Genomic DNA, 57,671 nt, shown 5'->3' on the forward strand with positions numbered 1-57,671 from the left:
AGGTGGTCATTTTGAATTGGAATCAGGTGCTCACTTTAAATTGGAATTGGGTGGTCAATATCACCGGAATTTGCATTATGGTATCGTCAAAATCTTTTCTGGTTTGATCAAACATTCCTGTTTTTGGATCAATTTTGTTAAAATAGTCACTTATTAGGCTTTTCGTATTTTTATTGAAGGCCGTATTCTTTAAAAAAGTATGAATTTCTGTTTCTATGTAGTGGTGTATGATTTGTTCTAAATCGTTCGTAAATGGTTGCTCTAATTCTTTTAAAAAACTTTCTAATTCAAATTTCTTTTGTTCAATGACGCTAATTTTTTTATCTGAATTTAGAATCTTTATAATTTCAATAATTTGATTGATTTGCGCTTTTAAATCAATAATAATTGCACTAATTCTATTCTCAGAAGAACCTTTAATGTCGATTTGACCATACAAAGGATATACCTCTTTAAAAACAATTTCTTTAAAACTATACTCTTCAATTGCTTTATTTGAGTGAAAATAATTTTTAGCTTCTTTTTTAAATTTCCAATACACGCTGGAATGAATAGATGTATATTCTTTTTGAATAACTGCCTCTATTTGGTTTATCATGTCATTAATACTTTTTTCAACAGTGTCTGACAGGTATGGTAAAATCAATTCTAATTTATTGGCATTAACTGAATTTAATGCTCTAACCGTAGGCGACGCTAATTCTAATAATCCTAACAGTTTATTATCCTTACTCACTGGTGCTAATAAAAAACTTTGGAAACCTTGATTTAACAAATGATTAGATAAACGGTGGCTTTCTCGTAATAAAGCATACTCTTTAACATTGGGAATGACAAAATGTTTATTGTTCTCCATAAGACTATCATACGAACAACCACAAAGTGCATTTTTACAATCTGCTTCTTTTTCATTTAGAAGCATAAAACTTTTTAAGTTTTCATCGCTAAACGAAGGTTTCATAAATACATCTTCCTCTTCATCATAGAAAGTGAACCCGACTTTTAAATCTGGAATTTTGAACACCGATCTAAAAATAGACTCGAAACTTTCGTTAGATTTTGATTTTTCGACATCTGATTTTAACAAATTCGATTTTAAGTTAGAAACAGCACTTTCTACGGTAACATCTACTAATGAAACAATTGCAAATCCTTTTAATATCCAAGAATCTTCTGGAAAAGCTCTTTTCCACAACTCTAAATTATCATAGTTATCAACTAATTCATCGATTTCAGATTGAATTAAAAACTTAGTATTTTCTGTTGGAAGTATTTCTAAAAAATCGGCATTATATAATATTCTATAATGCCTTAAAATACCATCTCTATCTGGGATATCATAAAATAGTGGTTTTCCAAAATCAACATTTTGATGGTAGTATGCATTCAAGATCATTGTACAATTCATAACGTAGAACTGATGCTCATCCATGTCCCTGATACTCATATCAAATGAAACACCCACATCGTTCACTATTTTTTTAAAGCGCTCAGAGTAATTAAATGTAATATCATAAAAAGGAAGTGTTGCTGCTTTAATTTCATTTGAAGTAAGCACCGTGGGAAATAAGTCTGCTAATAAATTCTTAATTAATTCTTGATTATTCTCAATACTATCCAGATTCTCAATTCCTTCTCTAAATTCAGGCTTATCCTGGATTTGATTTAATAAAGCTTTTACATAATTAGATCTGTAGTCAATATTTGACAAGGCTATTTGTTCTAATCCTTCTATTAGTTTGTGAAAAGAAATCAAAATCTTGAAAGGACCTATGTATTTGTAATTCTTAGTCATAGAATTGTATTTATAACAAATTTAATCAATTTTATTTGCTGCTTGAGTGTTCATTAACATTGTTTTCCGTGCAGTATATAGTGTTAAAATCAAATCATAACTACTAAACATAATAATGTAATGATTGTATTTAATATTGGAAATCCGACTCTAAAAAGCAACATTTGAGTAAATTTAGCTATGTGTAAGAAATAGTGTGTCTTAAAACTAAATTGGACTTTACAATCATCGGCAACAACATAGGCTCTAAAATCACCTTCAATAACTTAGTTTCGGTATTTGGCAACAAAATCGGGCTGAATGATGAATTATCTTTTACTGTTTTTTTTTAGAATTAATTCATCCCTCTAGCAAAACCAACGGTATCACGATACATCTGAGGCGAAACCTCAGCGTTATTTTTAAAGAAACGACTAAAATAATGTTCGTCATCATAACCCAATTCAAAAGCAATTTCTTTTACTGCTTTGTTGGTGAGATACAATTCTCTTTTGGCTTCAATGATAATGCGTTCCGATATTAAATCGGTTAAGGTTTTGTTGAAATGATTTTTGGTGATTTTCGCCAAAGCTTTTGGGGTAATATTTAGCAAATCTGCATAATCGCTAGCAGAATGTTTGGTTTTGAAATTGGATTCAATATAATTCTTTAAATTTTGAAGTATAAAAGGAGCCGTGTTGCTGTTGTCTATTTGTTCTTCTTCAGGTTGCTGTTGGTTTTTTAATCTCGTAGCGGTTATTAAAAATATTTTTAGATAGGAAACCAGTAATTCATATTGTGCCAACTCTGTATTTTGTATTTCGGTAATCATTTGATCCACTACCATATCCAAAATATTTTGAGAATGTTCATCAACCGAAACATAAGGTGGTTTATAAATATTATTGAATAAAATACCATTGCACGCAATCTCTGCTTGATGTTTGTGAATACAGAAAAACTCTGGGTGAAAATTCAACACAATTCCCTCAATTTTTTCATCAGAGGTTAGCATAAATGGTTGATAAGGAGCAAAGGCTAATAATTGATTTTCTGTAAAATCATATTCAGAAAAATCAACTTTTACTTTACCGTTTCCTTTTTTAATCCAGATTAAAGAAAAATAATTTACTCTTTGAATTTCTTTAAACTGGCAATTGTCTTCAAAAATTGATAATTTAAAGGCAAGGTTTCCATTTTGAGGATTGACTAAAGTGAATGTAGATTGATCTAACATAGTATTATTTTATTACAAATTTAATTTAAATGAGATTATAAAAGTCAGTGACTCCAATATATCTGTTAACAGTAAAACCTTCTGCGAATTTTGCGTTTATGGGTCGTCCAAAAATACTGTTGGTGCTTTTTATTTGGTCTATTAACCCAGATATTCCATTGGCGTCATTACTATTTGCTGTAACAAATTGAGATTCAAAGGCTCGAATTGCTTTCAACTTTGTATCCATTTCTGAAGAAATATCAATTACAAAATCGGGTTCTATATAATAATCTTGAATGTAATGATATACTGCCTTTGGTCTCCACGCCTTTTGTTCTTCGTTATCGTCAAATGTTGTTTTCATTTTTAAACCCGATAGAAAACAGGCATCTGCCACTAATTTTGCGGCATTGGCGTGATCAGGATGACGGTCATGAATGGCATTACACAATACAATATCTGGTTGGTATTTACGAATCATTTGAATTACTTTCAAACGACTTTCCTCATTGTTTTCGATACTTCCGTCGAGTAAATTGAGTTGTTCTCTGTGCTGTATTCCTAATATTTTTGAAGCTGTAGCTGCTTCTGACTTTCTGCTTTGGGGTGTGCCATAACTTCCCATTTCACCGGTTGTTAAATCGATTATGGCAACTGTTTTTCCCATGCCAATGTGTTTAATTAGCACTCCGGCTGCGGCGCATTCTACATCATCGGGATGGGCTCCAAAAGCGAGTATGTCAATTTTGTATGGATTCATGATTCTTAGATCGAGGTTGTGTTAGGGATTGTAGCATTGTTTAGCTTTGCTCAGTTCGGCATAGCCTCGGGTGAGCTCTTTTTGTGAAATGCAATGAAACAAAAAAGCGAGTGCGGAAAGTCCGACCCGCTTTTTCTGCGGGGAACACCCAAATTAAGCTGCAAATTTCTTAAAAATCGTGGTGGCAATATGACCTCCAAAACCAAAGGTGTTGCTCATAGCGTAATTTACTTCTTTATATTGTGCTTTTCCTAAAGTCAAATTTAGTTTATTTACAAATTCAGGCTCGACTTCCGTCGTATTAATTGTTGGCGGAATGGTATTTTCTTGAATTGCTTTGATGGATAGAATTGCTTCGATAGCGCCAGCAGCGCCGAGTAAATGTCCAGTCATAGATTTCGTTCCACTGATATTCAAGTCGTTTCTTTCTCCAAAAACGCGATACATCGCCTTCAATTCACTTTCGTCACCCATATGCGTGGATGTTGCATGGGCGTTGACATAATTGATTTTTGAAGCATCAATATCGGCATCTTCTAAGGCATCAATCATTCCTAAATAGGCGCCTTCTCCTTCGGGATGCGTTCCGGTTAAATGATAGGCATCGGCCGCCATTCCGCCACCAACGATTTCGGCATAGATAAACGCGCCTCGTTTTTGTGCTGATTCAAGACTTTCTAAAACCAATGCTCCAGCTCCTTCACCCATAACGAATCCATCTCTTGTTACATCAAAAGGTCTTGAGGCAGTTTTGGCATTTTCATTATTAGTTGATAGTGCTTTTGAGGCATTAAATCCACCCAAGCCACTTTCATTAATGGGAGCTTCAGAACCTCCAGTGATAATGATATCTGCTTTTCCTAATCGGATATAATTGTATGCGTCGATAATCGCATTGTTTGATGAGGCACAGGCTGAAATGGTAGAGAAGTTAAGCCCTCTAAAACCGTGTCTTATTGATATAATTCCACTTGGAATATCGGCTATAATTTTCGGAATAAAATAAGGGTTGAAGCGAGGTATTTTACCGCCTTTTATAAATTCTTCTACTTGATCTTGAAAAGTTTGAATACCTCCATTTCCGGAACCCCAAATGACACCAATTTTGTCTTTGTTTACTTGTTCAAAGTTGATGTTGGCGTTCATTATCGCTTCTTCGGAAGCAGCTACAGCATATTGGGTAAACAAATCGTATTTACGGGCTTCGTTTTTTTCGAAATATTCACTTGCATTAAATCCTTTTACTTCGGCTGCAAATTTGGTTTTAAAATTCGTCGTGTCAAATTTGGTTATCAAATCAACTCCGCTTTTACCTGCAATACTATTCTTCCAGAATTCATCTACAGAATTTCCGATTGGTGTAATAGCTCCCATTCCGGTTACTACTACTCTTTTTAGTTCTTTTAACATGACTTTATTGATCGCTTTTTTTAAATAATTATTTATAAACCTGCGTCTTTTATTTTTTGTCTAAGCAATTGATTTTCCTTTTCCAATTGGGTAATTTTTTCGAGCTGTGGCTTTAGTGCTTTTTCAATTTCACCAACCGTAAAGCGTGGTGTAATGTGTTGCGGACAGTTCCAATCGTAGGCTTCTATATGAAACAACATTATGCGTTCTGGTCGGTATTGATATTCGCCTAAATCAAAAGAATCAAGTAATTCCGGACTGTCTTTCAATTCAACAATTTCCGCTCTGGCAAAAATTTTCAGTCTTGCTCTCGCTGGATAATCCATCATGATGAGTGCGACATTATTATTGGTTGCAACATTTCCAACGGAGATGTATTGTTTGTTTCCTGTGAAATCTATAAAACCAATGGTGTCCTTGTCAATGACTTTTACAAAGCCTTTTGGTCCACCACGATGTTGAATATAAGGGAAGTTTTTTACGCCAATTGATGCTAAATAAAAACTATCTCGATCTTCGATAAAACGCTTTTCATTTTCGGAAAGTCCGTCAATGATATTGAATTTTTCCATTCGTTCATAGCCTTTGCGACTGCCGTGTTTTTCCTGTAATTCTTTGACAGCATCGGTAAAAGCTATTTCTGCAAAATTTTTAGCCATTAGAAATTATTTAAATTTTCTATCTTTCTCGTCAATTGGTAAGTCATTGATGCTGGCAAAACGTTTACGCATCAAACCATTTTCGTCAAATTCCCAGTTTTCGTTCCCGTAAGCTCGGAACCATTGTCCATCGGCATTGTGGTATTCGTACTCAAAACGAACTGCCATACGGTTTTCACGAAAACCCCATAATTCTTTTTTGAGTTTGTAGTCGAGTTCTTTTTCCCATTTGCCTTTTAGAAATTCTTTAACGGCTTCACGACCATTGATGAATTCGGTTCTGTTGCGCCATTCGGTGTCGATGGTATAAGCCAAAGCAATGCGTTCTGGTTCTTTGCTGTTCCAAGCATCTTCGGCAAGTTGTACTTTTTGCAAAGCAGTTTCCATAGTAAATGGCGGAAGTGGATGTTTTTGTTCCATGATAATTTTATTTTTTAAATTATGATAAAGAGTTTATAGACAATAAATTGGACTGTAATAAAAGTTCAGAAATTTCAATTTCTAATGATTTTTGTTTGTCTTTAGCATACCATAAATGAAGCTGGTTTGCGTATGTATCTGCCGTTGTTGGATTAGACTTTAACTCCTTAACTAGCTTTTGAGCAAGTGCAGGTCTTGGTCCCCAAACTCCAGTAACATTATATTTAGAATCCAATTGGATTAATTTTGGAATTGACCGACCGTTATTGGTTAAATACTGATCCATTAATGGTAGATTTTGATCGCGATAGACCAATTTCATTTCTATTTTTCCTTCACTCACACTTTCAATTTTGTGCAATGCTGGAAGAATTTGTGATGCATCACCACACCAATGTTCGGTTAAAACCAACCAATAGGTTTTCTTTTTTAAGAGTTGAACTTCTTGTGTTAAGGTATCCGACAATGCAAAAGTTTTTTCTACACGGTGCATGCGATGTTGGTTCAAACTAATGTATTCTTTTATTTTTACATCGGAATTAGAAGCCAAATCATCCGCCATTTTTTCTTTGTATTCAGCATAATTAATTCCTTTATCAAGGTATTCTTTATACTCTAAATTTGTTATTGAAGCAATACTATTTTCAGTTGTCATAATTCTTTGTTTTGTTGAGTACAAAGTTGCAACAGTAACCTTTAATTTAAAATGGAGTATCAACGCAATGAGATGGACAATTTTCCCAATGAATGAAATTCATGTACACTATTAATTAAATTTTTAATCCAAGATAGAAAGACTAACCGTCATAATGTCTTTCAATATTTTTGGATTATTATTGGCCTTTATCGATACTCGTAATCCAAAAAAAGTATTGATAAAATATCTTGCTAATGCTTTTGCATCTTGTTTGGATGAAATTTGCCCTTTCTGTTGTCCCAGTTTTAAAGCGTTTTCTATGGCATTTTCAAAATCTTGTCTGTTGGAATCAATGATAGTTGCAATTTCGGGGTCGGTTCCAGATAATTCAGTAGCCGTATTTACTATAAAACATCCTTTTGGATTTACGGCATGACAATCTTGGTCAATAATTAACTGCAAGACTGTTGAAATGGTTTCTTTAACATTCTCAGTTTCTTGAAACATTGTAATAACAGCATCCGCAAATTCATGCTTGTACCGTTTTAAAGCCTTTATAAATAAAGAGCGTTTATCTCCATAAGTATCATAAAGACTCGACCTACTTAAACCTAAACCATCAACCAAATCATTAGCCGATGTGGTATTATAGCCTTTCGTCCAAAAAAGTTCCACCGCTTTGTCTAATACTTCAATTTCATCAAATGCTTTATTCCGTGCCATAGTATTTATAATTATAAAAATTTTGTCATCGCAAAGATACGATGACAAAATTAATTAAGGAACGATTGTTCCAATAAATGATAAAAAAATAGGTTTATACTACAGCGTTAACTCCTAGTCCACCATCAATTGGGTAATCTGAACCTGTAGTGTAAGCCGCATCGTCACTTGATAAAAAGGCTACAATTTTGGCCACTTGTTCTACTGTACCAAATCGTTTCAAGGGTATAGCATTTTGCATCGTTTGTGCCAATCCATTTACACTTTCTTCATCCAATCCCAATTTACCAAAAATAGGTGTATTTATTGGACCTGGACTAACCGAGTTTACACGTATTTGACGATCAGCAAGTTCAATTGATGCAGCTCTTACCAAAGAGTTTAATGAGGCTTTACTAGCAGCATATACGGAGCTATTGGCCATACCAGTAGTTGCATTTAATGAAGATAAGAAAGTTACAGCCGCTCCTTCATTCAAAATGGGAATAAACTTTTGTAAAGTAAAAAAAGCCCCTTTGAAATTAATATTCATAATAGAATCAAAATGATCCTCGGTCACCGATTCAATTGGAATAAAAGCAGCGATTCCAGCATTTATAAATAAAATATCTACTTTACCAACCGTACTTTCTACTTGTTTTACCAACTGATCTATGGCTACCAAATGACTTTGATCTGATACAATTCCGATTACGTTTAATTCTGCTGCTGTCTTTTTTACGGCTACTTCATTTCTACCAGTTATTACGACTGTAGCTCCTTCGGCAACTAATTCTTTGGCAGTTGCATATCCAATTCCGCTATTACCACCCGTAATAACAGCAATTTTCCCTTTTAATTTGTTTGACATTGCTTTCTCTTTTTAAGATTAAAATGCAAATATAATTCATTTTGGAACGATTGTTCCAAAATGAATTAAAAATTTTTTATTTATTTTGTTTTGGCAGAAAATAAATTAATGGAATTGCATATGCCCAGTGTCTCACCATTGAAACAAAAGGAATTATTGCTGCAATTTTAGTTCCTGCAATTCCGCCTCCTAAAAGAGGGAACATAAATAACCAAACTAAAGCAATCGTTTCTGCTGTAACAAATGTTAAAGCACGTGCCCAACTTGGCCCCCACAACGAAGGTGCGATTCCTGCATAAAGTACGGCTAGTAAAATACCGTTTGAGTAATGTCCCAAAACGCCGTAGGCCAAACCTAATTCTGTTTTTTCTCCAATAATTCCAGCGATATCCCACCATTGTCCCGTAAAGGCAAAACCTACAATGTCGAATGCTACTGTTCCTAATAATCCTGCTATGATGGCATTTTGCCAATTGATTTTTATTTCCATTTTTCGTTAATTTTTAAAGTTGTTTGTGTTTTAATTAATTTAATTTACTCTTGATGATAGCCTGATCAAATGCTTTCTTAATTTGTTCATTTGATTTTGCTACACTGATTCGAGAGATGATTTTTTTTGTTTTGGCATTGATAAAGGCAATCTCTCCTGTAACATTTCTTTTAGTGATTTCTTTATCAATTCCTAAACTTTCCAAAGCTACACTGCTAGCTTTTTTAGTTTCACTATCAGTTACATCGTAAACTAATATTGATACTACTGGCTCTTTGTAAAGTGGTAAAACTTCTGTGATCACACGAGTTCCATGTTCCTTGCAAGTTGGACACCAATCTGCCTTTGTAACTACGGCATAGACTTTACTTTCTGTTTGAGCAAATGCTCCAAAACTTACTAAGAACAACGCTACTACTAATTTTAAATTTTTCATTTGTTTATTATTTATGGTTTATATTGTTTAAAAAACTTCTTATGGCTATTGCCATTTCATCACTGTAACTCTCTAGAGCAAAATGTCCAGTATCATACAGATGAAAGTCAATATTTTTTAAATCTTTTTTGTAGGCTTCAGCTCCACTTGCAGGAAAGATATAATCATTTTTACCCCATACAATTAATGTTTTAGGTTGATATTTTCTAAAATAAGCTTGCCATTTTGGATAAAGCTTTACATTACTTTGATAATCATAAAACATAGCCAGCTGAATAGCATTGTTCTCAGGACGCGATAAATGACGCATATCCATTTCCCAGTTGTCATTACTTATTAAGGTTGCATTATGAACTCCGTGCATATATTGCCATTTTAATCCATCCATACTATGAAAACCTGCTAATGTTTTTTCGGTTTCTTTGTCATTAACATTCTTCCAATATTTCTTGAAAGGTTCCCAAAAAGTCTCTAAACCTTCATCATAGGCATTCCCGTTTTGGATGATTAAAGATTCAATTTTAGTTGGATTTTTTTCAGCTATTCGAAAGCCAATTGGTGCACCATAATCCATTAGATACAAGCTGTATTTTTGCACTCCTAAAGTATCTATTAACTTTTCCATAATAGTAGAAATGTTCTCAAAAGTGTAAGCAAAATTAGCCATTGCTGGTTGTTCACTTCGCCCATACCCTGGATAATCTGGAGCAATTAAATGATATTTATCCGATAGATTGTCGATTAGATTTCGATACTGAAAGGACGAAGTAGGATATCCGTGAAGAAGTACCAATGTTGGTGCATTTTTATTTCCAGCTTCTCTATAAAATATCTCAGTGCCATTTATTTTAATGGTATGATATGTTGTCGAATTTTTATTTTGTCCCTTCGCAATTTGAATAGTAAACAGAAATCCAAAAATTGCTGTATAAATTATATTTTTCATCTTATTTATTTTTCTTAAAAAATTTACTTTTACTTATTACAAAGCTGGAGCTAGTGGAAAATCAACTTCAACTTTGGTTAAATTGTGTAAATAATTCATCGCTGTTTTGTCACTTACTTGAAGAATTAAGTCTACTAAATTTTCGTTATTGTATCCTTCTTTAAAAAATGCATCAACCAATTCTGGATTAGCATATCCTCTTGTTTTTGTTATCTCTGCAGCCAATTGTACTAATGCATTAAGTTTTGCATCAGTTGCTTTTCCTTTACGGATGTCTAACAATTGCTCGTCTGTAAAACCATTCATTTTTCCTAATACTAAGTGAGCACTTTGACAATACACACAATTGTTTACTTGGCTTACAATTAAGTTTACGGCTTCTTTTTCTTTACCAGTCAAAGACGTTTTAGCATTTTGATACGCTAAGAATCGCTCTAATCCATTTTTTGAATAGGCAATAGTGGCATATAAGTTGGGAACAAATCCTAATGCTTTTTGTAGGTTGTCAAAAATTACTTGATTGTTTTCTGAAACTTCTGATCTTGTTGGAACTGTAAATGTTGTCATTTTATTTTTCTTTAAATTTGATTGTCGTTATTGACATTGCAAAGATGCGACCCCTTTAAAGTTTATAAAATGGACAATGAACGCCAGCTGATGGACAATTTTCCTTAATAGTGTTATTTTAATGCTTTTACCCGAAAACTATAACTTCATTAACTATAAAAGTCATTAACCGCAAGTTTAAGCATACTCCATTAACCATTGCTGGAGCGCCAACTGGAGCAACAATCCAAAATACAAAAAGCCCCATAATTCATAAATTATGGAGCTTTTTGTAGTGTGAATTTATTTAATAACCTTTACAAAGTTTTTCTTTATAAAACAGACCTTATACCAAATACCTACACAATATAGTCCAATCATATTTTTGTCACATCGAGCGAAGTCGAGATGCAACATAGGTTCTCGACTCCGCTCGAACTGATAAATTGGACTGTTTTATAAATATTTCTGGTATTAATTACAAAGCTGGAGCTAATGGAAAATCAACTTCAACTTTGGTTAAATTGTGTAAATAATTCATCGCTGTTTTGTCACTTACTTGGAGAATTAAGTCTACTAAATTTTCGTTATTGTATCCTTCTTTGAAAAATGCATCAACCAATTCTGGATTAGCATATCCTCTTGTTTTTGTTATCTCTGCAGCCAATTGTACTAAAGCATTAAGTTTTGCATCAGTTGCTTTTCCTTTACGGATGTCTAACAATTGCTCGTCTGTAAAACCATTCATTTTTCCTAAAACAAGGTGAGCACTTTGACAATAAACACAGTTGTTTACTTGGCTTACAATTAAGTTAACGGCTTCTTTCTCTTTACCAGTCAAAGACGTTTTGGCATTTTGATGCGCTAAGAAACGCTCTAATCCATTTACTGAATAGGCAATAGTGGCATATAAGTTGGGAACAAATCCTAATGCTTTTTGAAGGTTGTCAAAAATTACTTGGTTGTTTTCTGAAACTTCTGATCTTGTTGGAACTGTGAATGTTGTCATTTTATTTTTCTTTAAATTTGATTGTCGATATTGACAGTACAAAGATGCGACAGCTCTAAAGGTTATAAAATGGACAATAAACGCAAGGTGATGGACAATTTTCTCTTCTGAAAATTATTTTAAAGATTTAGCTGCAGCTACAAGAAGTTCGTTTGAAATCCTGTGCTTAAAGTCGGGGCTAATATATTCAAACTGAATCATTCCTTCTTTGTCTAAAATAAAAACAGCAGGCACTGGAAGAAAAGTTTTATTCACCCCTTCTGAACCTTCAGTAATAATTGGTTTGTAATTTTCTGGAGCTTGAAAAGCAATTCCAACTGCTTTTGACAATGCACCATCACTATCTGATAATAAGGTGTAATTAATTTTGTCTTTATCATCAATTGCTTTTAAACTTTTTGGAGAATCTGGACTTACTGCAATAATTTGATATCCTAAACTCAATAATTCTTTTTCAGCATCATTTAAAGCTGCCAAATGCATATTACAATAGGGACACCAACCTCCACGATAAAAAACCAAAATCGTTTTTTTGGAAGCTATCATTTTTGCTAAGTCAACGGTTAAACCGTCAACTGATTTTAAAGATGCTGCTGGAATTTTTTCGCTAATTAATAACGGGCAAACTTCTGTTGGCAATTTAGGTATTTCACTTTGTGCAAATACATTAAATCCGAAAGTAAGCATTGCAATACAAATCATTTTTTTCATAGTTTCTATCATTTAAGTTGACACAAAACTACATTGAGAATTCAGATAAATTTGTCAGCTAGTTTACAACTCAAGTAAAATAGCTGGAAAAACTACAATTTTGTAATATCTTCAATAATGATTTCTTTACGACTGTAGAGCAACAATCCTTTGGTTTCCATTTCATTCAGTAATTGAGTGGCTGTTTGTCTGGAAGTACAAATCACTTGAGCCATATCATTTTGGGTAAGGTAATTTTCAATTACAACCCTATTTCCAGTTCTTTTACCTTCTTTTTCGGCCCAATCTTTGAGGAATTGATACAGTCTAGTTTTGGCATCTTTGGAAATCAAATTGGAGTAACTGTTTTTAATGCGTTTCATTTTTAAGCCAACAAACTTGGTATATGACAAAGCTAAACTTGGATTTTTGAGTAATAACTCTTCGAAATCAGATAGTAAAAAACTACAAATAATTATTTCGTCTGTCAATGCTTTTGCATATTCATTGGAATCGGTATCGCTTTCTAAACTTAATTCGCCAAACAAATCTCCTTTTTGAATAATGTCTTTTATGGTTTCATTCCCCTCTTCATCGACAGCAACAATCTTGATATTTCCTTTTTTGAGCAAAAAAACTCGAGGTAAATCGGAAGAAGAAAAATAGATAATATCTCCTTTTTTGGCTTTTTTAAAACCCGTGATGATGCACAATTGTTTGATTTGTGACATACTTAATGTCCAAAATAATTTATGATCTCTAAGGTACCAATATTTTAATTCGTCGTACATGGAATTGGTGTTAGCTTATGTAAAATTAAGTAAAGCTGTATTAAAAAAAATGATTCTACTCAAATAAAAAATCCAAACTCGAAAATTCAAGTTTGGATTTTATGTATTGATTTCAAAGAATAAAATTAATTATGCGATCAACGTTCTTGAAATTACGATGCGTTGAATTTCTGAAGTTCCCTCATATATCTGGGTGATTTTCGCATCACGCATCATACGTTCCACATGATACTCGGCCACATATCCATTTCCACCGTGAATTTGTACGGCCTCAATAGTGGTATCCATAGCCGTTTGGGAAGCAAATAATTTGGCCATTGCTCCAGATTGCGAGATATCCATTCCAGCATCTTTTTGATAAGCAGCATTAAAGCATAACAATCTTGCCGCAGAAATTTGAGTGGCCATATCTGCCAATTTGAAAGCGATGGCTTGATGCTTGAAAATTTCTTTCCCAAAAGCTTTACGCTCTTGCGAATATTTTAAAGCCAATTCATAAGCACCTGTTGCAATTCCTAAAGCTTGGGAAGCAATACCGATACGTCCTCCATTTAATACTGACATAGCAAAATTAAACCCAAAACCATCAGCACCAATTCTATTTTCTTTAGGTACTTTCACATCATTAAACAACAAAGAATGCGTGTCAGAACCACGAATACCCATTTTCTTTTCTTTTGGTCCAATATCAAAACCAGCCCATCCTTTTTCTATAATAAAAGCATTGATTCCTTTATGCCCTTTTTCTACATCCGTTTGAGCTATCACAATATAGGTTGAAGCCGATGAACCATTGGTAATCCAATTTTTGGTTCCATTCAATAGATAATGATCCCCTTTATCAATAGCTGTTGTTTTCTGTGAAGTCGCATCTGATCCTGCTTCTGGCTCCGATAAACAAAATGCTCCAATTACCTCTCCTTTGGCAAGTGGAACTAAATATTTCATCTTTTGCTCTTCGTTACAATATTTCTCTATTCCGGCACAAACCAAAGAATTATTTACAGACATAATTACTGCAGCCGAAGCATCAACTTTGGCAATTTCGGTAATAGCGAGAACGTATGAAACACTATCTAATCCAGAACCACCATATTTTGGGTCAACCATCATTCCTAAAAACCCAAGCTCTGCCATTTTTTTGACTTGCTCTGTTGGAAATTTTGAGTGTTCATCTCTTTCAATTACTCCTTCTAACAATTCAGTTTGAGCAAAATCTCTAGCTGCTTGTTGAATCATTAATTGCTCTTCTGTTAAATTAAAGTCCATAAACCTTGTTTTTAATTAGTATGTTTGTGTTTTTAATAAAAAAATAATCTTAATACAGAAAATATCGCAATTACTTTTAGAATGTATTTTCTGATTATTCCTTGATGATTGTTTTGCTTTTTTAGAATTAATTCTGTTTATATTTAAAAAAATCAGTCAAAGATACTTTTTTATTGTGAATTTATTAATTTTGAAATGTAAATTTATCTTATGAAATCAGAAAACTATAACGTTATCGGAGTGATGTCTGGAACTTCGCTTGATGGAGTCGATTTGTCCCACATAAAATTTACTGTACTCAATCAAAATTGGACTTTTGAAATCCTTGAAAGCGAAACCATTAGCTATAGCAAAAAATGGATTGACGAATTAAAGACTGCAGTCGATTATTCCGATAGCAAACTTCAAAACTTAAACAAAGAATACACAGTACTACTTGCCTCTATTATTTCTGATTTTATCAAAAAGTATAAAATAGAGAATCTAGATGCCGTTTGTTCGCACGGACATACTATTTTACACCAACCTCAAAATGGTTTTACCCTTCAAATTGGCAATTTACCCGAAATTTCAAAATTGATTCAACAAACAGTTATTTGTGATTTCAGGGTGCAAGATGTACAATTGGGAGGTCAGGGTGCTCCATTGGTTCCTATTGGAGACCGCATCTTATTTTCAGAATATGATTATTGCATGAATCTGGGAGGCTTTTCGAATGTTTCGTTTGAAGATAATAACAATCGAATTGCTTTTGATATTTCTCCTGTAAATACGGTACTTAATTTTTATGCCAATCAACTGGGTTTCGATTATGACGACAAAGGCCAAATTTCACGAACTGGCAAATGCTCAATTGAATTACTCAATGAATTAAACGCATTAGACTTTTATCAAAAAAAGCATCCAAAATCTTTGGGTTTTGAGTTTGTAAAAGAAGTTGTTTTACCTATAATAGAGCGTTACCCAATGACCATTGAGGACAAATTACACACCTTTACAGAGCACGTAGCGATACAAATCGCATCGGCTTTACCCAATAAAAAAGGCAGTCTCTTGACAACTGGTGGTGGAGCATATAATGATTTCCTCATCGAACGTATTCAATTTCATTTACCCGAAATGAAAATTATCATTCCTCCCAATAAAATTTTAGAATTCAAAGAAGCTTTAATCTTTGCTTTACTCGGAGTATTAAAACTTCGAGGAGAAATCAACGTGCTCCAAAGTGTTACCGGCGCAAAATACGACCATAGTTCTGGTGCTATTTATTCTCTGTAATTTTAAAAAAACATTTAACACCTCTTTTACTACTACATATGTAAGTGTTTATTTACTAGAATCTTACCTTTTACACCAAACGGCCAACGGTAACACCCTAATTTTACGGTATTAATGAAATAGTAGTTTTAAATCCGACATTTATGATGAATTAGCATTATTTTTGCGCACAATTTATAAACCCCCCCAAGTTATGAAAAAAATATTATTAGTGATAACACTTGTTATTTCTGCCTTATTATCTGAGGTAAATGCTCAAAAACAAATCATTTTTGAAGGAGTAACTATCCCAAGAACGATTACATGCCAAAACAAGACTTTACAGCTTAACGGTGCTGGATCTAGATCAAAAATGTGGGTAGATGTATACATTCAAGCCTTGTATTTGAGTCAACTTTCTCAGAATCCTAAAGAAATCATTAATGACAATACCGAAATGTCGATTCGTATAGAAATCACTTCTGCATTAGTTTCGTCTGGCAAATTAACTAGAGCTATGCATACAGGGTTTGAAAAATCAGCTGGTGATCGCTTTAAAGCTTTAGAACCAAAAATTGAATTACTAAAAAGCTACTTGGCTGAAGAAATCACTAGGGGAGATGTTTTTGAATTAACATATAATCCAACTGGTTCTTCTGTTTGGGTTGTAAAAAACGGCGAACTTAAAGGAAAAGTCGAAGGTTTTGAATTCAAAAAAGTATTTTTCGGCATTTGGTTGGGTGACAATCCAGTAGATGAAGAATTAAAAAATAGCTTATTGGGATTATAGTATTGTTCCAAAATAAGCCCCTCATTAAAAAGTGCTTTTGTATCTATCGATGATATAAAAGCACTTTTTTATGGCTAAAAGGCAAAAGCAAAAAAAAAATACCAAATACATATTTCTCATAAAACCTTTCATATCTTTGGCAAAAAAAAACATATCACAACAATATGAAAGATTTATTAAAGAAATTCGAAAACAAAGCTCCTGAAATCATTTTTAATTGGAAAGATTCTGAAACCGAAGCCGAAGGTTGGACAGTGATTAACTCACTTCGTGGTGGTGCTGCGGGTGGTGGAACTAGAATGAGAAAGGGATTGGATATGAATGAGGTTTTGTCATTGGCAAAAACCATGGAAGTGAAATTTTCGGTTTCTGGACCAGCAATTGGTGGTGCTAAATCTGGAATAAATTTTGACCCAAATGACCCTCGCAAGAAAGGCGTTTTACAACGTTGGTACAAAGCGGTTTCTCCTTTATTAAAAAGTTATTACGGAACTGGTGGTGATTTAAATGTGGATGAAATTCACGAAGTGATACCAATGACCGAAGAATGTGGCGTTTGGCATCCTCAAGAAGGGGTATTTAATGGTCACTTCAAACCTACCGAAGCTGATAAAATAAATAGAATTGGACAATTACGCCAAGGTGTAATTAAAGTAATCGAAAATCCAAGATTCTCACCAGACGTAACTAGAAAATATACTATTGCCGATATGATTACCGGATATGGTGTTGCCGAAGCGGTGCGTCATTTCTACGATATTTATGGTGGCTCCGTAAAAGGAAAGAAAGCCATTGTTCAAGGTTTTGGAAATGTAGGATCCGCTGCTGCCTTTTATTTGGCCGAAATGGGAGCCAAAGTAATTGGTATTATCGACAGAGACGGTGGATTAATCAACGAAGAAGGTTTTACTTTTGAAGAAATAAAAGCATTATTCCTTGCCAAAGACGGAAATAAATTAGTAGCCGATAACATGATTCCTTTTGACGAAATCAATCAAAAAATCTGGACTATTGGTGCCGAAATATTTACGCCTTGCGCAGCCTCAAGATTGGTGGCTCAAAGTCAAATTGACAGCTTAATTGCCAATGGACTTGAAGTAATCTCTTGTGGAGCCAACGTTCCTTTTGCTGATAAAGAAATCTTTTTTGGTTCAATCATGGAAGAAGTGGACAGCAAAGTAAGCTTGATTCCTGACTTTATTTCTAATTGTGGAATGGCTAGAGTTTTTGCTTATTTCATGGAAAAGAAAGTGCAAATGACCGATGAAGCAATTTTTAACGACACTTCAGAAACCATCAAAAAAGCCATTGTAAAAGCACATGCCTTAAACAATTCTAAAAAGAATATTAGTGCTACAGCATTTGAGATTGCCTTAAAACAATTGACATAGCAGAACAACACTATTCTAAATACACATTAACACGGATTGAACAGCTTTGAAACTGTTTGACCCGTGTTTTTTTTATTCCCTGTTCTGGGTTTAACACAGCTGTCATTTTTTATTCTTGACAATTTTTAGTACTTTTCAACGTTTTTATAAGTACACTTTTTTAATTCAATTTTTACAATGAGTTCTACACTTTCCAACGATCAAAAGAAATCATTAGTCCTATCCATACTCATTTACGCATCGTTATTGTTGCTCTTATTTTTCATCCGATTTTGGCCTCCTTCCAATCTGGAAGAATTAGTTGGAGGTGGCGGAGGTGGTGGAGGCGTTACCTTAAATTTTGGCGATAGCGATTTGGGATCCGGAAAAAACACGCAAAGCGAGGTTTTGAATGTTCAGAATCAAATCAAACAAACTCCTGCCAAAAGCACTCCCGACGAAGCCATTTTATCTCAAGAGAATGCTGCCGAAGAAAGTGTTGTTATTCCGCAAAAAGAAAAAACTAAAAAAACGGACGTTGTTGTCAAAGAAACCCCAAAACCCGAAGTCGTTAAACCTAAAGTTTCCAATTCTACCAATGACGCTTTGTCCAGTATTCTGAAAGGCTCCAACAAAGGCGGCGACGGCGATGACAAAACTGCTGGCAACAAAGGGAAATCCAACGGAAGTTTGGCCGCAACTGGCTATTACGGCACTGGTGGTTCTGGTGGCGGAACAGGCGGTGGCAATGGAACCGGAAACGGCATTGGTAACGGAAGCGGTTATGGCCCAGGTAGTGGTGGCGGCTCTGGTGGAGGCACCGGAGGCGGCTCAGGCTATTCGCTTGGCAACAGAAAAGCGCTCTCTAAACCCGCTCCAAAATATACTTGCAACGAATCTGGCAAAGTGGTCGTAGAAGTTTCTGTAGATAGAAACGGAAACACCATCAACGCCGTTGCGGGCATAAAAGGCACAACCAACACCGCAAGATGTTTACTCGATCAAGCCCGAATTGCCGCTATGAATACCAAATGGGATGCCAGCAATGACGCTCCCGAAAAACAAGTGGGCAAGATTGTTTATAATTTCAATTTGAATTAAAAGAATAATTAGGAGCACAACTTCTCGGTTTCTCATCAAGTTTTGTCCCGCTGTATGTTATATTCCCGATTAACAAAAACTACGGCAAAAAAGCCTTGTTTTTCTAAATCGGGAGATGCCACTCCCATCGGGGCTAATTTACGGGTTTAGTTTTTTCGAAGAAATTTTCCCAAAAAGGGATCGAAACACATAAACGACTTAGCATGTCTTTGCGAGGAACGAAGCAATCTCACTCCGTATATCCATTCCAATAATTTACCTAGATTGGTTGACCCTGCTAGTGAGTTTGCTTCGTTCCTCGCAATGACTCTGTTTGTGTGATTTTGCGTGAGGGATAGAAACTAGCTGCCTTGTAGCGTGGATAGCCCGACCGCAATAAAATAAGGGGCAACTCTAGATTAATCTAAAGTAGCCCCTTATTTTATTGTGGTCACGCCCAACTGATTTTGAAAACGAAATTTTGAATTTTATTTCGGACTCGTGGCGATGACAAATTTTAAGTTGTTCTTCACTCCTATTTGCAACACATCAACCAAATCCTGCACTTGTAAATTGAACGGAATTCGAACAATTACCGTTTGGTCTTTTTGAGTGTTTATTTTAGACATCAAAGTAGCTTCTAGTTCTTCATAAGCAACAAGCTGCTTGTCGATATAGAATTTCTTGTCTTCGGTAACAGATAGACTGATGTATTGTTTATTGGTTTTTTCATTGGTTTTCGACTTTGGCAACGTCATTTTAATCACGTTCGGATTGGCCAAAGTGGAGATTATCAGGAAAAACAGCAGCAAAAAAAACATAATATCACTCAAGGACGAAGTAGCCACTTCGGCGTGAAATCTTCTTTTTCTTTTGATAGACATGGCTTATGCTTTTTGAATAATATTCACGAATTCCAATATTTGCTTTTGCACTTTCAAAGCATAATTATCAATCTTCCCGTTCAGCAAGTGATAAGCACTGTAGGCAATAATCCCAACAATCAAACCGGAACCGCTACTGATCATTTTTTCATACAAACCACCCGAGATATTACCAATACTGATGTTTTCGGTTACCGAGATGCTGTAAAAAATCTTGATTACCCCAGAAATAGTTCCGATAAATCCTAAGGTTGGAGCAATACCTGCGATAAGTCCCAATTGTCCTAAATGTTGTTCCATTTCGGCAATTTCGATATCGGCAGCACGATCCATATTCGATTCAATCTCGGCAATAGGACGACCGATTAACAATATTCCTTCTTTAATCACATTTCCGGAAGCCGTATTGGTTCTTTCGGTTATGGAACGAGCCAAATCGAAATTTCCAGCATTCAGGTGATCTCGAACATCTCGCATCAAAAGTGGGTCTATTTTGGAGACTCTATGAATGTATGAGTACCGCTCTATAACTACATAAAAAGTATAAAACAATAAAATTGCAATAGGGATTAAAAAAAATCCTCCTTTTAGAATAAAACCTAAAACGGAGATTTCGGTATTGGGAGCTATTTTTTCGATAACAACATTAGATGCAGCATTGGCAAGAGTATCAGCTTGTAATTGTATGAAACTAAACATATATTATTCTGGGTTTATAATCATTAATTCTAAAAAATATTTCAATTTTGTAGAAAGTATTTTTCACTGTAATATTAAACTAAAAAAAGCGGAAATTATTTCAATTCTCAACTATTTTATCAAAAAATAATGAACTATCAAGAAACCACAAACTGGATGTTTAATCAACTTCCAATGTATCAATTGCAAGGGGCTTCGGCTTATAAAAAAGACTTGACCAATGTCAATTTACTGGCAAACCATCTTGATAATCCCCAACAAAAGTTAAAATGCATACATGTTGCCGGCACTAATGGCAAAGGTTCTACCTCGCACATGCTTGCTTCAGTCCTGCAAGATGCGGGATACAAAGTCGGTTTGTACACATCTCCTCATTTAAAAGATTTTCGGGAACGCATGAAGATTAACGGTGTAGAAATATCCGAAGCTTTTGTTTGTGGATTCATCGAGCAGCACAAATTATTTTTTGAAGAAAACGACATGAGTTTCTTTGAAATGTCTGTTGGATTGGCCTTTGATTATTTTGCCAAAGAAAAAGTAGATATCGCTATTATCGAAGTAGGATTAGGCGGAAGGCTGGATGCCACAAATATTATCACCCCCTTGGTTTCTGTGATTACAAACATAGGTATTGATCACGTTCAGTTTCTGGGCAACACCTTAGAATCTATTGCAACCGAAAAAGCTGGGATTATAAAACCCAAAATTCCCGTTATTATTGGCGAATATACCCCTGAAACTCTGCCTGTATTTTTGGCAACAGCCGCAACAAATAAAGCGGAGATCTATTTCGCTTCCGATTTAATTTCAGAAACAGACCCTTCCGATTTACTGGGCGATTATCAAACGCATAATAAAAAGACGGTTACCCAAACTTTCAAAGTTTTAAACGAGCAAACGAATTTTAAAGTGAGTGCCGAAAATATAAAATCGGGATTGCTTCATGTGGTAAAAAACACTGGATTACTAGGCAGATGGCAACAATTAGGCAAAAATCCAAAAGTAATTTGCGATACGGCACACAACAAAAACGGTCTCGAAATTGTTTTGAATCAAATACAAAAAGAGACTTTTGACCACTTGCATATTGTGCTTGGAGTTGTCAATGACAAAGAATTGGAAGAAGTACTACCGCTATTTCCCAAAAATGCAACGTATTACTTTTGCAAGCCTAATATTCCACGAGGTTTGGATGCTTCTTTGTTACAAGAAAAAGCACTGCAATTTTCGTTGACCGGAAACACATACTATTCAGTAACAGACGCTTACGAATCAGCTAAGAATAATTCTACAAAAAATGACTTTATCTATATTGGCGGAAGTACCTTTGTAGTAGCTGAATTACCCTTAAATAAAGAGCTTTAAACAATTCTTAATTTTTCTCTTAAAATAAATTAAAAATTCATAACGACTTGATTAACAATTGACTAAATTTATACGTGTTTTTTGTTAATTAATCATTTAATTTTTAATTTATTATGAAAAATAGAAACCTTTTTTCGCTTGGACTGTTAATTTTAACATTCTTTTCTGGCATGAACATCCATGCTCAAGATCCCCCAAAACCTGTATACATTACCATTACAACCCTACACAGAAATTTGAATACTGACGGTAAAGATTGGAAGACAACGGAACAAGAGTTCTTTGACAAAGTAACGAGTAAAAACGAATTAATAATTGGCCACGAAATTCTGACTCATTATTATACCGAAAACAACTCTGAAGTTTTGATGGTAAATGTCTATAAAACCTGGGAAGACATTGAAAAATCAGGTACTATCACAGAAGACCTTATCAAAAAAGCATGGCCTGATGAAAAAACCAGAACTGCATTTTTAGAGAAACAAAATAGTTATTATTCTCCGATGCATTCTGATGAAATCTACTCCTCCATTACCTCTGTAGGAGAAAAAGAATTCAAAGCCACCACAAAAGAACCAATGGTTGTCTATATCCGCAGATCTCAAATGGCAATGACCGGAAAGGGAAAAGGCATGAAAGAATACAATGAGAAAGTTACCCTGAAAGACCCTTACATCAAAGCCTATTATCCTTATCGCCACGCTTGGGGGTCGGATAGCAGGGACTTTATGGAGGCTTTCTTTTTTGACTCTTTATCTGATCTAGAAAAATCGAATGAAAAACAAGATGAATTAGCAAAAGCAGCATGGCCAAAAGAAGCCGACAGCAAGGCTTTCTTTGATGAATTAAAACTGGCATTCACAGGTATTCATGGTGATTATATCTACCACAATCTACCAGCTGTTTCTAAATGAAAAATAAAAATCCTCTCAATTAATTTTCGAGATTATTAATTAGAGTATTCAGAGTTATATTATGTTCTTCCGACGAAGGAGGAATAACACATGAAAAATTCAGACTGTGTAATTTCTCCTTCGTCGAAATGACAAAAAAACATTTCAGGTAAAAATTACAATAATGAATTTGCATTCATTAGTCCTCCGTATCTTGAGTTTCCTCGATTTCATTGCCTTGCCTACCCACTTTCACTTTGGGATTATCTTTATTCCCTGTAACAGTTAACGGAATTCCAATAATTCCTAATGGAGGTAAACCCAATCTCATTTTTAGATTTAATTTTCCATCTAAGCTAGACGTTCCTTCTATCCTTGGTCTGAAGCCAGCAAATTTAAATTTAAATCGCTCAATGGTAATAATGTTATTTTTTACCGTTGTCTTAATATCTACTTTAGAAAGTTCAGGATTTTTAAGCGCTTCATGATCCGTAGTTTTACTCACGGCATTGAACATTTTCATCCCTTTTACTTTTACATCTTTTATAGACAGCACACCTCCACCGATTAAAGAAGGATAAATCGGTTGCATTTGCTGGTTGAGTCTTCCTTTTATTTTGTAATCCAAAGAGATAATTCCCTCGGCATTTTCGGCAGCACTAGCCATTTCCCGGAACATTTTTACTTCTTTGTAGGCTCTTTTTATATCAAAATCTGTGGCTTTAATACTGTATTCAAAAACTGCTTTTTTAGGAGTTATTCCTTGGTAAGCAGCATTCATAGCGACATTACAACCAATTAAATTGAATCCTGTATTCTGCATCAGCATTCTTCCGTTCTTCATTTTTACGGCACCTTTCCCGTCTTGCAAAATAAGTCCTTGATAATTAATTTTGTGGGCCGTTGCGTAAAATTGCAGATCAAAATTGGAAGGAATTAAAATTACTCCCGTTTCTTGAGCTACTGGTTTTGGAGCACTATTCGATGTAGAAGTTGCAACAGGAGTGGAACTCGTACTCGACATAAATTCATCAACATTGATGTATTTCGAATTCAAAGTAAATGACCCTTTTAAAACCCCATTTTTATCAGCAATGAAATTGAATACATTCTGCAAATAACCGTTCAGCTTAAAATCAGACTGACCATAGGAAGCCAAAAAGGTGTTGAAAGACATTTTATCCTGATTGAATTTAAAGATCCCCTCTTTAATCAATAATGATTTAGGCAGGTACTCAGTAGCCACTTTTATATTCCTAAGCTCAAGAGTTCCTTTGTTTTGTAATTTACTGTAGTTTCCTTTTTCAGCATAGCTTTGTATCCCTTTTAATTGCAAATCTGCCTTAATAGAACCATCTACATCCAATCCTTTTTGAGAAAACACTTTGTATATTTTGCTGACATTTAGCGTTCCTTTGGCCTTAATATCATAATTTAAATCATCAAAATTCTTCAAATCAGCTTCTACCCAGAAAGGCTCTCCTTCAAAAGTAAAACCAGCAGGTTTCAACAACACCGAAAGGCCGTCAAAGGTTCCTTTTTGATTGTTAATGTTCGAAACAATATTGATATTGGTTATTGCATTTGGATAATATTGCGTTTTTATAAATCCGTTTTTCAAATTCAAAGTTCCGTTCGTATTTGGAAAAAGTCTTTGTTTTTGGTCGTATTTCCCCTTAGCTTTCAAATCACTAACCAGCATTCCTTTTAATTCTAAATTCGGAATTCCAAGTGCGCGATTTAATTTCTCTAAATCGATTTGAGAACTCAAAACCATATCTATGTCTGGAGTGGTCATTCCATTCATTTTCAATTTGGCCTTAAGGTAATTTTTCTCGATATTTAAAGATACGTTTTTGGCGCCCAGCATTAAAAGCTCTGGATTTAATGAAGGGACTTTCGTGGAAATATCAATATTTAAATTAGAAACTGGAAAGGCACTTTTTTTATAATTTACAAATCCGTCTTTTAGTTTGAAATCTAAATTCAAATCGGGTGCTATGTTTTGAGAAGCAATGTATTTTCCTTTAAGAGTAAAAAGCAAATCTACACTTCCTTTCAATTCCGTGTCTTTTAGCCAAGTAATGTATTTGGGAGGAAAAGCGGTAAAGAGATCGTATAAATTACTTTTGTTTGATTTTATTTTAAAATCGATATCATAACCATCCTTTAAAAAATCAAATTTTCCCGTAAAATCAACTAAAAGTGTATTGATAAAAAGGTCGTTTTGCTCAAAAACAAAAGACAGCGAATTGGTATTTATTTTGGTAATCAAATCCCCATCTACTTTTTTATTCATCAAGTAAGGTTCATTTTCATAAATGATATTCAGTTTCTCGATTTTTGCTTTCGAATGCAAGGCAAATATTGCTTGACTCAAATCCCCATTCCCTAAATAATTGAAACCTACCGCATCTATGTGAATATTCGTGGATTGATCATCATAAATGATTTTACTGTTAGTAATTTCAATCTCTTCTAATTTTAATCCCGTTTCTGACTTTTCTTCTTTTGGAGCAGTTACCTTCTCCGCGATATACACATTATAATTGGCCTCCCCTTTTTTGTTGACTTTGATATTAATCAATGAATTGGAAAGGAAAATTTGGTCGATATCAATAGCTTCCCCAAAAACAAGGCTGCTTAAATTGATTCCAAAAGCAATCTCATCTGCAGTAATTAATTTTTCATTTTGAAAAGGAGTCGATCCGTTGAGCTTAAAATCGTTTAAAGTCAAGGTCAACGATGGGAAATGTGTAAAAAAAGAAACTTTGGCTTCCGAATAATTTAGCTCTCCATTTAATTTTTTATTAGCCGTTTTTTTGACTTGCTCTTCTATTTTATCCGAAAAAGCAAAAGGCGTAATAAACATCAGTGCCAATAAAACCACAATCGTTCCACCTGTATATTTTAAAAACTTAAAAACAATTGATTTATAATTGATTGAAGCCATTATGCGTTTGGTATGAATGAATTAAAAATAAAAACTTGATTGTATATTACTTATTGTATATGGAATATTAACCATGTACGGTTTCATTTTTACCATAATTTACAATAATCGAGGTTTCAAACTCGATCCATTCTTGCCAACGTTTATCAACATCAAAATTGTCTGTATATTTTCGAGCAAACCCGAGGAAAGTGGTATAATGCCCCGCTTCCGAAATCATAAGATCTCTATAAAACTTAGCTAGTTCTGGGTCTTTTATATTTTCGGACAACACTTTGAATCGTTCGCAGCTTCTAGCTTCAATCATTGCCGAAAACAACAATCGATCGACTAAGGCATCTTTTCGGCTACCGTCTTTTTTCATGAATTTGAAAAGTTCATTAACATAATGGTCTTTGCGTTCCCTGCCCAATGTTAATCCTCTGCTTTTTATTAAATTGTGAACCAATTGCAGATGATCCAATTCTTCTTTCGCAATGACCAATAACTCCGTTACCAATTCTTCCAACTCTGAATTATAAGTAATCAAACTTATGGCATTTGAAGCCGCTTTTTGTTCACACCAAGCGTGATCGGTCAATATTTCTTCAATATTACTTTCTACAATATTTACCCAACGTGGGTCGGTAACTAATTTTAATCCAAGCATAACAGGTGATTTTTCGTTCTGCAAAATTAGTCTTTTCCTGTTGATTTTCCATTTAAAATGATGCTTTAACCATCTAAATTGTATTATTTTGCACCATTATCTTTAATTATTATGGAACAAATTCAAAAGCTTTTAATAATTGGTTTTGTATGGCCTGAGCCCAATTCTTCGGCGGCCGGCGGTCGTATGCTGCAGTTGATTGCTCAGTTTCAACAACAAGGGTTTGCAATTACATTTGCCAGTCCGGCTATGGACAGCGATTACATGGTTAATTTAGCTTCCTTGAATGTAGACAAAACTTCCATTACTTTAAATTGTTCTAGTTTTGATGTTTTTGTTGCAGCGTTGAATCCCGCTGTAGTTTTATTTGATCGGTTTATGATGGAGGAACAATTTGGATGGCGTGTTGCCGAAAACTGCCCCAATGCTTTACGAATATTAGACACCGAAGATTTGCATTGTTTGCGATTGGCACGACAAAAAGCGTTTAAAGCACATCGCGAATTTACCATAGCCGACACTTTAAAAGAAGATGTAGCCAAAAGAGAAATCGCCAGTATTTTGAGGTGCGATTTGTCTTTAATGATTTCTGAATTTGAAATGGAATTATTAAAAACCACTTTTAAAATAGACGAAAAACTGCTGTATTATTTGCCTTTTTTATTAGAACCCATTTCGGTAGCAACTTTTGAAAAACTTCCATCCTTTCAGGAAAGGCAAAATTTTGTTTTCATTGGCAACTTTCTGCATGAACCCAATTGGAATGCCGTTCAGTATCTAAAAGAAACCATTTGGCCTTTACTCAGAAAGCAATTACCGGAAGCCGTTTTAAATATTTACGGAGCCTATCCTTCGCAAAAAGTAATGCAATTGCACCAGCCCAAAGAAGGTTTTCACATCAAAGGCCGAGCGATTGATGCCAATGAAGTGGTACAAAATGCCCGAGTAGTTTTGGCTCCATTGCGTTTTGGAGCGGGAATAAAAGGAAAACTAATTGAAGCGATGCAATGCGGGACACCAAGCATAACAACAACTATTGGCGCCGAATCTATGCAGGGAAATTTGCCTTGGAATGGCTTTGTGACTGATGATATAAACGAATTTACAAAAGCCGCTGTTCTATTGTACCAAGATGAAAAACTTTGGAAAGTTGCTCAACAAAATGGAATCGCAATCATCAATCAACGGTATTCTAAAGAGTTGTTTGAAAATGATTTTGCTTCCAAAATCATTTTTTTACTTTCAAATTTAGAGCAACACCGCTTGGATAACTTTATGGGTTCTTTGCTTCAGCATCACACTTTAACTAGCACTAAATATATGTCACGTTGGATTGAGGCAAAAAATCGGATTTAAAAAAAAATCCGTCAAGTTCAAAAACTAGACGGAATTTGTATTTATAAAACCAAGTTATTCGTTATTTGAGAAGTTTTTTTTTATTTTAACAAACCTTCAATATCCTGAACGGTTGTTAAATGATAACCTGATTTTGCTTTATTAAAAATCTGCCTTGCCCAAATTTTTCCTTCGGGTGTTTTTACCATTTCTTTATAAAGTGTCGCCAACGATCCGGTTCTGCTGGTAGCAATCATAAACTGCTCTATCGCTGGATATGCTACAGTGTAGTGATGACGAATTGCCGGAACAAACCATTGGCGCTTGATCACGAAGTTCCCTCCTTTTGTGAAATTAAATTCAGCATCAATCTCCGCCATTTCTTTTATCGTAATATCTTCGGGAAGATAATCGATGAAATGCTGTTTCTCATTGGTGGACTTTATTTTTTGATTCAATCCTTTAACGCCCGTTTTTCTCCAGTTTTTCTGAATACTATCAATCACATTAAAATCCTCAGAAATGACTGATGTGATGTTTGATGGTACTCCAGGCTTGTAAATCCAGTCCTCAACTTTTATTTTATCAGCAAGAGCTTTGTCTTTTTTTATGAGGTTTTCGTTCAAATAGCTCACAAAATCTTCTGTTGTTATAGATTGAAAAGCATGGGCATCAAAATAATTTTTAATGAATACATCAAACTTAGCACGTCCGACTGCCTGTTCGATTACCTTTAAAAAATCATATCCTTTCACATATGGAATTTCGTTTATGGCATCATCTGGGTTTTTTCCTGTAGTATTTACTTTAAGTCGCGTGTCAGGATTTGTATTTCCAAATTCTGCTATGTTATCATTCAAATCTTTTCGGCTTAAAACACCTTGCATTTTGGCTTCTTTCTCCCCAAAAACAACTTCACCGATGCGGTGTTCCACATAAGTGGTAAAACCTTCATTCAACCAAATATCATCCCAAGTGGCGTTGGTAACCAAGTTTCCACTCCAACTGTGACCCAATTCATGAGCCAACAAACTGGTCAATGAACGGTCTCCCGCAATCACTCCAGGGGTAAGAAATGTTAGGTTTGGATTTTCCATACCACCATAAGGAAAGCTCGGTGGAAGAACCAGAACATCATATCTTCCCCAACGATACGGGCCAAAAAGTTTTTCTGCAGCAACGACCATCTTTCCCAATTCGGCAAATTCCCAAGCTGATTTTTCAAGCAAAGAAGGTTCCGCATAAACCCCTGTCCTTTCATCAATAGCTTTAAACTTAATATCGCCAACGGCAATCGCCATTAAATAAGACGGAATCGCTTTATCTTGCTTGAAAGTATAAATTCCTGTATCGTTTTTTTGTTGTGGATTGACAGCACTCATTACCGCCATTAAATCTTTAGGAACCGTAACTTTTACAGAATAGGTAAATCGAATTCCCGGAGAATCCTGACACGGAATCCAAGTACGTGACCAAATACTTTCTCCTTGAGAAAAAAGGAATGGCTTCTTCTTATCTGCCGTTTGTTGTGGTGTCAACCATTGCAATGCAATAGCATCTTTGGTGGTGTTATAATAAATATTGACTTTAGTCGTATTCGGTTCAATCGTAATATGAAGTGGCTTTCCGTGGAATTTAACTTCTGCACCGAGTTCAAATTTAGTTTCTTTTTCATCGTCACCAAGGGTAACCTTTCTAATGTTTAGCGTATTTTCATCGAAAATAATTTCGTTGCCTTTACTAACATTGTCAATTTGCCAAGATGCCTTTCCAGAAATGGATTGCGTGTCAAAATCAACTTTAATATCAAGATCCAAATGTTTTACAACAGCCAGATTTGGTTTTGAATAGGAATGCTCGTCTTTAACGAATGTATCCTTTTCGGAATTGTCTTTCTTCTGACAGGCCAAAGCGGCAAAAAAGAATGTAAGTAGGTATATTTTTTTCATTTTATAAAGTACTAATTTTAAGACCGTAAATTAAATAAAAAAATCCCGTTTTGACGTATCAAAACGGGATTTAAAATATAAAAATAGATCTATTACGCCAGCATAGTCACTGGATTTTCAATATATTGTTTTAAAGTTTGCAAAAACTGTGCTCCTGTTGCACCGTCGATTGTACGGTGATCACATGCCAACGAAAGCATCATAGTGTTTCCTACCACAATCTGTCCATTTTTTACTACTGGTTTTTCAACAATAGCCCCTACTGATAAAATAGCAGAGTTGGGTTGATTGATAATAGAGTTAAATTCGGTAATACCAAACATTCCAAGGTTAGAAACTGTAAAAGTACTACCTTCCATTTCGGTAGGTAATAATTTTTTATTTTTGGCTCTTCCGGCAAGATCTCTAACACTTGCACCAATTTGAGATAAACTCATAGCATCTGTAAATTTCAATACAGGAACTACCAATCCATCCTCAACAGCTACAGCTACACCCACATTTACATGGTGGTTGATGATAATAGCATCTTCTCTCCATTGAGAATTGATTTTCGGATGTTTTTTCAATGCTAATGCACAAGCTTTAATTACCATATCGTTGAAAGATACTTTGGTATCCGGAACGCTATTGATGATTGCTCTTGATTGCATAGCATCGTCCATTGTTACTTCTATCACAAGGTTGTAATGAGGTGCTGTAAACAATGATTCAGCCAAACGTTTCGCAATGATTTTACGCATTTGCGAATTTTTAATTTCTTCTGTGAAAACTTCCCCTGCTGGTACGAATACTTTTGGAGCTTCTGTTTTTGCAGTTTCCGGAGCTTTAGCCTCTGTTGCACTTGGAGCAGCAGCAGTTATTGGAGTGAAATTTTCGATATCGCTTTTCACGATACGACCGTTTTCACCTGTTCCTTTTACTTGTGCTAATTGAATTCCTTTATCACTTGCTATTTTTTTAGCTAATGGTGATGCCAGAATTCTTTTTCCGTCGGTTACGATTTCTACTACTTCCGCTGCGTTATCAGATGAAGTTGCTTTAACTTCTTCTTTTGCTTCAGTAGTTGTTGGAGTGGCTCCACCCACTTTATAATTTTCAGCGATTCCGCTAATGTCTGTTCCTGCAGGCCCTATGATAGCCAAAAGACTGTCTACAGGAGCTGTATTTCCTTCTTGAATTCCAATGAACAATAAAGTTCCTTCATTGAAAGATTCGAATTCCATTGTTGCTTTATCAGTTTCGATTTCAGCAAGAATATCCCCTTCAACAACAGTATCACCTACTTTTTTCAACCAAGTAGCTACTGTCCCTTCGGTCATAGTATCGCTCAAACGAGGCATTGTCACTACGATTACTCCTTTTGGTAAAGCTGTAGTTGCAGCTGGTGCTTCTACTGTTTTTACCTCAGTTGGAGCTGGTGTTGATTCTACTGCAGCTGGTGCAGCTGAACCTCCAGCTATCAAAGCAGAAACATCTTCTCCTTCTTTTCCAATAATTGCCAATAAAGAATCTACCGGTGCGGTTTCTCCTTCTGGTATTCCAATATATAAAAGTGTACCTTCATTGAAGGATTCGAATTCCATTGTTGCTTTGTCGGTTTCAATTTCAGCAAGGATATCCCCTTCGCTTATTTTATCTCCTACTTTTTTAAGCCAAGCTGCTACCGTTCCTTCTGTCATAGTATCGCTCAAACGAGGCATTGTTACAATTGTAGCCATATTTATAGTTTATGAGGTGTGAATGGATAGTTTTCTTGGTCGTACACTACGTCGTATAATTGTTGAATTTCTGGGTAAGGAGATTCCTCAGCAAACTGAACGCATTCTTCAACTAGTGCTTTTACTCTTTGATCAATTGCTTCAATCTCTTCTTCGGTAGCGAATTTTTGATCTAAAATCACATCCAAAACTTGAGTGATTGGATCTATCTTTTTATATTCTTCAACCTCTTCTTTAGAACGGTATAATTGCGCATCAGACATAGAGTGTCCTCTGTAACGGTACGTTTTCATTTCAAGAAAAGTAGGTCCGTCACCACGTCTTGCTCTGTCTATTGCTTCAGTCATTGCTTCGGCAACTTTTACAGGATTCATTCCGTCAACTGGCCCGCAAGGCATTTCATACCCTAAACCTAGTTTCCAAATATCAGTATGATTGGCAGTTCTTTCTACAGAAGTTCCCATGGCATACCCGTTATTTTCAACTATAAAAACTACAGGAAGTTTCCACAACATAGCCATATTGAAAGCTTCATGCAAAGAACCTTGACGTGCTGCACCATCACCAAAATAAGTCATAGTAACACCACCTGTACCGTTGTATTTGTCTCCAAATGCCAAACCTGCCCCTAATGGAATTTGACCTCCAACAATACCGTGTCCTCCATAAAAACGGTGTTCTTTTGAGAAAATATGCATCGACCCACCCATTCCTTTGGATGTTCCAGTTGCTTTCCCTAAAAGTTCAGCCATTACTCGTCTAGGATCTACACCCATACCAATTGGCTGAACGTGATTTCTATACGCCGTAATCATTTTGTCTTTTGTCAAATCCATAGCGTGTAAAGCACCTGCTAATACCGCTTCTTGACCGTTATATAAATGTAGAAAACCTCTAACTTTTTGTTGAATGTATAATGCTGCAAGTTTGTCTTCAAACTTTCTCCAAAGTAGCATGTCTTCATACCACTTTAAATAAACCTCTTTTGTTACTTCTTTCATCTGAATTAATTCTTTTGCTTAAGTGTTATTGTATTATCAATTATGACCTAGTAACGCAAAATAGTTTCCTCACCACAAATTTGCGCCCCGAAGGGGTCGGGATGCAAAAATAAGACATTCCTACTAAGAACTAAAATTTATAGCGTGATTTTTAAAGTAATTTTTTTTCAAACATAAACGGGAGTAGGTTTTTTAAGGATGCTGATTTATGAATCGCTCCTATTTCTCCCATAAAATAAATTTCTATAGGAGCCTCTTGTCGAACTTCGTATTCCGCTATAGCTTGCCTGCAAGATCCGCACGGAGGAACTGCAATGTCTGTTTTATTATTATCAGAAGCGGCTGTAATTGCCATCTTCAAAATAGTTGCTTCTGGATAAATGGCACCTGCATGAAAAATAGCGACACGCTCTGCACACAGACCTGATGGATATGCGGCATTTTCTTGATTGGATCCCACAACAATTTCCCCATTATCCAAAAGAATGGCTGCTCCAACTCTAAATTTCGAATACGGTGCGTATGCGTTTTTTCTAACTTCAATGGCTTTTTCTATCAAATTCTGAATAGTCTCAGGCAATTCTTGAATAGTATCAAAAACCGTTATTTGCGAAGTAAATACTATGTCTTTCATTAATTTGTATTTTTTTAAATTTTTACAGAGCGTAATCAAACGTTATAAAAACAATTATTATGCTTTTCGTTTTTTTTTAAACTAATTTTAAATTATTATAGACGAATTAAAAACAAAAAAATCCAATTTCAAGATATGAAATTTGGATTTTTTAATTGTGTATAAAACTCGAATACCTTAATAGTTCTCGTATGTATCTCCAAAATTAAATGTTAAAGAGAAGCGCAAAGTGTTCTCCAATGGATTTTGCACTTTAGATGCAGAGAACAAGTAAGAAACATCTATTTTAACAGAACTGTATTTGAAACCTGCTCCAAGCGAGAAAAACTCTCTTGCTCCTTTATCAGGACTTTCATGAAAATAACCCGCACGAAACGAAAAAGCATCTTGATACACATATTCAGATCCTATTGAATATGTCACTTCTTTTAACTCTTCACTAAAGCCACCCGGAGCATCACTAAATGACTGAAAAATTCCCGAAAACCACCCTATTGATTTGTATTCGTTTTTAGCAAGAGTGTTATCTGTTGAGTCAACCATTCCGTCTCCATTCATATCAACTCCTTGATAACTTCCATCACTATAATATACTTGAGGAGTAGGAACCATTAATTTACCTATTTCTAAATTTACGGCAACCTTATTATACTCATCTAATATAAAATCAAAACCTCCACCTAATTTCATGTTAGCTGGCAAAAAATTATTATTGATGTCGTCATCATCATACTTCATTTTTGGCCCCATATTCTGGAAATTAAATCCTGCTCTCCATCTTCCATTAAAATCGCTATAGGCTATTTCTTCCGATTGATAAAAACCCGCAACATCCACAGCAAAACTACTTGCCGAAGAAGCGTCGTTATTAACATCGGCAACTTTTAGGTTTGAATTTATATAACGTCCAGCTACCGCCATCGAGAACTTATCGCTTAATTTTTGGGAATAAGACAAATCAAAAGCAAACTCGTTTGGAGATACTATCCGAGCTTGACTATCAAAATCTTCTCTTAATTCAATATCCCCTAATCCGAAGTAGCGAAAACTTGCAGCAAAAGCACTTCGCTCACTATACTTATTATAGTACGTCAACTGACCTAAAGAGATATCGTTTGTCAAATCTGTCAAATAAGGAGTATAACTTAATGAAAACCCTTGCTGATCTGTTGAAAAAGTATATTTTGCAGGATTCCATTGCTGAGAAAAAGAATCAGCCGAAGTAGCTACCCCATTGTCTGCCATACCCGCAGATCTGGCATCTCCAGCTACCAAAAGAAAAGGAACCGCAGTAGTAATTGTATTCTCCTGAGCATTAATAAAATTAAACGCACATAAAAATGTAATAAATAGAACCGTTTTTTTCATTATAAAAAAAATATTAATTTGAAGTAAATATACTATATTATTAAAGAATTACAAGCTTTTCGAATTTTTCAACTCTCTTATTAGATAAAGTAGCTTTTACGGTAAGTTTATAAACATAAACTCCTTTTCCAATTTTATTGCCAAAATCATCTCTTGTATCCCACGAAATCTCTCTTGACAAAAAACCTGAAGTTGTAATCGTTTGATTTTTTGTCCAAACAACTTTACCTGTTATTGTCAACACCTGAACCTGAACCTCCAAGGGCTCATTTGGCTTATTATGTGAAAACCAAAACTCGGTATAATTCACACAAGGATTGGGGTAATTCAACACATTTGTCAGCTCTATAGTCTGATTTCCAACAACTAAAAACTGAATTTCCGATGTTGTTGGGTTATTATACACATCCCAAATCGTTAAAGTTAAAGTATGCAAACCAACTTTAAGATTCCTAAGCGGAAATCGCAAAGTACCTTTAGTGAAATCATCCAACTCGGTTTGATAATAATCGTTTAATACATAAGGATTACTTACATCTCCATCCAAAATTGCGACAATGTCATGACCAATCCCCCCAGCGGTATTAATACCACTTTCATCCTCCATAAAAGCAATAATAAAGGGAGATTCATTTGTAATACCTCCTGACACAAATGTCTTGTCATTCATATATAACTCCAATTTTGGGCTAATATTGTCCTCTACAGCATTTTCATTGATCCCCCCAACCATTATAGACGAATTATAACCCGTCACATCTTCAAGGGTTTCCCCTTTTTTAGCATAAAAACTTAATTTCCCTTTATCCAACGGGATTCGAATATCTTTGGGAACTATAAAATTATACTCAAATTGACCATTTGTAACAGATGCATTTCCTCTAAAAACAGCTTCACCTAGGACGCTAAAAGGCATCGGAGAACTAAATCCATCATTATTTAAAGTGTTTTTTATTACCGTTTTATCAAACATAACAGTAGACAAAACACCATTGAAATTCGTCATCGGAACATCGTTTTCATCGGTTATCTGCCCCGTGATTTTCATTTTGGCCAATGATTTAAAATCGGGTATTACTTGGTTAACCGGAATATCATTTACTTTACTAAGCACCACTTTTGGTTTTGGTATAGCCAAGATTAACGCAGGATCTCCGAGATAAGAAACAACGTTTGTAGCTGAATTTGGATTCTGGTTTTTAGAAACCCTTAATGCTTCGGCAATGGGTACATATTCACTAGCCCCATAAGACAGAAGGTTCTTCGTAAATAAATCATTAAAATTTTCAGCACTAAACTGCCCTATAGAACGTACGGTCGTTACCAAAGAAATTGCACCGCCTTTTGGGTTCCAATAAATATACTCTCCTGCTGTTGGACGTGACGGATTGTCAAAACGAGAAAATTCGCAAGTAATCGTTATGAATAAAGGATATTTGTATTGGTTGCTTACGTTTTGACTGTCTGCCTTATCCCAAATCCGTTCACTGGCCAACCCATCTTCCCCCCCATGTCCCAAATAATTAAAGACTAGAGCCCCTTTTTCGAATTCGTTATAAAAGTCCGCCTTGGCTTTAGGATATCGTGAACCACCAGCCGAAGCCTCCTGACTGTAGGAATCCAAGAATATTTTGGATACATTCAAAAATGGCTTTTGCAACGTAATTTCATCCGCCATTGCATTTTGCCTTGATTGTAAAGAAGCATCCGAGGTTTTATCCGAATCATCCGCTAGTGAGACATAATTATTTCTCCAATTTCCGTACGATTTTTTGTCATGGTATTCGATTACTTTATTAACCATTTCTTCTGCTTGAATGGTATTACTGACCAACATTCGACCAACAGCAATATCTATCCCTCCAAAAAAAGACACAATATTCCCTTCTGAATCATCCATTAATCCATAAAAATCGTCTGATGCAAAAGAAGCTTCACCTATAGTATTACTTCTTAAAGATTCATAAATGGGAACTACATTTGAGTTGTTTACAGTTCTATTTTTATAATCATACGATGCATCACCAAAAAGATTGACAAACCGTATTCTTCTATCAGTAGATGATGCATTATCAAATATGTATTTTATACAGTTTCTTATTGCGGAAATATCCTGTTTACCAGAGGAGAACTCCTGATAAATAGACTCTAAAGTCAACACCTTAACATTTAAATTAGAATTATTTCGATGAAAATTGGCCAATTTTTCTGCCTGAGCTTTTAAATATTCTGGAGTGATGATTGCATAATCAACGTCTTGAAACTGACCTTGGGTGTTTTTAAAAACGGTTCCTTTAATATTTGTATTTAAAATTTTTGATTTAGATTCCTTTAAAGGCGCATAATAATCTTGAGAATCAATAGTAATATATTTTTTCAGTTCTCCAAGATTTGCCTTGAATGAAAATGTGCTTTGGCTTGGATTTTCTGCTTTCGTTACATTATATATATCTGTAATATCCCATACTTGAGAAATAGCAGCTGCATTTGAAATAGAATAATTAACTATCCCCAGACTCGAATTTGATAAATCATACTGAAATCGAAATTGCTTACCGTATCCTTGAAGCTTGCTTTTTGCGATCAATCGAATATAATCCAGATAGCCTTTAGATCCTGGAACACCATTATTATTGTAGGTCAGTTTGATTTTTATGTTAGACGAACCAATAAAAGTACTATTATTAGGTAAAGATCCTGAAAAATACTGTGTCTCAGAATTTGTATTTAAGGCCGAAAATGAAACGTCAGCTACAGCAGCACCATTTGCAAAAACTTTAAAAGAGGTAGGAGTGTATGCCGCCGAAGCCAAAGCGACATTAACTCTCACAGGAACCGCCGCATCTATATTTGGAAAATTAAAGACAAATTCCTGATCTTGAGAAATATCGAAAGTTTCTCCAAACCATTGCCTGCCTAAATGCGCAATATTTACAAGGTCCACCTCGTGAAATTGATAGTCATCAAAAGTTGACAAATCTAAAGTAATCACTCCTGAAGGTTGGGTCATCACAGAAATTCTTTTACCATTATCCCCTTGCACAGTCACATAATAATAGGACTTGGAATCGTATAGATTTAAATTAGTTTGACTTTCTTCATTCCAATTATCAGTCCCTTCTCCGTAAAATAAAATAAAATCATCGGCATTAAAAACACCATCATTTTCCCCTTGCATTTGAATCGCGTTTTCAGTTAAATCAGACGGATAATCGATACTATTTGAAAGCGGCAGCATTCTCCCTCCATTGCCATATATTTTTATTTCTTTAGGATCTACTCCATTTAAATTAAGACCTAAATCCTGTAAAAAACTTTTTGATATTTTATAAACACCCGATTTTTCAATATAAAATCGAAACCATTCTCCACTTGCTAAAGCAGAATTTGACAATGCATTCTTGTTTTTACTGACATTTAATTTTCTGGAAGAGCCAACATTTAGCGTATAAGAAAACGACTTAACCCTTTTATACCCATTACCATCTTTAATAATAGGAGATAATTTTAAAAATGTTTGCTGCAAATCTCTGGATTCAATAGAATTTACCGAAGCTTTTACGGTATTAGGTATATTTAGAATTTTCAAATCCCCCAACTGCATTATGGAAATAGTTTCATAAATCAAATTTGTGATTTGCAAACTATTTTCATCAAAAGCAGCTGAATTAGATAGATTTAAATTGTAAAATACAGACTCTAGATTTGAATCATAATAATAATCAAAACCTTTAAAATGAGGAATGTGCTTTATAGAATTACCAAAAACAATTTCTGTGTTTTCAAACCATTCTATGGTAACTTCACCTTTTACTTGTGAAAAAACAAATAAAGGCAGAAAAAAAATAAAGGAAAAAAAAAGATTTCTCATGAAAATAATTAACAAAATAGACCTGAAATAATTGCTAAAAGTAACTAAAAAATATCAATTTCCTTTTTTGATGCAGCATGAATACAGAAAATATTAAATCTATTTTTTTGTTGTATTGTGTAATAAAATATATAATTTTGCGTTTAGAAATTATCTGAGCTAGACTTTAAAATAAGTTGTGAATTGGTTTTGTGTATTAAACCATAATTATTACATTGCGCCACCTAAATTAATTATCACCTACTAGAAAGTATGAAAGTAAATAAAAACATAGCCTTAAAAATAATGTTGTCACTAACATTAGTGATTGGCTTAGCGAGTTGTAGCAAAAAATCTAAAACAGATAGTGCCTCGAGAGGGACTGGATGGAATGTAAATAGTTCAAAAGGCGGTTTTAGAAATGCATCAAGCCATAAAGAACAAGAAACAGGACCAGGATTGGTTTTTATCGAAGGTGGAACTTTTACAAAAGGATTAATTCAAGACGATGTGATGCATGATTGGAACAATATTCCAAATCAACAACATGTTATGTCATTTTACATGGATGAAACAGAAGTTACCAACTTAATGTACCTTGAATACTTAGAATGGTTAAAAAAGGTATATCCTCCAACAGAAGAAAATTATAAAAACATATACGAAGGCGCTTCACCAGACACATTAGTTTGGAGAAACAGGTTAGGTTACAATGAAACCATGACTAACAATTACTTAAGACATCCTGCTTATGCAAACTATCCTGTAGTTGGTGTAAACTGGGTTCAGGCAGTTGAATTTAGCAAATGGAGAACAGATCGCGTAAATGAAGCTGTATTGGAAAAAAATGGTTATTTAAAGAAAAATGCTAAATCATTGGATGTTTCTGCAGAAAACAATTTTAGCACTGAAACATATATAGCCGCTCCAACACTTACTTATGGCGGTAACGAGGAAATTCTTTTGAAAGGAAAAGGATCATCTAAAAAAGGACCAAAACCAGGCAAAGACGGCAAAGTAGTTGAAGAGAAAAATGTATATGCTCAAAGGTCAACTGGGATTATTTTGCCAGAATACAGATTACCTACAGAGTCTGAATGGGAATATGCCGCAGCAGCCGATGTTGGACAAAGAGAATACAATATATACAAAGGACAAAAGAAATATCCTTGGTCTGGAAGTTATACCCGTTCTGGAAAAAGATCAAATAAAGGTTTCCAATTAGCCAACTTCAAACAAGGTAATGGAGATTACGGCGGAATCGCTGGTTGGTCTGATGACGGTGCTGACATTACAAATGAAGTAAAAAAATATCCTGCAAATGATTTTGGTTTGTATGATATGGCTGGAAACGTGGCAGAATGGGTTGCCGATGTTTACAGACCTATTGTTGACGTAGAAACAAATGATTTTAACTATTTTAGAGGAAACGTTTATACTAAAAACAAAATTGGAAAAGACGGGAAACTAGACATTATTACAAGCAACAATGTTGTTTATGACACCTTAAGCAATGGGAAATTAGTAGCCAAAAGTTTACCTGGAGAAATTGCTCAAGTTCCTGTTGATGAAAACGAAACATATTTAAGACAAAATTTCAGCACTAGCGACAATATCAATTTCAGAGACGGTGACAAGCAATCGACCAAATACTATAAGTTTGGTGGGTCTGATGCTGAAAAAAGTAAAATGTCTGACAAAGAAGTTATGTATAATGCTCCAAAGCACAATGTAAAAATTGACAGCTTAGGAAATATGGACAGGAAATACGACAAATCAAGCAAGAGAACTACCTTGATTAACGATGCCGTTAGAGTTTACAAAGGAGGATCTTGGAGAGACAGAGCCTATTGGTTAGACCCGGCTCAAAGAAGGTTTTTCCCTCAAGATATGGCAACTGATTACATTGGTTTCAGATGTGCTATGTCAAGAGTAGGTTCAAAGTCTAAAGCAAAAAAATCACCTAGAAATTAATTTCTTATAAAAATTCACCTAAAAGCCCTTTAATTAGGGCTTTTATTTTTTAAACTATATAATATGGATATTAAATACATTCATAGTCTGTTTTTGAAATGCAATTCTGTTTCAATTGACACACGTAAAATTGAACCAAATTCACTCTTTGTAGCCATAAAAGGGGAAAACTTTGACGCCAATACTTTTACAAAAGAAGCATTAGAAAAGGGTGCCTCCTATGTTATAATTGACAATGGAGATTTTTTTATTGACAACAGAACCATTTTAGTTGAAAACAGTTTAGAGACTTTACAAGAGCTAGCAAAATTTCATAGAGCCTATCTAAAATTACCCATAATTGCCCTAACCGGAAGCAACGGAAAAACCACTACCAAAGAGTTGATTCATGTAGTTCTTGCTAAAAAATTCAACACAAAAGCAACGGTTGGAAATCTAAACAACCATATCGGCGTACCTTTAACGCTTTTGTCTTTTAATAGTCAAACTGAAATAGGGATTGTTGAGATGGGAGCCAATCACAAAAAAGAAATCGAGTTTCTATGTGATCTAGCAAAACCAGATTATGGCTATATCACTAATTTCGGAAAAGCCCACTTAGAAGGTTTTGGTGGTGTTCAAGGAGTTATTGAAGGAAAAAGTGAAATGTATCACTATCTTTTGAACAATGATAAAATGGTATTTGTAAATCTGGAAGACCCCATTCAAGTAGAAAAATCAAAAGCTTTACAGCACTATTCTTTTGGTGTAAACAAAGAAGAAGCTAATCTAAATGTAATTTCGATTGAAGCAAATCCATTTGTAGTGATTGCCTATTCAAATAATATTATTTCAACTCATTTAATTGGTTTGTATAACGCAAATAATATAAATGCAGCGATAGCAATTGGTAAATATTTTGGAGTTGATGACAACGCCATAAAAGAAGCTTTAGAAAATTACATCCCAGAAAATAATAGATCCCAATTAATTACAAGAGGGTCTAATGAAATTATTCTTGATGCCTACAATGCCAATCCTAGCAGTATGAAAGTGGCCATTGAAAATTTCATTCTTTTAGACAAAGTAAATAAAATAGTTTTTTTGGGTGATATGTTTGAATTAGGGAAAGAAAGCTTAATTGAACACAAAAACGTTGTTGATTTGCTTGTAAATCAAAATGATATTATTTGTTATTTTATAGGAAAAGATTTCTACCAGAATAAGGTAGATAATAACCGTTTTTATTTTTTTGAGACTTTTGAAAATTTTTCAAATTCTATTAAGGAAAAGATGTTCGAAAATAACATGATTTTAATTAAGGGTTCTAGAGGAATGGCTTTGGAACGAACCTTAGATTTTATTAGTTAAATATTTTACATAACGCCTTCATAATTAATGAAGGCGTTTTTGTTTTAAAGACTCAATGTCGTTCACTTATGACAGTTTGTCAAGTCGAGCGAAGTCGAGACCAATCGTTGAGTCTCGACTTTAGTTTATCCTGAGCAAAGTCGAATGGACTCGACTTGACAACTGCACTAAAAACGTTTCACTTGTTAAGGAAACAACATTGTTTAAAGACTCATTAAATAGCTTATTAGATTTTCTTTTTTGTTTAATTCTAATTTTTTCCTTAATCTGTATCTGGCTAATTCAACTCCTCCGGTTGAGATATTCATAAATTCAGCAATTTCTTTGGTAGACATGTTCATTAATAAATAGGTGGACAAGTCCATTTCTCGGGGAGAAATGGTGGGATGTTTTTCTTTTAACTTTTTTAGAAAATCAAAATGCACATTCTTGAGGTGTTTTTCTAAATCTTTCCAACTTTTATCTGTATTCACTTCTTTTGCGATACTTTTGTTCAGTTTGGTAAACTGGTTTTTTGTTGATTCATCAAATGAACCACTATTAATGTCTTTTAATTTATAAATAATACCATTTAGTATTTTATTCTTTTTAACCACTTGCAAAGTATTATTTACTAATTCTTTGTCTTTTGATAAAATTTTAATTTGCAGCTTTTCATTTTCTAATTTTTCTATCTCTTTTTCAAGATCATGTTGTTCTTGTTTAATTTTAGTTTCTTTCTCTAAATATAATCTTCTTTGTTCTAATGTTTCAAAATGTTTGTTTTGCCTTATTTTAATTTTTATTCTTAACCTAATGTAGTAAACTAAACCAACAGCCATTAATAAGTATAATAAATAAGCTAAGGAATGTCTATACCATGGTGGATATACCCTGAAATTAATTGAAGTTTCAGCAGATTGAATTCCGTAACTGTTTCTCACTTTTACCTTCATTTTGTAATTACCTTCTTTGAGGTTGGTGTACTCTTTTATGGCACTATTTGACCATGGACTCCAGTTCTCATCAAAGCCTTCCAGCTGATATGAAAATTCTATATTTTCAAGATTTTCATAAGAAGGAGATGAAAATGTAAATTTTACTTGATTTGACGCATACGCCAATTCATATTTTGCCCTTATATTTAGCCCGTTTTTCAGGTGTATAGTGTCTCCCGGAAATGAAAAACTTCGTATATGGGCTTTTGGTTTTAGCGCAGACTTGTTTTCGATAGTGGAATCATAATGTGCTAGCCCGTCTGTTAAGCCTATAAAAGTATTTCTTGAGTCAATCGTATTTATCGACATGTAATTTGATACTAGATTCCCTGTTAAGTTTGATAAGGGTGCTATTACATGTTTGTATTTGTTGTATCCAACTTTCATCAATGCTCCCATGGATTCATTAAAAACATACCAAAGGTTTCCACTTGCATCGGCTGTTAGCTCATTTATTTTCGGAATAGACTTGAATATATTGGTTATGGCTAGATCTTCAACAAATGCATCTTGCGCTTTTGAATAGGTGTAAAATATATTGTTCGATTGGAAATATATTTTATTATTTATTTTTTGAAGACTTCCAATTCCGGGATTTTGTTCTGAAAACTGGGTAAATATTTTAACTGCCTTTGCCTTTTTTAGATCATTACTAAAAGCAATTTGGCATATATATGCATCCTTTTTTAGCCATATATAATCTTTGTCTATTTCAAATGAGCTGGATGATTTATCGATACCTTCAATTTTATTCTTGAATTTCATTCCTGAAAAGGTTTTTTCAAAAACGGAAAAACCATTATAAGTTGATCCAATAAAAAAATGGGGGTGATTTGGAATTGATTTAAAACCAAAATATCCCCTAGGGTCAAGATTTTGGATCGTTTTACCATTATTTAAAAGCAATGCTCCTTTGTTACTCGCACATATAAGCTCACCCTCTATTACTTGAACATTCCATGCTTGAGCTGTTGTTCCTTCTACAAGCTTGAAAGAACCTTCCTTGAAATCTATATTCCAGGGATGGTAAAACACCCCTTGATTTGTGGCAACATACAAATTGCCTTTGTGCACAACAGAAGAGTACACAGTACCCAAATTATAACTAAACCCAAAGTAGGTGAGGAAAGAGTTTTCGTTTACATATGCAATACCATTGTCTAATCCTAACCATAAGTTATTACTGCTATCAATATAAGTAGTAAGGACCGTATTGTTTTGAAGTCCTTTGCTGCGATTAATATGTTGTATAATATTCCCCTTTATATCACAGATAATAATTCCATCAAGTACTGAATTGATTACGATGTATTTTTTTTTATAAAGGATACATCCGAGAGAACCATTTTTTTTGACAAAAGTATTTGCTTCTGTATTCCAAGGCGCAACTTGATTGTTTTCTAATGTAAATAAGCCCTTATCTAAAGTAGCCGTCAAAATTTTATTTTTATCTAATTCAATCATACCCCAAACTTCCGAATTATTCAAAGCATCAGAACCTTTAAGCAAAACTAGTTTGTCATTTTTGTACTCCATAATACCCGAAAAGAAATCTTGAAAATACAATCTGGAATTGGCAAGAAATGAAAACTGAAATCTTTTGGGTGCGTTTATCGTTTTAATTTTATTGTTTTTATAAATATAAATTCCATTAAATGATTGAAAAATAACTTCCTCTTTATAGAGATGTATTTTCCAGATAAAATCAATGCTATTGAGTGTCTTTTTGCTTAAGAATTTGGAAAGTGAAAAGTATTCTAGTTTTCCTTTTGAATTGGGTTTAAAGTATCCAAATTCATTGTAACAGCCCACGTATATTTTTCCCGAAGGGTCAACTTTTAAGCATTTGATTGCATTCGAGTTTTTTGGTTTGTATTTGTTCCACGCTGATCCGTCAAATTGTAAAAGACCGTCATTATTTCCAAAATACAGATTGCCGTTTATGTCTTGGTCAATATCCCAGTTTTGAGTGCCGCCTTTATACTCTATTCTACTATAATTTTTAATATGTGGCAGTCCAATTTTTTTTACTTGTCCAAAAAAACTAATGGGCAAGTTGATTAAAATAAACAGTAAAAAAAGTCCAGTTAATTTCACGTGTTGGTATTTATTGTACTTCATCGGTCATGTGTGATTTGCATATCGTTATTGGTATTTGCAACCTATTTTCGGGAATGTTAATATAAATATTTTATATGTATTTGTTTTTATGAAAGGGCCTTTTATAATTGAATTTAAATGTGTTTATTGGATTTTAAGCTAAAGTATCTAATTTGTCGTAATTGTAGTGGTTTTTTTATATTAATATTTTTTTAAGTAATTATTTTTAGTTTGTTAATAGTTGATATTCTGTGTTTTGAATTTAATTTGATGTGTTTTTGTAATATAACAACAAGGTGTTTGATGTGTTTTTGTAAAGTTTTTTAATTACCAATGTAGAAAAATTATCTGTACTATTGCATTAAATAACTAAATAATTAACCAAAATAATCAGGAAAATGAAATTATTAAAAACATTTATTTTTTGTATTTCATCACTACTATTCTCCGTTTATGTACAGGCACAGGATGCTACCATAAACGGGAAAGTGATTGATGAAAAGGGGTTGCCAATCCCAGGGGCAACCATAGTAGTAAAAGAAACCTCATCATCAGTAGCGACAGACTTTGACGGAAAGTTTCAAATAAAGGCACCAAAAGATGGGACTTTGACAATCCGTTTTATTGGGTATAAAGCGATTCAAGAGTCAATTAATGGTCGAACACAATTACAGGTAAAAATGTATTCTTCAACACAAGACCTTAATGAGGTTGTAGTTATTGGGTATGGTACTCAAAAAAGATCTAATGTAACGGGATCCATATCTAGTATTAAAGCAAAAGCTTTGACAAATAATCCAAACACAGGGATTGGACAAGTTCTTCAAGGAAGAGTTTCGGGTGTTACAGTTATTGCTAATTCTGGAGAGCCTGGAGCGGCATCAACAATTAGAGTTAGGGGGATAACGACTTTTAATAGTGATAAGGGGGGGAATAATCCTCTTTGGGTTGTTGATGGTGTTATTATTGATAACAGCGGTATTGGTTCAATAAATCAATCCGATATTGAATCTCTTGAGGTTCTTAAAGATGCAGCGTCATTGGCAATTTATGGTTCGCGTTCTGCTTCGGGAGTTGTTTTGATAACAACAAAGAAAGGAAAACTTGGTAAAATTAATGTGGCTTATACTGGTTTTGCAGGTTCCTTTTCTCCAGCAAAAAAATTAGACCTATTGAATGCAACACAATATGCTACTATTATGAATGAGAAATCTGTTGCAGGTGGTGGTAGTCTAATATATCCAAATCCAGCAGCTTTGGGAGCAGGAACAGATTGGCAATCTACTCTTTTTAACAGTGGTTCTATACGCTCTTCACACGAAATCAGTTTTAGTGGAGGAAATGAAGTTTCTAGCTTTTATAGTTCTATTGGTTATCAAGACCAAGAAGGAATTGTTGCAACGGATATTTCGAATTATAAAAAATTGAATATGCGTTTGAACTCTACTCATAAAATATCAAAAATCTTTACTATTGGGGAATCTGTTGGTTATGCTCATGATAAATCTCAAGGGATTGGTAATACCAATAGTGAGTTTGGAGGTCCGTTGAGTTCTGCAATCAATTTGGATCCAACAACCCCAATTGTTGTTACAGATCCAGCAGTAGCTAATGCAGCACCGTATAGCACTAATCCAGTAGTAAGGGATGCCAATGGTAATCCTTATGGAATTTCAAGCGTGGTGGGTCAAGAAATAACAAACCCATTGGCTTATATCCAAACTAGATTAGGAAACTATAGATGGTCTGATAATTTACTGGGGAATGCCTACGTGCAAATTAAGCCTATTAATGATTTGGTGTTTAAAGCCTCATTTGGTGGCAAATTATCTACTTGGGGAGAGGAAACTTTTACTCCAAAAGCTTTCTTGAATTCTAATAATAACGTAACTGAGAATAGTTTATACCGTACAAACAATAGAAGTTTTGGTTGGAATGTAGAAAATACTCTTACGTATACAAAACAATTGGGTGATCATAATTTTGTAGCATTGTTAGGTCAAGGTGTATATGAAGAGAATAACAACATTGGTACTACTGTAACTTATCAAGGACTACCAGTAAACAATTATCAAGATGCATCATTTAATTGGGATATCCCAGCTAGTAAAAAAACGGGATCTTCTTATTCAAATGATCCTCACCGAGTTGTCTCTTTATTTGCTCGTTTGAATTATAATTATAAAGAGAAATATTTACTTACGGGTGTAATTCGTCGCGATGGTTCTACAAATTTTGGAGGAAATAATAAATATGGTAATTTCCCTTCTGTGTCTGGAGGTTGGGTAGTATCTAAAGAAGAGTTTTGGAAAGACAACTCTATTGTAAATAGCTTCAAACTGCGCGCCAATTATGGGATAAATGGTAGTGATGCTATTGAATCAAATAGATATGATTCAAATATTATTGGGGGTAGTAATTATACTATTGGTAACCCAGGTAGTATTGTTTCTGGATATGGTCCAGATTCACCAGCGAATCCTGATTTGAAATGGGAATCGACAGCGTCTGCTGATATAGGATTTGATGCTACAATGTTTAATGATTTTAATCTTAGTTTAAGCCTTTATAATAAAAAGACTTCGGATATATTGCAAGTAGTTGAGATTCCAGGATACGTAGGAGCAATAAAAAACCCAGTTGGGAATGTTGCTGATATGGTGAATAAAGGAGTTGAATTCGAATTAGGATACCATCATAAATTTGGAGAATTAAATTTTTCTGCAAATGGTAACATATCCTATCTTGAAAATGAAGTTACTTTTCTAGGAAATGGAAAAGCTTTTATATCAAATGGAACAGCTACTTTTCAATCAATGGGTGATATAACAAGAACAGCTGTCGGACAAGCTTATAATTCATTCTATGGGTATCAAACGGCTGGCATTTTCCAGACACAAGACGAAGTAAATGCTTATTCAAATGCTGGTGGAACTCCAATTCAACCAGGGGCTAAACCAGGGGATTTCCGTTGGGTAGATAATAATCACGATGGAAAAATAAATGACGATGATAAAACTTTCCTTGGAAATTCGTTACCAGCTTATAATTATGGTTTAACGCTTAATCTAGATTACAAAGGATTTGATTTCCAAGTATTTTTTCAAGGAGCTTCAAAATACAAAATTTTCCAAGGGCTTCGTCGTTTGGATGTAGGAAATGCAAACTATCAAACTGACGCGCTAGGACGTTGGACAGGGGAAGGAACATCTAATGATTATCCTAGACTAACTACTAATGACACTAATGGAAATTTCGAAAAATCTTCTGATTTCTATTTAGAAAATGGAGATTATTTACGTCTAAAATTAATGACATTAGGATATTCATTACCAGAAAAAGTAGTTAGTCAAATTGGAGCTACAAAAGTAAGAATGTATGTTACGGGTCAAAACTTATTGACTTTTACGAAATACACAGGATATGATCCAGAAATTGGTGGTGATATTTCGGGAGTTGACAAAGGACTTTATCCTCAAGCTAAAGGGTTCATCTTAGGCGCTAATTTACAGTTTTAATAAAAAATATAATTATGAAAATAAATAGAAATAAGTATTTATTAATTGCAACTGCAGTTGTATTTACAATGGTTTCCTGTTCTGAAGACTTTTTGAATGTAGATAAATCAGGAAGTGTATCTGTAGATGACTATTACAAAACACCCGCAGATGCTTATGCAGCTCTTGTTAGTGCGTATGATCCTATTCGAAAAAATTCTGGTGGGTTTGAAAATTATATAACGATGTTGAATGCAGGTTCAGATGATCATTATGCAGGAGGTGGATCAGCGACAGATGGGGCTGGAATTCAAGGGTTCTCTAAATATACTTTAGATGCTAACATTATGCCGGGTAGTTTCTGGAGCGTTCCTTATCAAGGGGTTTTCAATGCTAATATCTTATTAGTAAAATTACCGGGTATACCTATGGATGAGGCTACAAAATCAAGATATACTGCTGAATTGAAAGGATTACGTGCTTATTATTATTTTGATTTAGTAAGAATGTTTGGAAATGTACCGTTGATATTAACTCCTCTTACTACTTCAGAAGTATATACAGTAGTTCAAGCCACACCTTCGGAGGTTTATACTCGAATAGAAAAAGATTTGACAGAAGCAATTCCAAATTTACCAAATACAATTACTGCTGCAGAGTCTGGTCGTTTGTCAAAAGGTGCTGCCACAGCTTTATTAGGCAAAGTATTATTGTATGAAAAAAAGTATGCTGAAGCTGCTACGCAATTGGCATTAGTAAACGGACCTACACCAGGTACTACAAGTCCTTATGGCTACAAATTGTTGACAAAATTCAGTGATTTATGGGTTGTAAGTAACAAATTCAATTCAGAATCTATACTAGAAATTTCACATACAAGTGAAGGAAATTCAGATTGGGGATTTTGGGGATCTGGAAGAGATGAGGGTAACTCTGTGAATGTGATGGTAGGACCTAGAGGATATTCTAGAACAACTGGTTCACCAGCACCAGATTTACCCTCTGGATGGAGTTTTAATCCTATTACGGTTGATTTATATAATCTTATTAAAATGGATCCTCGTTTTAATTCTACTGTATTAGATATGAAAGCTTTGCAGGCTGCTAATGAAGCAGATTATATCGCAGGATATCAGGACACTGGTTATTTCCTAAATAAATTTACACCAACACAGGCAGATGTAACAACTGGTACCGGGGCTCAACCTTTAAATTACAAACAAAATACTTATGTTATTCGTTTGGCTGATACTTATTTGATGGAAGCAGAAGCTTTGGGAGGAACTGGAGCTAGAGCGCAAGCACTTTTAGATGCAGTAAGAGCTAGAGTAGCATTGCCATCTGTACCGGTTTCACAAGTAGCGATTATGAATGAGAGAAGATTGGAATTGGCAGGTGAAGGTCACCGTTGGTATGATTTGGTAAGAACGGGTAAAGCTGCTTCAGTCCTTGCTAGCAGAGGATTTGTTGCCGGAAAAAACGAAATCTTCCCAATTCCTTTTGGTGAATTAAAAAACACAAAATTGGTTCAAAATCCTAATTATTAATAGTAAAAAATTTAAATATTATGAATATTAAAATAGTTTTAAAGAGATGCATTTATTTAATGTTTGCTATTATAGCATTAAGTTCATTGGGAAGTTGTCAATCTGAAGATATCGTAGATAATGGATTGTCGGACGCCACTGTAGATCCCACTTTTACAATAACACCTGTAGAAGGTTCTGCCAATAAATTTACATTGACAGCTCAAACAAAAAATGTGCTAGGTTCAAAATGGGATTTAGGCAATGGTGGAGGAATGTATACTGGTAAAATGACTGAAACTATTTTCCTTCCCGATGCAGGCACTTATACCATTACGCATGGCGCTATTGGTAGAGGAGGTATAGTAAATACCGCTTCTCAAGATATTGTAGTAGCTACAGCTGATCCTATTGCAGGAAACATCATTAAAGGAGGAAAACTTCTTGATGCTGCTGATTGGGCAAAATGGACTGTTTATGATGTTGCTACTTGGTCTAACAATGCTACTTGGGCTTTTGGAACTGGATATGCTTTACTTAACAGTTTTGGATGGGATCAATATGGGATGTATCAAGCAGTTAATGTCGTAGCTGGTAAAAAATACAATATTGATATGGTTGTTTCTTCTACAACGGGTGGTCAAAATTGTTGGTTTGAAGTGTATTGTGGATATTCTGTTCCTGTTAATGGATCAGAATATAATGAAGGAGGTAAACTAAGAGCGATAAGCACATGGGATAATTGCGGAAACACATCTTATTCAGGTAAGATTTCAGTAGTAGGATGCAAAGCAGAAAATAATCTAGGAATATTTACCGCTACAACAACTGGAGTAGTTTATTTAGTAATGCGTGGTGGTGGTGAAGATATGAAGGCTGGAATCAAAATTCAGAACATTGAAATGAGACCGTCCTTGTAAATATTTCCCTTGCGATAAATAATGAGTTAGGTTTAAGTTAGGTTTGAGTTGGTAGAATGGCCCATTCTCTTTTGATTATGGGCCATTTTTAATAAAAAGGACACTATGAATTTGTATTTAAAAAATTATAAATGAAAAAATATCTCTCAAGAATTAATTTGATTATTGTACTGAATTGCTTTCTGTTTATTTCTTGTAGTGGTTCAAATTTAGAGGAGCCAGTAGTAAATCAGGAGCCTACAAATCTAAAAGTTACATCTACAATAGTTGGTGCCACAGCTCAAAATCCAAATGGAGATGGAAGCGGTGTGGTAAATTTCACACTATCAGCAACAAATGCAACATCCTATAAAATAGTTCTTGGAAATGGAGAAACAAAGGAAGTAACCAATGGAAGTTTTTCTTATACATATACTGCAGCAGGGACTAATACCTACGTAATATATGTGTCTGCTTATAACGCTGGGAAATTTGTTAGCACTGCAGTATCATTAACGCTTTTTGTCGGTTCAAAACTACTTTGGTCAGACGAATTTAATACCGATGGAGTACTAGATTCCTCCAAATGGAGTTTTCAAACTTGGGATCCTGGTTATGTTAACAACGAACTTCAATCTTATACCACTCGTCCAGAAAATACAATTGTGCAAGGTGGCATTTTGAAAATAAAAGCCATCAGAGAAAAATATGGAAAAGGGGACTTCACTTCTGGCAGAATAGAATCCAATGGGAAATTTGATTTTACTTATGGCAAAATAGTGATCAGAGCAAAAGTACCTACTGGAGTTGGGACTTGGCCTGCAGTCTGGATGCTGGGCAGTACTATTGGTAGTGTAGGGTGGCCTAAATGTGGCGAGATAGATATTTTAGAGTCTGTTGGAAAAAATTTGAACCAAAATCACTCTTCTTTACACTCGGAAGGACGTTCCGGAACTACTCCTGATACAGGTATTATAAAAGTACCTAATAGCAATACCGAATTTCATATTTATACGGCAGATTGGACTGCTACTTATATAAAGTTTTATGTTGATGATATTTTGTATTATACTTTTATAAATTCAGATAAATTTCCATTCAACAAAAACTTTTACTTAATTATAAATTTAGCAATGGGAGGTGTTTGGGGAGGTCCCGTAGACCCGAATTTTACCTCATCGACTTTGGAGGTGGATTATATAAGGGTGTATAATTAAGAATTGGTTTTGATTTTTTTTAAATTTTAAACGACTAATATACTGAGTATTACATTAATTTATAAATACTAAACAATAGAAAAAATGTTTAAAAAGAATTTCTCTGTAATAGTTTGTTTCTCTGTAATGAGCCTGTTTTCATATGCTCAGACCATAAAATTAATGACTTATAATATCCGACTGGATATAGCCTCTGATGGAGAAAATGATTGGACGCACCGAAAAGATTTTTTTAATGCTCAGATTCAATTTTATGGGCCTGATATTTTTGGAATTCAAGAAGCAAAACCCAATCAGGTATTGGATATAGCAACGGCGCTTCCACAATACAATTATGTAGGGATAGGTAGAGACGGAATTGGAAAGGGAGAATCATCGAATATTTTTTATGCTAAAGAAAAATTAAAAGTGATGGAATCCAATACCTTTTGGTTATCGGCAACACCTGATACCGTTTCAATGGGCTGGGATGCTGCATGCAACAGAGTTTGTACGTATGCCCTTTTAAAAAACAAGCAAAATAATAAGCTGATTTGGGTTTTTAATACGCATTTGGACCACATTGGGGAACTGGCAAGAACCAAAGGATTGGAACTTATACTTGCCACGATAGAAAAATTAAACACAAAAAAATATCCCGTTGTTTTGATGGGCGATTTTAATTCAGAACCCGAAACAGATCGGATCATTGCATTAAAAAATAAAATGAATGACGCCAAAACGATTTCTAAAGAAAAGCCTTTTGGTCCCTATGGAACTTTTAATAATTTTAAACACAACGAAGCATCAACACTTTTGATTGATTACATTTTTTTATCGAAAAGCAATTCTGTTACAGTTAAAAAATATGCTGTTTTATCAGACGCTAAAGATTTGAAATACCCATCGGATCACTTCCCTGTTCTTGTTGAAATTAATTACAAATAAAAAATGAAAAATATTCATCAATTAACAAAGCTGTTTTTCGTAATAGCCTTTTCAGCCATACACATCAGTTGTTCTTCATCAAATGATATCATTGACCCCCCTACTCCAACTCCGATACCTCCTGTAGTAAAAAATGAAGTCGATTTTTGGTTGACCAAAGGAGATCAAACATCACTTTTACAAAAACAAACAGGCATTTTAGCTTTTGGTAATGGGGTGAATATTTATCCAAATATAGATGTTGACGATACCCAAACGTATCAAACCGTAGATGGTTTCGGATTTACCTTAACAGGAGGAAGCGCCCAAGTAATCAATCAATTGACTGCTCAAAAAAAGAAAGATTTATTACAGGAATTGTTTGGTTTTGAGGTCAATTCAATAGGACTGAGCTACCTAAGAATTAGTATTGGAGCGTCTGACTTGAATGCCACTCCATTTACTTATGATGATATGCCCACAGGACAAACGGATGTTAATTTGACCAATTTTAGTTTGGCTCCAGACATGACAGACGTAATTCCGTTATTAAAAGAAATTCTGGCTATTAATCCCAACATCAAAATAATGGGTTCTCCGTGGTCTGCACCACTCTGGATGAAAGACAACAATGATTTTGTGGGAGGAAGTTTGCAGCTACAATATTATGAAGCTTACGCTCAATATTTTGTGAAATTTATTCAAAAAATGAAAGCCGAAGGAATCGTAATTGATGCGATTACTCCTCAAAACGAGCCTTTACACGGGGGTAACAATCCAAGTATGGTAATGACTGCGGTGCAACAGGCCAATTTTATAAAAAATAATTTGGGTCCTGCATTTCAATCCGCCAATATTGCTACAAAGATCATTACTTATGATCATAATTGCGATAATCCCCAATATCCAATTTCGATTCTAAAAGATGCTGTAGCTTACCCTTTTGTAACTGGTTCAGCATTTCATTTGTATGGTGGCGATATTAGTGCACTTACTATTGTTCATAATGCATTCCCCAATAAAGACGTTTACTTCACAGAACAATATACTTCTTCTACAGGATCATTCGATGGAGACTTAAGATGGCAAGTCAAAAATGTAATTGTTGGATCGATGCGCAACTGGAGCAAAAATGCCTTGCAGTGGAATCTTGCCAATGATGGTGCTTTTGGGCCACATACTCCAGGTGGATGTACTACTTGCAAAGGAGCCCTAACGGTAAACAGTAGCGAATCAATTAGTCGAAATGTTGGGTATTATGTAGCCGCTCATGCTTCCAAATTTGTTCCAATGGGTTCTGTTAGGATTGCTAGCACTATTAGTGGGAATTTGCATAATGTTGCTTTCAAAACTCCAGCAGGAAAAAAAGTTTTGTTAGTTGTAAATGATGGAAACACTACAGAATTATTTAATATCAAGTACAATGGAAAATGGATTACTACTGCTCTAGATGCAGGAGCAGTAGGAACGTATACTTGGTAACTGCTTCCGTCAAAAAATAAAAAAAACATATTGTAAATTATGAAGAAAATAACCACTACAACATTAATACTAGCCTCCTTTTTTGCTTTTGGACAACAAAAAAATAAATCACAAGCCCATTCTTTTTCTACAAAAGACAAAACGGTTGCGGTGTATACTACGGCTGAAGGTACCAATTTAAAATTATCCAAAACGGACACCTTTAGTTTTTCTGAAATGATTCAACCAAAAGAAACTCAAATTTGTGTTTTTGTAAATCCAGATAAAACTTTTCAATCTTTTCTGGGAATAGGAGGAGCCATAACAGATGCCAGTGCCGAAGTTTTTGCCAAATTATCCAATGATAAGCAACAGGAATTCCTGAATGCTTATTATAGCCAAGACAAAGGAATAGGTTATACCTTGATGCGTACCACTATTCACAGTTCTGATTTTAGTTCGGGTAGTTATACATATATAGAGGAGGGAGACACAACATTGAAATCCTTCACTATAGAGCACGATAGGAAATATAGAATTCCGTTGATAAAAAAAGCCTTGACAACTGCTGGTAAAGAAATGACACTTTATGCAAGTCCTTGGAGTCCTCCTGCATTTATGAAAAGTAATAAAGGCATGCTAAAAGGCGGAACATTATTACCCGAATTTTCTCAGTATTGGGCAATTTATTATACCAAATTCATCAAAGCGTATGAAAAAGCAGGAATCCCTATTTGGGGTATAACGGTTCAAAACGAACCAATGGCTGTTCAAAAATGGGAATCTTGTGTTTTTAGTGCAGAGGCAGAAAGAGATTTCTTGAAAAACTATCTTGGACCAACAATGAAAAAGGAAGGTCTAGGCGATAAAAAAATAATTGTTTGGGACCACAACCGTGATTTAATGTTACAAAGAGCCAATATCATTTTCTCTGACCCAGAAGCGGCGAAATATGCTTGGGGAATAGGATTTCATTGGTATGAAACTTGGGCTGGTGGTAATCCAATGTTTGAGAATGTAGCCAAAGTTAATGAAGCGTTTCCTAACAAAAATCTACTATTTACTGAAGGTTGTATCGAGAAATTTGATGCCAAAAATTACCAATTGTGGACCAATGGGGAACGTTATGGATCCGCTATGATACATGATTTCAATAACGGAACTGTGGGTTGGACGGATTGGAATATCCTTCTGGATGAAAATGGTGGACCTAATCACGTCGGTAACTTTTGTTTTGCGCCGATTCATGCCGATACCAAAACAGGAGAATTAATCTATACTCCTTCGTATTATTATATTGGACATTTTTCAAAATTCATTCGTCCTGAGGCGAAAAGAGTGAGTACCGCCGTGAGCAGAAGCAGTTTGTTGAGTACTTCCTTTTTGAATAAAGACGGAAAAATGGTAACGGTTGTGATGAACCAAAGTGATACAACTGTAATTTATAATTTGTGTGTAGGAACCCAGGCTACCGAAATTACTATTTTGCCTAATGCGATTCAGACTTTGGTGTATTGAGTTAATTGATTAGTTACTCTTTTTGAGCACCCATTTATCAATGTGGATAGTACCTCTAAAGATGATTTTTAGTCAACTGGTGTGCTGCCAATATATTTAATATCAAACTTGCATAAAACTCCCGGAGACCAAGAAAAAGATGCTGCAATATCTAATTACGATGCGTCAAAACCATCACTCTGGGAGCAAATGCAAAAAAATAAAGTTGAGGTATTATGGCAAAATATCTTCTATTTATTGCAAACAAGCCACACAAAAAAAATACATTTAAACATGTCGGTAACTATTCAGCACCCCGAATAAAACATGAAATTCGTGTTGAAATTTCTACTACTGAGCAGTTACAAATGTCGTTCTTAAGCAAGCAATCAATAAAATTCGGGTTCACTTTGAAGGAGGGAATTTTAATCTTAATTTTTTTGAGTTTAAAAAGGCCGCTAAATCAAAATAATAGTTTCAGAATTTGGAAATAAAATTTTTAAAATGAAAAAATCAATAACATTAGCATTACTATTCCTTTCGGTTTTTGCTTTTGCACAGCAAAAAACAATTGATGAAAAAGTCGAAGCCTTAATAAAGCAAATGACAATTGAAGAAAAAATTGGGCAACTCAATCAGTACACTGGCGATAATGCCGCCACGGGACCAATTACGATCAACCCCAATAAACAAGCCGAAATTAAAAAAGGATTAATTGGTTCGATGTTGAATGTTTTGGGAACAAAATATACGAGACAATATCAGGAATTGGCCATGCAATCCAGATTAAAAATTCCGTTGCTATTTGGACAAGATGTTGTTCACGGATACAAAACTACTTTTCCCATTCCACTGGCCGAGGCGGCAAGTTGGGATTTGGAGGCAATGGAACTTTCGGCCAGAATCTCCGCGACAGAAGCAGCTGCTTCTGGAATCCACTGGACATTTGCGCCAATGGTAGATATTTCCCGTGATCCGCGTTGGGGTAGAGTGATGGAAGGCGCAGGAGAAGATACCTATTTGGGGTCAAAAATTGCCTATGCCAGAGTCAAAGGATTTCAAGTGAACTTAGGCGATGTGAATTCGGTTATGGCTTGCGTCAAACATTTTGCTGCTTATGGAGCTGCCGTTGGCGGACGCGATTACAACTCGGTTGATATGAGTAACAGAATGCTTTGGGAAACCTATTTGCCCCCTTTCAAAGCGGCTCTCGATGCAGGTGCTGCCACTTTCATGAATTCGTTTAACGACCTTAACGGAATACCAGCCACTGGAAATAGTTATTTGCTTAGGGATGTCTTGAAAGGAAAATGGAATTTTCAAGGTTTTGTTGTTTCCGATTGGGGTTCTATAGGCGAAATGGTTAGTCATGGCTATGTAAAAGACAATAAAGAAGCGGCACTTTCTGCAATTACCGCAGGGAGTGATATGGATATGGAAAGCAATACCTATCGTTATAATTTAGAAAAATTAGTTGAAGAAAATAAAGTGCCTATTGCCTTAGTTGATGATGCTGTAAAAAGAATTCTTCGCAAAAAATTTGAATTAGGATTGTTCGATGACCCCTATAAATTTTGTAATCCAGAACGGGAACAAAGAGAATTAAACAATCCTGAACATACGAAAGCAGCCAGAGAAATTGCGGCCAAAAGTATTGTTCTTTTAAAAAATGAGAGAGATGTTTTGCCACTTTCCAAAGGGTTAAAAACCATTGCTTTTATTGGACCAATGGTAAAATCGAAAAGAGACAATCACGGATTTTGGGCTGTTGATTTAAAAGATATTGATTCATCTTATATCGTTTCTCAATGGGAAGGAGTGGAGCGAAAAGTAGGTAAGA

45 protein-coding genes (1 of these 45 running past the window's edge) are annotated in these 57,671 nt (G+C 34.7%); 17 read left to right on the forward strand and 28 right to left on the reverse strand.

Annotated elements, in window-relative coordinates; translation table 11 throughout:
- Positions 1-22: 22 nt before the first annotated feature.
- The 17 genes from DB891_RS15175 to DB891_RS15255 all read right to left on the reverse strand — a co-directional run bounded on the left by DB891_RS15175 (position 23) and on the right by DB891_RS15255 (position 14,629).
- Positions 23-1,711 carry a GAF domain-containing protein gene (locus DB891_RS15175; RefSeq protein WP_124019526.1) on the reverse strand — a complete coding sequence of 563 codons (1,689 nt, stop codon included), beginning with the start codon at positions 1,709-1,711 and terminating at the stop codon, positions 23-25.
- A 418-nt stretch (positions 1,712-2,129) separates the two neighbouring features.
- Positions 2,130-3,011 carry a helix-turn-helix domain-containing protein gene (locus DB891_RS15180; protein WP_116764433.1) on the reverse strand — a complete coding sequence of 294 codons (882 nt, stop codon included), beginning with the start codon at positions 3,009-3,011 and terminating at the stop codon, positions 2,130-2,132.
- Positions 3,012-3,036: 25 nt separating this feature from the next.
- Positions 3,037-3,753, reverse strand: a complete 717-nt coding sequence (bshB1, locus tag DB891_RS15185; RefSeq protein ID WP_116764434.1) for a bacillithiol biosynthesis deacetylase BshB1 — start codon at positions 3,751-3,753, stop codon at positions 3,037-3,039.
- A 153-nt stretch (positions 3,754-3,906) separates the two neighbouring features.
- Positions 3,907-5,163: a beta-ketoacyl-ACP synthase II gene (fabF, locus tag DB891_RS15190; RefSeq protein ID WP_116764435.1), complete on the reverse strand. Its 1,257-nt coding sequence runs from the start codon at positions 5,161-5,163 to the stop codon at positions 3,907-3,909.
- Positions 5,164-5,195: 32 nt separating this feature from the next.
- Positions 5,196-5,822, reverse strand: coding sequence for a pyridoxamine 5'-phosphate oxidase family protein (locus tag DB891_RS15195; protein WP_116764436.1), 627 nt, complete (start codon positions 5,820-5,822; stop codon positions 5,196-5,198).
- Between the two features lie 6 nt (positions 5,823-5,828).
- The gene (locus DB891_RS15200) at positions 5,829-6,242 is read right to left on the reverse strand and encodes a nuclear transport factor 2 family protein (RefSeq protein WP_116764437.1); all 414 of its coding nucleotides are present in this window, start codon (positions 6,240-6,242) and stop codon (positions 5,829-5,831) included.
- 19 nt (positions 6,243-6,261) lie between these two features.
- Positions 6,262-6,897: a thioredoxin family protein gene (locus DB891_RS15205; protein WP_116764438.1), complete on the reverse strand. Its 636-nt coding sequence runs from the start codon at positions 6,895-6,897 to the stop codon at positions 6,262-6,264.
- 123 nt (positions 6,898-7,020) lie between these two features.
- Entirely contained in the window at positions 7,021-7,602 is a 582-nt protein-coding gene (locus DB891_RS15210) for a TetR/AcrR family transcriptional regulator (protein ID WP_116764439.1), read from the reverse strand.
- Positions 7,603-7,696: 94 nt separating this feature from the next.
- Positions 7,697-8,452, reverse strand: a complete 756-nt coding sequence (locus tag DB891_RS15215; RefSeq protein WP_116764440.1) for an SDR family oxidoreductase — start codon at positions 8,450-8,452, stop codon at positions 7,697-7,699.
- Between the two features lie 76 nt (positions 8,453-8,528).
- A complete protein-coding gene (locus DB891_RS15220) occupies positions 8,529-8,942 on the reverse strand; it encodes a hypothetical protein (RefSeq protein ID WP_116764441.1) in 414 nt (137 codons plus the stop codon).
- Positions 8,943-8,976: 34 nt separating this feature from the next.
- Entirely contained in the window at positions 8,977-9,378 is a 402-nt protein-coding gene (locus DB891_RS15225) for a hypothetical protein (protein WP_116764442.1), read from the reverse strand.
- Between the two features lie 7 nt (positions 9,379-9,385).
- Entirely contained in the window at positions 9,386-10,324 is a 939-nt protein-coding gene (locus DB891_RS15230; protein WP_116764443.1) for an alpha/beta fold hydrolase, read from the reverse strand.
- Positions 10,325-10,360: 36 nt separating this feature from the next.
- The gene (locus DB891_RS15235; protein WP_116764444.1) at positions 10,361-10,891 is read right to left on the reverse strand and encodes a carboxymuconolactone decarboxylase family protein; all 531 of its coding nucleotides are present in this window, start codon (positions 10,889-10,891) and stop codon (positions 10,361-10,363) included.
- A gap of 457 nt (positions 10,892-11,348) precedes the next feature.
- A complete protein-coding gene (locus tag DB891_RS15240) occupies positions 11,349-11,879 on the reverse strand; it encodes a carboxymuconolactone decarboxylase family protein (RefSeq protein WP_116764445.1) in 531 nt (176 codons plus the stop codon).
- Positions 11,880-11,993: 114 nt separating this feature from the next.
- Positions 11,994-12,590 (reverse strand): peroxiredoxin-like family protein, encoded by a 597-nt coding sequence (locus tag DB891_RS15245; RefSeq protein ID WP_116764446.1) that lies wholly within the window; start codon positions 12,588-12,590, stop codon positions 11,994-11,996.
- A gap of 92 nt (positions 12,591-12,682) precedes the next feature.
- A complete protein-coding gene (locus tag DB891_RS15250) occupies positions 12,683-13,360 on the reverse strand; it encodes a Crp/Fnr family transcriptional regulator (protein ID WP_116764447.1) in 678 nt (225 codons plus the stop codon).
- Positions 13,361-13,489: 129 nt separating this feature from the next.
- Positions 13,490-14,629: an acyl-CoA dehydrogenase family protein gene (locus DB891_RS15255; RefSeq protein ID WP_116764448.1), complete on the reverse strand. Its 1,140-nt coding sequence runs from the start codon at positions 14,627-14,629 to the stop codon at positions 13,490-13,492.
- A 210-nt stretch (positions 14,630-14,839) separates the two neighbouring features.
- Here DB891_RS15255 and DB891_RS15260 point away from each other — a divergent pair, with 210 nt between their 5' ends.
- From DB891_RS15260 to DB891_RS15275, 4 genes are all read left to right on the forward strand, one after another.
- Positions 14,840-15,907, forward strand: a complete 1,068-nt coding sequence (locus tag DB891_RS15260) for an anhydro-N-acetylmuramic acid kinase (protein ID WP_116764449.1) — start codon at positions 14,840-14,842, stop codon at positions 15,905-15,907.
- 193 nt (positions 15,908-16,100) lie between these two features.
- Positions 16,101-16,676 carry a chalcone isomerase family protein gene (locus DB891_RS15265; RefSeq protein ID WP_116764450.1) on the forward strand — a complete coding sequence of 192 codons (576 nt, stop codon included), beginning with the start codon at positions 16,101-16,103 and terminating at the stop codon, positions 16,674-16,676.
- Between the two features lie 164 nt (positions 16,677-16,840).
- Entirely contained in the window at positions 16,841-18,067 is a 1,227-nt protein-coding gene (locus tag DB891_RS15270) for a Glu/Leu/Phe/Val dehydrogenase dimerization domain-containing protein (protein ID WP_116764451.1), read from the forward strand.
- A 177-nt stretch (positions 18,068-18,244) separates the two neighbouring features.
- Positions 18,245-19,147 (forward strand): energy transducer TonB, encoded by a 903-nt coding sequence (locus tag DB891_RS15275; protein ID WP_116764452.1) that lies wholly within the window; start codon positions 18,245-18,247, stop codon positions 19,145-19,147.
- Positions 19,148-19,614: 467 nt separating this feature from the next.
- Here DB891_RS15275 and DB891_RS15280 read toward each other — a convergent pair whose 3' ends face one another.
- Together DB891_RS15280 and DB891_RS15285 are read right to left on the reverse strand one after the other, a co-directional pair.
- Positions 19,615-20,010: an ExbD/TolR family protein gene (locus tag DB891_RS15280; RefSeq protein ID WP_116764453.1), complete on the reverse strand. Its 396-nt coding sequence runs from the start codon at positions 20,008-20,010 to the stop codon at positions 19,615-19,617.
- 3 nt (positions 20,011-20,013) lie between these two features.
- Positions 20,014-20,709 carry a MotA/TolQ/ExbB proton channel family protein gene (locus DB891_RS15285; RefSeq protein ID WP_116764454.1) on the reverse strand — a complete coding sequence of 232 codons (696 nt, stop codon included), beginning with the start codon at positions 20,707-20,709 and terminating at the stop codon, positions 20,014-20,016.
- A gap of 129 nt (positions 20,710-20,838) precedes the next feature.
- On the opposite strand from DB891_RS15285, the gene DB891_RS15290 reads away from it, so the two are divergent.
- Positions 20,839-22,074: a bifunctional folylpolyglutamate synthase/dihydrofolate synthase gene (locus DB891_RS15290; protein WP_116764455.1), complete on the forward strand. Its 1,236-nt coding sequence runs from the start codon at positions 20,839-20,841 to the stop codon at positions 22,072-22,074.
- Positions 22,075-22,187: 113 nt separating this feature from the next.
- Positions 22,188-22,988, forward strand: coding sequence for a hypothetical protein (locus DB891_RS15295; protein ID WP_116764456.1), 801 nt, complete (start codon positions 22,188-22,190; stop codon positions 22,986-22,988).
- A 178-nt stretch (positions 22,989-23,166) separates the two neighbouring features.
- Here DB891_RS15295 and DB891_RS15300 read toward each other — a convergent pair whose 3' ends face one another.
- Positions 23,167-25,920, reverse strand: a complete 2,754-nt coding sequence (locus DB891_RS15300) for an AsmA family protein (protein WP_116764457.1) — start codon at positions 25,918-25,920, stop codon at positions 23,167-23,169.
- A 67-nt stretch (positions 25,921-25,987) separates the two neighbouring features.
- A complete protein-coding gene (gene miaE / locus DB891_RS15305) occupies positions 25,988-26,569 on the reverse strand; it encodes a tRNA-(ms[2]io[6]A)-hydroxylase (RefSeq protein ID WP_116764458.1) in 582 nt (193 codons plus the stop codon).
- A gap of 111 nt (positions 26,570-26,680) precedes the next feature.
- Between miaE and DB891_RS15310 the strand changes: the two genes are divergently transcribed.
- Positions 26,681-27,925, forward strand: coding sequence for a glycosyltransferase (locus tag DB891_RS15310; RefSeq protein WP_116764459.1), 1,245 nt, complete (start codon positions 26,681-26,683; stop codon positions 27,923-27,925).
- Positions 27,926-28,005: 80 nt separating this feature from the next.
- Here the strand turns inward: DB891_RS15310 and DB891_RS15315 are convergent, their stop codons facing one another.
- The 6 genes from DB891_RS15315 to porU form a co-directional block, all read right to left on the reverse strand.
- Positions 28,006-29,853 carry a hydrolase/aminopeptidase gene (locus DB891_RS15315; RefSeq protein ID WP_116764460.1) on the reverse strand — a complete coding sequence of 616 codons (1,848 nt, stop codon included), beginning with the start codon at positions 29,851-29,853 and terminating at the stop codon, positions 28,006-28,008.
- Positions 29,854-29,945: 92 nt separating this feature from the next.
- Entirely contained in the window at positions 29,946-31,574 is a 1,629-nt protein-coding gene (locus DB891_RS15320; protein ID WP_116764461.1) for a pyruvate dehydrogenase complex dihydrolipoamide acetyltransferase, read from the reverse strand.
- A 2-nt stretch (positions 31,575-31,576) separates the two neighbouring features.
- Entirely contained in the window at positions 31,577-32,575 is a 999-nt protein-coding gene (gene pdhA / locus DB891_RS15325; RefSeq protein ID WP_116764462.1) for a pyruvate dehydrogenase (acetyl-transferring) E1 component subunit alpha, read from the reverse strand.
- A 151-nt stretch (positions 32,576-32,726) separates the two neighbouring features.
- Positions 32,727-33,209, reverse strand: a complete 483-nt coding sequence (cdd, locus tag DB891_RS15330) for a cytidine deaminase (protein ID WP_116764463.1) — start codon at positions 33,207-33,209, stop codon at positions 32,727-32,729.
- Positions 33,210-33,386: 177 nt separating this feature from the next.
- Positions 33,387-34,577 (reverse strand): type IX secretion system outer membrane channel protein PorV, encoded by a 1,191-nt coding sequence (gene porV / locus DB891_RS15335; protein ID WP_116764464.1) that lies wholly within the window; start codon positions 34,575-34,577, stop codon positions 33,387-33,389.
- 40 nt (positions 34,578-34,617) lie between these two features.
- A complete protein-coding gene (gene porU, locus DB891_RS15340; protein ID WP_116764465.1) occupies positions 34,618-38,448 on the reverse strand; it encodes a type IX secretion system sortase PorU in 3,831 nt (1,276 codons plus the stop codon).
- Positions 38,449-38,700: 252 nt separating this feature from the next.
- On the opposite strand from porU, the gene gldJ reads away from it, so the two are divergent.
- Positions 38,701-40,401, forward strand: coding sequence for a gliding motility lipoprotein GldJ (gene gldJ / locus DB891_RS15345; protein ID WP_116764466.1), 1,701 nt, complete (start codon positions 38,701-38,703; stop codon positions 40,399-40,401).
- Between the two features lie 63 nt (positions 40,402-40,464).
- Positions 40,465-41,751: a UDP-N-acetylmuramoyl-tripeptide--D-alanyl-D-alanine ligase gene (locus DB891_RS15350; RefSeq protein WP_116764467.1), complete on the forward strand. Its 1,287-nt coding sequence runs from the start codon at positions 40,465-40,467 to the stop codon at positions 41,749-41,751.
- 203 nt (positions 41,752-41,954) lie between these two features.
- On the opposite strand, the gene DB891_RS15355 is transcribed toward DB891_RS15350, so the two are convergent.
- Positions 41,955-44,849, reverse strand: coding sequence for a helix-turn-helix and ligand-binding sensor domain-containing protein (locus DB891_RS15355; RefSeq protein ID WP_116764468.1), 2,895 nt, complete (start codon positions 44,847-44,849; stop codon positions 41,955-41,957).
- Between the two features lie 377 nt (positions 44,850-45,226).
- On the opposite strand from DB891_RS15355, the gene DB891_RS15360 reads away from it, so the two are divergent.
- The 8 genes from DB891_RS15360 to bglX all read left to right on the forward strand — a co-directional run.
- The gene (locus DB891_RS15360) at positions 45,227-48,346 is read left to right on the forward strand and encodes a SusC/RagA family TonB-linked outer membrane protein (RefSeq protein WP_116764469.1); all 3,120 of its coding nucleotides are present in this window, start codon (positions 45,227-45,229) and stop codon (positions 48,344-48,346) included.
- 14 nt (positions 48,347-48,360) lie between these two features.
- The gene (locus tag DB891_RS15365; RefSeq protein ID WP_116764470.1) at positions 48,361-49,872 is read left to right on the forward strand and encodes a RagB/SusD family nutrient uptake outer membrane protein; all 1,512 of its coding nucleotides are present in this window, start codon (positions 48,361-48,363) and stop codon (positions 49,870-49,872) included.
- Positions 49,873-49,892: 20 nt separating this feature from the next.
- Entirely contained in the window at positions 49,893-50,771 is an 879-nt protein-coding gene (locus tag DB891_RS15370; RefSeq protein WP_124019527.1) for a hypothetical protein, read from the forward strand.
- Between the two features lie 131 nt (positions 50,772-50,902).
- On the forward strand, positions 50,903-51,967 hold the full coding sequence (locus tag DB891_RS15375; RefSeq protein ID WP_116764472.1) for a glycoside hydrolase family 16 protein: 1,065 nt from the start codon (positions 50,903-50,905) through the stop codon (positions 51,965-51,967).
- An 84-nt stretch (positions 51,968-52,051) separates the two neighbouring features.
- Positions 52,052-52,894 carry an endonuclease/exonuclease/phosphatase family protein gene (locus DB891_RS15380; RefSeq protein ID WP_116764473.1) on the forward strand — a complete coding sequence of 281 codons (843 nt, stop codon included), beginning with the start codon at positions 52,052-52,054 and terminating at the stop codon, positions 52,892-52,894.
- Positions 52,895-52,897: 3 nt separating this feature from the next.
- Complete coding sequence (locus DB891_RS15385; protein ID WP_116764474.1) at positions 52,898-54,355, forward strand: glycoside hydrolase family 30 protein; 1,458 nt, start codon at positions 52,898-52,900, stop codon at positions 54,353-54,355.
- A gap of 39 nt (positions 54,356-54,394) precedes the next feature.
- On the forward strand, positions 54,395-55,852 hold the full coding sequence (locus DB891_RS15390; protein WP_116764475.1) for a glycoside hydrolase family 30 protein: 1,458 nt from the start codon (positions 54,395-54,397) through the stop codon (positions 55,850-55,852).
- Positions 55,853-56,335: 483 nt separating this feature from the next.
- Positions 56,336-57,671, forward strand: partial view of a beta-glucosidase BglX gene (gene bglX / locus DB891_RS15400; protein WP_116764477.1) — the 5' portion only. The gene runs 884 nt beyond the window's last position; 1,336 of the gene's 2,220 nt are visible here — the first part of the coding sequence; its start codon is at positions 56,336-56,338; the stop codon falls past the right edge of the window.

Origin of the sequence: Flavobacterium laiguense, from assembly GCF_003097655.1 — a bacterium.
GTDB classification, from domain to species: Bacteria; Bacteroidota; Bacteroidia; order Flavobacteriales; family Flavobacteriaceae; genus Flavobacterium; species Flavobacterium laiguense.

What these genes read in the sequence shown, in the direction of transcription:
- DB891_RS15180 (WP_116764433.1), bottom strand. Translation starts at nt 3,011, where the DNA reads ATGTTAGATCAATCTACATTCACTTTAGTCAATCCTCAAAATGGAAAC.
- bshB1 (WP_116764434.1), bottom strand. Translation starts at nt 3,753, where the DNA reads ATGAATCCATACAAAATTGACATACTCGCTTTTGGAGCCCATCCCGAT.
- fabF (WP_116764435.1), bottom strand. Translation starts at nt 5,163, where the DNA reads ATGTTAAAAGAACTAAAAAGAGTAGTAGTAACCGGAATGGGAGCTATT.
- DB891_RS15195 (WP_116764436.1), bottom strand. Translation starts at nt 5,822, where the DNA reads ATGGCTAAAAATTTTGCAGAAATAGCTTTTACCGATGCTGTCAAAGAA.
- DB891_RS15200 (WP_116764437.1), bottom strand. Translation starts at nt 6,242, where the DNA reads ATGGAACAAAAACATCCACTTCCGCCATTTACTATGGAAACTGCTTTG.
- DB891_RS15205 (WP_116764438.1), bottom strand. Translation starts at nt 6,897, where the DNA reads ATGACAACTGAAAATAGTATTGCTTCAATAACAAATTTAGAGTATAAA.
- DB891_RS15210 (WP_116764439.1), bottom strand. Translation starts at nt 7,602, where the DNA reads ATGGCACGGAATAAAGCATTTGATGAAATTGAAGTATTAGACAAAGCG.
- DB891_RS15215 (WP_116764440.1), bottom strand. Translation starts at nt 8,452, where the DNA reads ATGTCAAACAAATTAAAAGGGAAAATTGCTGTTATTACGGGTGGTAAT.
- DB891_RS15220 (WP_116764441.1), bottom strand. Translation starts at nt 8,942, where the DNA reads ATGGAAATAAAAATCAATTGGCAAAATGCCATCATAGCAGGATTATTA.
- DB891_RS15225 (WP_116764442.1), bottom strand. Translation starts at nt 9,378, where the DNA reads ATGAAAAATTTAAAATTAGTAGTAGCGTTGTTCTTAGTAAGTTTTGGA.
- DB891_RS15230 (WP_116764443.1), bottom strand. Translation starts at nt 10,324, where the DNA reads ATGAAAAATATAATTTATACAGCAATTTTTGGATTTCTGTTTACTATT.
- DB891_RS15235 (WP_116764444.1), bottom strand. Translation starts at nt 10,891, where the DNA reads ATGACAACATTTACAGTTCCAACAAGATCAGAAGTTTCAGAAAACAAT.
- DB891_RS15240 (WP_116764445.1), bottom strand. Translation starts at nt 11,879, where the DNA reads ATGACAACATTCACAGTTCCAACAAGATCAGAAGTTTCAGAAAACAAC.
- DB891_RS15245 (WP_116764446.1), bottom strand. Translation starts at nt 12,590, where the DNA reads ATGAAAAAAATGATTTGTATTGCAATGCTTACTTTCGGATTTAATGTA.
- DB891_RS15250 (WP_116764447.1), bottom strand. Translation starts at nt 13,360, where the DNA reads ATGTACGACGAATTAAAATATTGGTACCTTAGAGATCATAAATTATTT.
- DB891_RS15255 (WP_116764448.1), bottom strand. Translation starts at nt 14,629, where the DNA reads ATGGACTTTAATTTAACAGAAGAGCAATTAATGATTCAACAAGCAGCT.
- DB891_RS15260 (WP_116764449.1), top strand. Translation starts at nt 14,840, where the DNA reads ATGAAATCAGAAAACTATAACGTTATCGGAGTGATGTCTGGAACTTCG.
- DB891_RS15265 (WP_116764450.1), top strand. Translation starts at nt 16,101, where the DNA reads ATGAAAAAAATATTATTAGTGATAACACTTGTTATTTCTGCCTTATTA.
- DB891_RS15270 (WP_116764451.1), top strand. Translation starts at nt 16,841, where the DNA reads ATGAAAGATTTATTAAAGAAATTCGAAAACAAAGCTCCTGAAATCATT.
- DB891_RS15275 (WP_116764452.1), top strand. Translation starts at nt 18,245, where the DNA reads ATGAGTTCTACACTTTCCAACGATCAAAAGAAATCATTAGTCCTATCC.
- DB891_RS15280 (WP_116764453.1), bottom strand. Translation starts at nt 20,010, where the DNA reads ATGTCTATCAAAAGAAAAAGAAGATTTCACGCCGAAGTGGCTACTTCG.
- DB891_RS15285 (WP_116764454.1), bottom strand. Translation starts at nt 20,709, where the DNA reads ATGTTTAGTTTCATACAATTACAAGCTGATACTCTTGCCAATGCTGCA.
- DB891_RS15290 (WP_116764455.1), top strand. Translation starts at nt 20,839, where the DNA reads ATGAACTATCAAGAAACCACAAACTGGATGTTTAATCAACTTCCAATG.
- DB891_RS15295 (WP_116764456.1), top strand. Translation starts at nt 22,188, where the DNA reads ATGAAAAATAGAAACCTTTTTTCGCTTGGACTGTTAATTTTAACATTC.
- DB891_RS15300 (WP_116764457.1), bottom strand. Translation starts at nt 25,920, where the DNA reads ATGGCTTCAATCAATTATAAATCAATTGTTTTTAAGTTTTTAAAATAT.
- miaE (WP_116764458.1), bottom strand. Translation starts at nt 26,569, where the DNA reads ATGCTTGGATTAAAATTAGTTACCGACCCACGTTGGGTAAATATTGTA.
- DB891_RS15310 (WP_116764459.1), top strand. Translation starts at nt 26,681, where the DNA reads ATGGAACAAATTCAAAAGCTTTTAATAATTGGTTTTGTATGGCCTGAG.
- DB891_RS15315 (WP_116764460.1), bottom strand. Translation starts at nt 29,853, where the DNA reads ATGAAAAAAATATACCTACTTACATTCTTTTTTGCCGCTTTGGCCTGT.
- DB891_RS15320 (WP_116764461.1), bottom strand. Translation starts at nt 31,574, where the DNA reads ATGGCTACAATTGTAACAATGCCTCGTTTGAGCGATACTATGACAGAA.
- pdhA (WP_116764462.1), bottom strand. Translation starts at nt 32,575, where the DNA reads ATGAAAGAAGTAACAAAAGAGGTTTATTTAAAGTGGTATGAAGACATG.
- cdd (WP_116764463.1), bottom strand. Translation starts at nt 33,209, where the DNA reads ATGAAAGACATAGTATTTACTTCGCAAATAACGGTTTTTGATACTATT.
- porV (WP_116764464.1), bottom strand. Translation starts at nt 34,577, where the DNA reads ATGAAAAAAACGGTTCTATTTATTACATTTTTATGTGCGTTTAATTTT.
- porU (WP_116764465.1), bottom strand. Translation starts at nt 38,448, where the DNA reads ATGAGAAATCTTTTTTTTTCCTTTATTTTTTTTCTGCCTTTATTTGTT.
- gldJ (WP_116764466.1), top strand. Translation starts at nt 38,701, where the DNA reads ATGAAAGTAAATAAAAACATAGCCTTAAAAATAATGTTGTCACTAACA.
- DB891_RS15350 (WP_116764467.1), top strand. Translation starts at nt 40,465, where the DNA reads ATGGATATTAAATACATTCATAGTCTGTTTTTGAAATGCAATTCTGTT.
- DB891_RS15355 (WP_116764468.1), bottom strand. Translation starts at nt 44,849, where the DNA reads ATGAAGTACAATAAATACCAACACGTGAAATTAACTGGACTTTTTTTA.
- DB891_RS15360 (WP_116764469.1), top strand. Translation starts at nt 45,227, where the DNA reads ATGAAATTATTAAAAACATTTATTTTTTGTATTTCATCACTACTATTC.
- DB891_RS15365 (WP_116764470.1), top strand. Translation starts at nt 48,361, where the DNA reads ATGAAAATAAATAGAAATAAGTATTTATTAATTGCAACTGCAGTTGTA.
- DB891_RS15370 (WP_124019527.1), top strand. Translation starts at nt 49,893, where the DNA reads ATGAATATTAAAATAGTTTTAAAGAGATGCATTTATTTAATGTTTGCT.
- DB891_RS15375 (WP_116764472.1), top strand. Translation starts at nt 50,903, where the DNA reads ATGAAAAAATATCTCTCAAGAATTAATTTGATTATTGTACTGAATTGC.
- DB891_RS15380 (WP_116764473.1), top strand. Translation starts at nt 52,052, where the DNA reads ATGTTTAAAAAGAATTTCTCTGTAATAGTTTGTTTCTCTGTAATGAGC.
- DB891_RS15385 (WP_116764474.1), top strand. Translation starts at nt 52,898, where the DNA reads ATGAAAAATATTCATCAATTAACAAAGCTGTTTTTCGTAATAGCCTTT.
- DB891_RS15390 (WP_116764475.1), top strand. Translation starts at nt 54,395, where the DNA reads ATGAAGAAAATAACCACTACAACATTAATACTAGCCTCCTTTTTTGCT.